This window comes from Mycobacterium ahvazicum, assembly GCF_900176255.2.
GTDB classification, from domain to species: domain Bacteria; phylum Actinomycetota; class Actinomycetes; order Mycobacteriales; family Mycobacteriaceae; genus Mycobacterium; species Mycobacterium ahvazicum.
The window spans coordinates 1,187,642-1,243,441 of the sequence record NZ_FXEG02000005.1 but is presented as its reverse complement, the minus strand read 5'-3'; the positions used below and the strand labels follow the sequence as shown (position 1 = coordinate 1,243,441).

Annotated in this window: 55 protein-coding genes (2 of these 55 only partly in view); 19 read left to right on the top strand and 36 right to left on the bottom strand. The window is 66.6% G+C overall.

The genetic code is table 11. From position 1 onward, the window contains the following. From eccCb to espM, 9 genes are all read right to left on the bottom strand, one after another. A protein-coding gene (gene eccCb / locus MAAFP003_RS27060; RefSeq protein ID WP_096290657.1) for a type VII secretion protein EccCb crosses the window boundary here: on the bottom strand, positions 1-1,210 show its 5' portion. 545 nt of this gene lie to the left of the window's left edge; only the first 1,210 of its 1,755 coding nucleotides appear in the window; the start codon lies at positions 1,208-1,210; its stop codon lies off the left edge, out of view. Next, on the bottom strand, positions 1,207-3,492 hold the full coding sequence (eccCa, locus tag MAAFP003_RS27055) for a type VII secretion protein EccCa (protein WP_096290656.1): 2,286 nt from the start codon (positions 3,490-3,492) through the stop codon (positions 1,207-1,209). Before eccCa ends, eccCb begins: the two co-directional genes overlap by 4 nt. Then, positions 3,492-4,934, bottom strand: a complete 1,443-nt coding sequence (gene eccB, locus MAAFP003_RS27050) for a type VII secretion protein EccB (RefSeq protein ID WP_096290655.1) — start codon at positions 4,932-4,934, stop codon at positions 3,492-3,494. The genes eccCa and eccB overlap by 1 nt, the downstream gene beginning before the upstream one ends. Before the next feature lie 3 nt (positions 4,935-4,937). Beyond that, positions 4,938-6,659 carry a type VII secretion AAA-ATPase EccA gene (gene eccA / locus MAAFP003_RS27045; RefSeq protein ID WP_096290654.1) on the bottom strand — a complete coding sequence of 574 codons (1,722 nt, stop codon included), beginning with the start codon at positions 6,657-6,659 and terminating at the stop codon, positions 4,938-4,940. Then, a complete protein-coding gene (locus MAAFP003_RS27040; RefSeq protein ID WP_096291453.1) occupies positions 6,656-7,264 on the bottom strand; it encodes a DUF2694 domain-containing protein in 609 nt (202 codons plus the stop codon). The genes eccA and MAAFP003_RS27040 overlap by 4 nt, the downstream gene beginning before the upstream one ends. Positions 7,265-7,295: 31 nt before the next feature. After that, on the bottom strand, positions 7,296-8,174 hold the full coding sequence (locus tag MAAFP003_RS27035; protein ID WP_096290653.1) for an ESX secretion-associated protein EspG: 879 nt from the start codon (positions 8,172-8,174) through the stop codon (positions 7,296-7,298). Continuing rightward, a complete protein-coding gene (locus MAAFP003_RS27030; RefSeq protein WP_096290652.1) occupies positions 8,174-8,488 on the bottom strand; it encodes an ESX-1 secretion-associated protein in 315 nt (104 codons plus the stop codon). Before MAAFP003_RS27030 ends, MAAFP003_RS27035 begins: the two co-directional genes overlap by 1 nt. Before the next feature lie 72 nt (positions 8,489-8,560). Then, entirely contained in the window at positions 8,561-9,793 is a 1,233-nt protein-coding gene (locus MAAFP003_RS29320; protein ID WP_165796500.1) for an EspA/EspE family type VII secretion system effector, read from the bottom strand. A 340-nt stretch (positions 9,794-10,133) separates the two neighbouring features. Next, on the bottom strand, positions 10,134-11,255 hold the full coding sequence (gene espM, locus MAAFP003_RS27020) for an ESX-1 type VII secretion system transcriptional regulator EspM (RefSeq protein ID WP_096290651.1): 1,122 nt from the start codon (positions 11,253-11,255) through the stop codon (positions 10,134-10,136). A 443-nt stretch (positions 11,256-11,698) separates the two neighbouring features. On the opposite strand from espM, the gene MAAFP003_RS27015 reads away from it, so the two are divergent. Beyond that, complete coding sequence (locus MAAFP003_RS27015) at positions 11,699-11,980, top strand: WhiB family transcriptional regulator (RefSeq protein WP_096290650.1); 282 nt, start codon at positions 11,699-11,701, stop codon at positions 11,978-11,980. Between the two features lie 163 nt (positions 11,981-12,143). Here MAAFP003_RS27015 and MAAFP003_RS27010 read toward each other — a convergent pair whose 3' ends face one another. Beyond that, positions 12,144-12,593 (bottom strand): nitroreductase family deazaflavin-dependent oxidoreductase, encoded by a 450-nt coding sequence (locus MAAFP003_RS27010; protein ID WP_096290649.1) that lies wholly within the window; start codon positions 12,591-12,593, stop codon positions 12,144-12,146. A 23-nt stretch (positions 12,594-12,616) separates the two neighbouring features. Continuing rightward, positions 12,617-13,453 carry an NAD(P)H-binding protein gene (locus MAAFP003_RS27005; protein ID WP_096290648.1) on the bottom strand — a complete coding sequence of 279 codons (837 nt, stop codon included), beginning with the start codon at positions 13,451-13,453 and terminating at the stop codon, positions 12,617-12,619. A 106-nt stretch (positions 13,454-13,559) separates the two neighbouring features. Here MAAFP003_RS27005 and sigI point away from each other — a divergent pair, with 106 nt between their 5' ends. Then, positions 13,560-14,444: an RNA polymerase sigma factor SigI gene (gene sigI / locus MAAFP003_RS27000; RefSeq protein ID WP_096290647.1), complete on the top strand. Its 885-nt coding sequence runs from the start codon at positions 13,560-13,562 to the stop codon at positions 14,442-14,444. 28 nt (positions 14,445-14,472) lie between these two features. Here the strand turns inward: sigI and MAAFP003_RS26995 are convergent, their stop codons facing one another. Next, entirely contained in the window at positions 14,473-15,519 is a 1,047-nt protein-coding gene (locus MAAFP003_RS26995; RefSeq protein WP_096290646.1) for a MinD/ParA family ATP-binding protein, read from the bottom strand. A gap of 660 nt (positions 15,520-16,179) precedes the next feature. Here MAAFP003_RS26995 and gltB point away from each other — a divergent pair. Further along, a complete protein-coding gene (gene gltB, locus MAAFP003_RS26990) occupies positions 16,180-20,763 on the top strand; it encodes a glutamate synthase large subunit (RefSeq protein WP_096291452.1) in 4,584 nt (1,527 codons plus the stop codon). Further along, positions 20,756-22,222, top strand: a complete 1,467-nt coding sequence (locus MAAFP003_RS26985; RefSeq protein ID WP_096290645.1) for a glutamate synthase subunit beta — start codon at positions 20,756-20,758, stop codon at positions 22,220-22,222. The genes gltB and MAAFP003_RS26985 overlap by 8 nt, the downstream gene beginning before the upstream one ends. Positions 22,223-22,572: 350 nt before the next feature. Here MAAFP003_RS26985 and MAAFP003_RS26980 read toward each other — a convergent pair whose 3' ends face one another. After that, positions 22,573-23,148 (bottom strand): TetR/AcrR family transcriptional regulator, encoded by a 576-nt coding sequence (locus tag MAAFP003_RS26980; protein WP_096290644.1) that lies wholly within the window; start codon positions 23,146-23,148, stop codon positions 22,573-22,575. Between the two features lie 85 nt (positions 23,149-23,233). Here MAAFP003_RS26980 and MAAFP003_RS26975 point away from each other — a divergent pair, with 85 nt between their 5' ends. Together MAAFP003_RS26975 and MAAFP003_RS26970 are read left to right on the top strand one after the other, a co-directional pair. Beyond that, a complete protein-coding gene (locus tag MAAFP003_RS26975; protein ID WP_096290643.1) occupies positions 23,234-24,112 on the top strand; it encodes an alpha/beta fold hydrolase in 879 nt (292 codons plus the stop codon). Further along, positions 24,109-24,906 (top strand): maleylpyruvate isomerase N-terminal domain-containing protein, encoded by a 798-nt coding sequence (locus MAAFP003_RS26970; protein WP_096290642.1) that lies wholly within the window; start codon positions 24,109-24,111, stop codon positions 24,904-24,906. The genes MAAFP003_RS26975 and MAAFP003_RS26970 overlap by 4 nt, the downstream gene beginning before the upstream one ends. A gap of 212 nt (positions 24,907-25,118) precedes the next feature. On the opposite strand, the gene MAAFP003_RS26965 is transcribed toward MAAFP003_RS26970, so the two are convergent. Then, positions 25,119-25,970, bottom strand: a complete 852-nt coding sequence (locus MAAFP003_RS26965) for an LLM class F420-dependent oxidoreductase (RefSeq protein ID WP_096290641.1) — start codon at positions 25,968-25,970, stop codon at positions 25,119-25,121. Between the two features lie 51 nt (positions 25,971-26,021). Between MAAFP003_RS26965 and MAAFP003_RS26960 the strand changes: the two genes are divergently transcribed. Together MAAFP003_RS26960 and MAAFP003_RS26955 are read left to right on the top strand one after the other, a co-directional pair. Further along, positions 26,022-26,453, top strand: coding sequence for a hypothetical protein (locus tag MAAFP003_RS26960; protein WP_096291450.1), 432 nt, complete (start codon positions 26,022-26,024; stop codon positions 26,451-26,453). A gap of 10 nt (positions 26,454-26,463) precedes the next feature. Continuing rightward, positions 26,464-27,471: a PHP domain-containing protein gene (locus MAAFP003_RS26955; RefSeq protein ID WP_096290640.1), complete on the top strand. Its 1,008-nt coding sequence runs from the start codon at positions 26,464-26,466 to the stop codon at positions 27,469-27,471. Between the two features lie 4 nt (positions 27,472-27,475). On the opposite strand, the gene MAAFP003_RS26950 is transcribed toward MAAFP003_RS26955, so the two are convergent. From MAAFP003_RS26950 to MAAFP003_RS26940, 3 genes are all read right to left on the bottom strand, one after another. Continuing rightward, positions 27,476-28,231, bottom strand: a complete 756-nt coding sequence (locus MAAFP003_RS26950; RefSeq protein WP_096290639.1) for a YoaK family protein — start codon at positions 28,229-28,231, stop codon at positions 27,476-27,478. Between the two features lie 151 nt (positions 28,232-28,382). After that, a complete protein-coding gene (gene dinB, locus MAAFP003_RS26945; protein ID WP_096290638.1) occupies positions 28,383-29,582 on the bottom strand; it encodes a DNA polymerase IV in 1,200 nt (399 codons plus the stop codon). Positions 29,583-29,605: 23 nt separating this feature from the next. Further along, positions 29,606-30,247, bottom strand: a complete 642-nt coding sequence (locus MAAFP003_RS26940; RefSeq protein WP_096290637.1) for a TetR/AcrR family transcriptional regulator — start codon at positions 30,245-30,247, stop codon at positions 29,606-29,608. Positions 30,248-30,324: 77 nt separating this feature from the next. On the opposite strand from MAAFP003_RS26940, the gene MAAFP003_RS26935 reads away from it, so the two are divergent. Further along, a complete protein-coding gene (locus MAAFP003_RS26935; protein WP_096290636.1) occupies positions 30,325-31,794 on the top strand; it encodes a flavin-containing monooxygenase in 1,470 nt (489 codons plus the stop codon). On the opposite strand, the gene rraA is transcribed toward MAAFP003_RS26935, so the two are convergent. The 9 genes from rraA to MAAFP003_RS26890 all read right to left on the bottom strand — a co-directional run bounded on the left by rraA (position 31,791) and on the right by MAAFP003_RS26890 (position 37,539). Continuing rightward, positions 31,791-32,270 (bottom strand): ribonuclease E activity regulator RraA, encoded by a 480-nt coding sequence (gene rraA, locus MAAFP003_RS26930; RefSeq protein ID WP_096290635.1) that lies wholly within the window; start codon positions 32,268-32,270, stop codon positions 31,791-31,793. The genes MAAFP003_RS26935 and rraA overlap by 4 nt on opposite strands. After that, positions 32,270-32,707: an Rv3852 family protein gene (locus MAAFP003_RS29985; RefSeq protein ID WP_096290634.1), complete on the bottom strand. Its 438-nt coding sequence runs from the start codon at positions 32,705-32,707 to the stop codon at positions 32,270-32,272. Before MAAFP003_RS29985 ends, rraA begins: the two co-directional genes overlap by 1 nt. Before the next feature lie 105 nt (positions 32,708-32,812). Next, positions 32,813-33,334 (bottom strand): copper resistance CopC family protein, encoded by a 522-nt coding sequence (locus MAAFP003_RS26920; RefSeq protein WP_096290633.1) that lies wholly within the window; start codon positions 33,332-33,334, stop codon positions 32,813-32,815. After that, positions 33,331-33,996: a YcnI family protein gene (locus tag MAAFP003_RS26915; protein ID WP_096290632.1), complete on the bottom strand. Its 666-nt coding sequence runs from the start codon at positions 33,994-33,996 to the stop codon at positions 33,331-33,333. The genes MAAFP003_RS26920 and MAAFP003_RS26915 overlap by 4 nt, the downstream gene beginning before the upstream one ends. 15 nt (positions 33,997-34,011) lie before the next feature. Then, positions 34,012-34,668, bottom strand: a complete 657-nt coding sequence (locus MAAFP003_RS26910; RefSeq protein ID WP_096290631.1) for a DUF6474 family protein — start codon at positions 34,666-34,668, stop codon at positions 34,012-34,014. Between the two features lie 117 nt (positions 34,669-34,785). Beyond that, positions 34,786-35,184 carry a hypothetical protein gene (locus MAAFP003_RS26905; protein ID WP_036471913.1) on the bottom strand — a complete coding sequence of 133 codons (399 nt, stop codon included), beginning with the start codon at positions 35,182-35,184 and terminating at the stop codon, positions 34,786-34,788. Positions 35,185-35,639: 455 nt separating this feature from the next. Further along, positions 35,640-35,831, bottom strand: coding sequence for a hypothetical protein (locus MAAFP003_RS30175; protein WP_096290630.1), 192 nt, complete (start codon positions 35,829-35,831; stop codon positions 35,640-35,642). Positions 35,832-36,184: 353 nt separating this feature from the next. After that, complete coding sequence (locus tag MAAFP003_RS26895) at positions 36,185-36,718, bottom strand: peptidase (protein ID WP_090597853.1); 534 nt, start codon at positions 36,716-36,718, stop codon at positions 36,185-36,187. A gap of 197 nt (positions 36,719-36,915) precedes the next feature. Then, positions 36,916-37,539, bottom strand: coding sequence for a superoxide dismutase (locus MAAFP003_RS26890; RefSeq protein WP_090608247.1), 624 nt, complete (start codon positions 37,537-37,539; stop codon positions 36,916-36,918). A gap of 896 nt (positions 37,540-38,435) precedes the next feature. Between MAAFP003_RS26890 and MAAFP003_RS26880 the strand changes: the two genes are divergently transcribed. Further along, entirely contained in the window at positions 38,436-39,482 is a 1,047-nt protein-coding gene (locus tag MAAFP003_RS26880; protein ID WP_096290628.1) for a DUF4328 domain-containing protein, read from the top strand. Between the two features lie 4 nt (positions 39,483-39,486). Further along, the gene (locus MAAFP003_RS26875; protein ID WP_096290627.1) at positions 39,487-40,311 is read left to right on the top strand and encodes a glycerophosphodiester phosphodiesterase; all 825 of its coding nucleotides are present in this window, start codon (positions 39,487-39,489) and stop codon (positions 40,309-40,311) included. On the opposite strand, the gene MAAFP003_RS26870 is transcribed toward MAAFP003_RS26875, so the two are convergent. The 3 genes from MAAFP003_RS26870 to MAAFP003_RS26860 all read right to left on the bottom strand — a co-directional run bounded on the left by MAAFP003_RS26870 (position 40,308) and on the right by MAAFP003_RS26860 (position 43,114). Next, entirely contained in the window at positions 40,308-40,865 is a 558-nt protein-coding gene (locus MAAFP003_RS26870; protein ID WP_096290626.1) for a ferritin, read from the bottom strand. The genes MAAFP003_RS26875 and MAAFP003_RS26870 overlap by 4 nt on opposite strands. Before the next feature lie 162 nt (positions 40,866-41,027). After that, entirely contained in the window at positions 41,028-42,272 is a 1,245-nt protein-coding gene (locus MAAFP003_RS26865) for an LCP family protein (protein WP_243394212.1), read from the bottom strand. 53 nt (positions 42,273-42,325) lie between these two features. Next, positions 42,326-43,114 (bottom strand): DUF2470 domain-containing protein, encoded by a 789-nt coding sequence (locus MAAFP003_RS26860; protein WP_096290624.1) that lies wholly within the window; start codon positions 43,112-43,114, stop codon positions 42,326-42,328. A 92-nt stretch (positions 43,115-43,206) separates the two neighbouring features. Here MAAFP003_RS26860 and pheA point away from each other — a divergent pair, with 92 nt between their 5' ends. Together pheA and MAAFP003_RS26850 are read left to right on the top strand one after the other, a co-directional pair. Then, positions 43,207-44,160: a prephenate dehydratase gene (gene pheA / locus MAAFP003_RS26855; RefSeq protein WP_096290623.1), complete on the top strand. Its 954-nt coding sequence runs from the start codon at positions 43,207-43,209 to the stop codon at positions 44,158-44,160. Positions 44,161-44,163: 3 nt separating this feature from the next. Beyond that, positions 44,164-44,850 (top strand): histidine phosphatase family protein, encoded by a 687-nt coding sequence (locus MAAFP003_RS26850; protein ID WP_096290622.1) that lies wholly within the window; start codon positions 44,164-44,166, stop codon positions 44,848-44,850. Here the strand turns inward: MAAFP003_RS26850 and MAAFP003_RS26845 are convergent, their stop codons facing one another. From MAAFP003_RS26845 to MAAFP003_RS26835, 3 genes are all read right to left on the bottom strand, one after another. Next, positions 44,851-45,042 carry a hypothetical protein gene (locus MAAFP003_RS26845; RefSeq protein ID WP_096290621.1) on the bottom strand — a complete coding sequence of 64 codons (192 nt, stop codon included), beginning with the start codon at positions 45,040-45,042 and terminating at the stop codon, positions 44,851-44,853. 62 nt (positions 45,043-45,104) lie between these two features. Next, positions 45,105-45,455: a metallopeptidase family protein gene (locus tag MAAFP003_RS26840; RefSeq protein WP_096290620.1), complete on the bottom strand. Its 351-nt coding sequence runs from the start codon at positions 45,453-45,455 to the stop codon at positions 45,105-45,107. A 4-nt stretch (positions 45,456-45,459) separates the two neighbouring features. Beyond that, positions 45,460-46,836: a septum formation family protein gene (locus MAAFP003_RS26835; RefSeq protein WP_096290619.1), complete on the bottom strand. Its 1,377-nt coding sequence runs from the start codon at positions 46,834-46,836 to the stop codon at positions 45,460-45,462. A gap of 122 nt (positions 46,837-46,958) precedes the next feature. Here MAAFP003_RS26835 and serS point away from each other — a divergent pair, with 122 nt between their 5' ends. Continuing rightward, positions 46,959-48,212, top strand: a complete 1,254-nt coding sequence (gene serS, locus MAAFP003_RS26830; protein WP_096290618.1) for a serine--tRNA ligase — start codon at positions 46,959-46,961, stop codon at positions 48,210-48,212. Here the strand turns inward: serS and MAAFP003_RS26825 are convergent. After that, positions 48,209-48,694, bottom strand: a complete 486-nt coding sequence (locus MAAFP003_RS26825; protein ID WP_096290617.1) for a DUF2834 domain-containing protein — start codon at positions 48,692-48,694, stop codon at positions 48,209-48,211. The genes serS and MAAFP003_RS26825 overlap by 4 nt on opposite strands. Before the next feature lie 88 nt (positions 48,695-48,782). Between MAAFP003_RS26825 and MAAFP003_RS26820 the strand changes: the two genes are divergently transcribed. After that, on the top strand, positions 48,783-49,430 hold the full coding sequence (locus MAAFP003_RS26820) for a TetR/AcrR family transcriptional regulator (RefSeq protein ID WP_096290616.1): 648 nt from the start codon (positions 48,783-48,785) through the stop codon (positions 49,428-49,430). A gap of 49 nt (positions 49,431-49,479) precedes the next feature. Next, a complete protein-coding gene (locus MAAFP003_RS26815; protein WP_096290615.1) occupies positions 49,480-51,036 on the top strand; it encodes a phytoene desaturase family protein in 1,557 nt (518 codons plus the stop codon). Here the strand turns inward: MAAFP003_RS26815 and MAAFP003_RS26810 are convergent. The 3 genes from MAAFP003_RS26810 to MAAFP003_RS26800 form a co-directional block, all read right to left on the bottom strand. Then, complete coding sequence (locus MAAFP003_RS26810; RefSeq protein ID WP_096290614.1) at positions 51,033-51,362, bottom strand: hypothetical protein; 330 nt, start codon at positions 51,360-51,362, stop codon at positions 51,033-51,035. The genes MAAFP003_RS26815 and MAAFP003_RS26810 overlap by 4 nt on opposite strands. Beyond that, complete coding sequence (locus tag MAAFP003_RS26805; RefSeq protein ID WP_096290613.1) at positions 51,359-52,909, bottom strand: MBL fold metallo-hydrolase; 1,551 nt, start codon at positions 52,907-52,909, stop codon at positions 51,359-51,361. Before MAAFP003_RS26805 ends, MAAFP003_RS26810 begins: the two co-directional genes overlap by 4 nt. Before the next feature lie 67 nt (positions 52,910-52,976). Continuing rightward, positions 52,977-53,702 (bottom strand): phosphotransferase, encoded by a 726-nt coding sequence (locus MAAFP003_RS26800; protein WP_096290612.1) that lies wholly within the window; start codon positions 53,700-53,702, stop codon positions 52,977-52,979. A gap of 60 nt (positions 53,703-53,762) precedes the next feature. Between MAAFP003_RS26800 and MAAFP003_RS26795 the strand changes: the two genes are divergently transcribed. The 3 genes in view from MAAFP003_RS26795 to MAAFP003_RS26785 are tightly spaced (at most 21 nt apart) and all read left to right on the top strand, a layout consistent with a single transcriptional unit that may run on beyond the window. Then, positions 53,763-54,530 carry a lysophospholipid acyltransferase family protein gene (locus MAAFP003_RS26795; protein ID WP_096290611.1) on the top strand — a complete coding sequence of 256 codons (768 nt, stop codon included), beginning with the start codon at positions 53,763-53,765 and terminating at the stop codon, positions 54,528-54,530. 6 nt (positions 54,531-54,536) lie between these two features. Then, complete coding sequence (locus MAAFP003_RS26790; protein ID WP_096290610.1) at positions 54,537-55,286, top strand: lysophospholipid acyltransferase family protein; 750 nt, start codon at positions 54,537-54,539, stop codon at positions 55,284-55,286. A gap of 21 nt (positions 55,287-55,307) precedes the next feature. Further along, positions 55,308-55,800, top strand: the 5' portion of a protein-coding gene (locus MAAFP003_RS26785) for a lysophospholipid acyltransferase family protein (protein ID WP_096290609.1). Its footprint extends 293 nt past the window's final position; only the first 493 of its 786 coding nucleotides appear in the window; its start codon is at positions 55,308-55,310; the stop codon falls past the right edge of the window.

Sequence of the window (55,800 nt, the reverse complement as noted above, 5' to 3'; positions counted from 1 at the left end):
AGCGCACTTGGTCTGGACTGTTGCGGGCACAGATGGCGCGGGCAATGGCATGAGCAATGGTTGTCTTGCCCGACTTGGCCGCACCGAAGATCAGGATGTGGTTCGCCGCGTACAGGTGGGCGTACGCCGGCGTCAGGTCCGTCTCGCGGACGCCGACCGGGATCGTCCAGCGAGTGCGGTAGTCGGATTCCGGCCCGGGTGGTTCCGGATCCAGTTCGTACAGATGGATGCGTTCGGGCAGCACCCTGACCCGGGGTGCTTCCTCGGTGGTGTGGGACGCGATGTGGTTCACCGCGACCGTGAGTGCCTCGACCAGGCCGTCGGTGCTGTTGACGCCGTCGAGTCGGGGCGCACCCATCATCAGGTGGTGTTTCTCGATCGACATGCCCCGGCCAGGGCGGTTCGCCGGAATATCCCGGGTGGCGCGGTCCAGCTGGGTGTCGTTGACATCACCGAGCCGGAACTCGATCTTGGTGCCGAGGTAGTCGCGTACCCGTGACTTCAATTCCGTCCACCGCGGCGTGGTGATGATGGTGTGGATGCCGAACGACAGGCCCTGCGCGGCCAGGGTCTGGACGTTCGCCTCCAGGTCGGGGAATTCGGCGACGAACGCCGGCCATCCGTCGATGACCAGGAACACATCGCCGAACGGATCGGCGGCCACGGGTTGGCTGGGATCCGCGCGCAATTCGCGGTAGCTCGCGATCGAGCCGACCCGGTGCTCCTTGAAGGTGGCTTCTCGCTGCCGCAGAACGGCTTGCACCTCGGCGATCACGCGCATCACGCGATCGGGTTCCGACCGGGTGGCCACCCCACCGACGTGCGGCAGATTGTCCAGATACATCAACCCGCCACCGCCGAGGTCGATGCAGTAAAACTGGACCTGTCGCGGGGTATGGGTGACGGCGGCCGACAGAATCAGGGTCAGCAACAGCGTGGACTTCCCGGTCTGCGGTGCACCGCCGATGCCGATGTTGCCGCCACCGCCGGAAACGTCTACGCCCCAAGGTTCTTGGAGATGCCGGCGCGGCTCGTCCATGATTCCGAGCGGGAAGTACAACGGTCGTAGCTCGGCGCGCTTGACCAGTTCGTCTACGGCGGTGGGATGAGTCAACGGCGGCAACCACATCTTGTATGCCCGCGACTCGACGGTGCTGAGTTGGTCCAGGATCACCTCGCTCAGCGGTTTCCCCTTCGCCTCGGTGCTCATGCCGGCACCCCGCCGTGCGCGGCCGGTGCTTGCGCATCGTCGAGGTCTTCAAGAATCGGAGCCGCGGTGAATTGCCGAATTTGCATACCCCGCGCGCCGGGCCGGGCGCCGTCGACTTTTTCGGCCTCGCCGTTGGTCTCGGTGTGCACCGGCGGAACGTAGGTGGCACCGGTGTACAGCGTGCTGAACTTGACCGGGTCTTCCATGCCGACCCGCAAGAACCCGACGCCGCTTTCCTTGTTGGTGATGTACTGCGCCTCGGGCGTGCCGATCACCGACTTGGATTCATGAGAGCTGGTGGTGCGCAGCGCGATCCGGTAGGTGAGGTTGGGCTCCAATTTGTCGATGCGCGCCCCACCGGTCTGTAGCGACTGGGTGGCCAGCAACAGATGCACCCGCAGTGAACGGCCCACGCGGCAGATCCGGTCGAACAGCCCGACGAAGTCCGGGTGACTTTGCAGCAACTCGGCGAACTCGTCGACGACGACGAAAAGCGTTGGCAGTGGCTTCAGGTCGGCGCCACGCTCCCGGTACTTCTCGTATTCGGCCACACCGGACAGCGCCCCGGTCGCACCGACCTGGATCCCGGCCTGGCGCAGCAAGTTCTGCCGCCGGTCCAGCTCGCCGGTCAACACCTCACCCATCCGGCCGACGAGCTCGGCTTCCTCGGCCATGTTGGTGATGACCGCCGCGGTATGCGGAAGGTTTTCCATGCCCAGGAATGTCGAGCCACCCTTGAAGTCGGTGAGCAACAGGTTCACCTGGTCGGGGTGAGTGATCGATACCAGCGACAGGATGAGGGTGCGCAGGAACTCGGACTTTCCCGACCCGGTGGTTCCGATCAGCATGCCGTGCGGCCCACCGCCGAATTCGGCACCCTCCTTGATGTCCAGCGTCATGATTTCGCCGGTCTTGAGCTGGTGACCGAATGGGATCTTGAGGCGGTCAAGATCCTTGTCGGCGAACATCTTCCAGCGTGCCGGCGTGATGTCCTCGACGCTTTTCGCGCCCACCAGCTGGTAGAACTCGGTCGCCACCTTCTTCTTGGCGGCCCCGGTGCTGGCCTTCTTGTCGATGATGGTGCCGGTGATCGACCACCCGGCCAGCTTCCTGGCGATGCGTGCCGCCTGCGGCGCCGACATGTGGTCGGTGCTGGCCGTCACCTGGCGGAACTGCTGGCCGGGCAGGCGGTCGTCGGCAGTCCCGTCCGCGGCCACCCTGATCCGATAATTCGAGCCGCGATGGTTGCCCAGCGTGAACACCGTGACGCCGGCCCTGCCGTCCGGCGGGACCCCCGCCTTGCCGCCGGTCAGATCCACGACGACGACGTAGGGTCCGCCCGGCGTCGAATCCGGTGAGTGTGGGCCGCGGGCCGCGAGATCGGAGAGGCTTTCCGGGTGGGCGGAGATCATCCGGACCGGTCCGGCCGCGTCGGTGTCGGTCGGATGCTGCACGTGCGGAAGCCATTTCAGCCAGGACCACTCCGGATCATCCGGCGTCTCGGTGAGCACCCGGATGGCCAGCAGGTCCGGCGGATGGAACACCGCCAGGTGACAGATCATGGCCGTGAGCAATCCGGCCGCCCCGGCCGGGTCGCCACCGATGGCGATGGTCGGAAATGTCCTGAGCTGCAGCAGTTTTGGGCAATCATGGATCAGGCCGTGGGTGCGCAAGAATTTGACCGCCCACATGTTGGCGACCGGCTCCAAATACGGCTGAGGTGCTGCGGTCGGGCCCGCCAGCTCGCCGCCGACCGACGGCTTCATCAGCCGGTCGACCGCCGGCTGGTCACCGATTCCGATGCGGGTGGCCGCGTAGAAATCGGCGCTGGCTGGGCGCGACCACTGCCGGGGTGTGCCGATGATCGACAGCAGATCGTCGGGGTGGGGTGCGTGATAGCTGAAGAAGGCGACCTGCGCGGTGGCAGACGACGTCACCCGGGGGCGAAGTCCCGCCAGATACCGCAGGTACTCCTTGCGGTCGGCGTTGATCTCGGGCACCTTCTTGCCACCGCCGCCCCCGCCGGCGCCCACCATGCTCAACGACATCATGATCATCATCAGCGGCGTCATCATCATGTACGGAGACAGCGCCTTGGTGCCGGTGAACACCATGATGCCGATCATGCCGAGCATGCACACACCCATCACATAGGGCATGACCCGCTGGACAAAGCTGGGCGGGACATCGACACCGAGGTCCTCGGGCGGTACGACGGCGATCTCGCCCGGCGTCAAGCGGGGACCGCGGGTTACCGATGGGGTGAACTTGCGTGTCGTCATCAACCAGCTCCGGGCGCTGCGGGTAACTTTCGCGGGCTCGGGTCGGCGGGCAGCGTGTCGTGCTCCAGCAGGGCGGCTTCTTTGGACAGCACCGGACCGTCGACCAGTAGTCGAATGATCTCCCATGGCGCGGGCTTTGGCGACTGCAGACCCAGCGAGGCGGCCGCCTTCGGGTCGGATATCCCGTACCGCACGCCCTGCGGGTCGACGTAATACAACGATTCGCCGTACCGGGGATCCGGGGACTGCAGCTGCAAGTACTTGCCGCCGTCGATGTAAACCGTTGCCGGACCCTGGATCTGCTTGATGCCCTGGCCCATCACCGACGTCGGCACCGGCAGATGCCGACCGGTCACCACCGCCGTCCGGGGATTCTGCTCACCGGGCTTGCGTTCCCACGTCCAGCACAGCACCGGTTCGTTCGGCCGGTTGACGATCTTGATCGACTGGTCGGGCAGCGGTGAGTTGTACACGCGTTCGGGGATCCTGACCACCAGACTCGAAACCACCGACGGCGGCTCGACCAGTCCGTGCGACTGGGCGGCGCGCAGCGCCACCGCGGTGTTGGCGTTGATGGGCGCGACGCCGTCGGGCAACACCACGAAATATTGCGGCCCCGACTGGGCATGGATCTGGAACACCGACCCGATCACCAGAAAGTCAGGCAGCCCAAGGGTATTGGGCGCACCGTCGTCCGGGATCGGGGTCAGCTGCCAGGATCCACCGTCGGGCAGCGCATTGAACACGGCGGTGGACAGTGGGCTCGGTTTGGCGTTCACGGGTATGCCCACCGCCGAGGTGAGAGTGCGGTCGGCCAGGTCGGTGGCGTGCCGGCCGGTCGAGGTGATGATCCAGTCTTTGCCCTGGTAGTAGGCCAGCAGCGCCTCGTTGGGCTGCAGGGCATCCACGGAGGAGTCCAGCGACAGCGGCATCGCGATCACCGACGTCTGGACGGTCGGATTGATGGTCTCGGCCTTGGTGACGGTGTCGCACAGTGCCCACACCGACGCCGAGTCCGACGACACCGGCGTGGCATAAGGAGCGCCGGGAATGCCGACCGTCTGGCCCCTGGGGAACTTGCCCAGCTCAGTGGCTTTCACGACGGTGGGCTCGGCGGGATTGCCCAGTACCAGGCGTGCCGATGTCAGGTTGTAGACGGGATGCAACTGCCCGGACACCATCAGGTACAGCTGGTTGGTGGAACGGTCGACGAACAAGTTGCCGCCGCCGAGCTTGCCCTGCGGCTTGAAATACGCCATCGCCAGGGCGCCCACCAGGAACAGCACCGAGATGACGATGCCCAGCGCCGCCGCCCGCCCGTAGAAGGACAGCGGGTCGTCGAACATCCGGGTGTCCCGGCGAACAATGGCATGCTCCAACCGCCGCAGCAGGAAGCGCCAGCCACTGACCTGGACCTTGGTGGTGAGCCGAAACCCCGCCATGCGCTACTCGGTGACGGCCAGCCGGGCGTGCACTGATGCCACCGCCTCGGCCATGTCTTCGCCGTTGATCTCACGCAGGAAGTCCGCGTCGAGTTCCTCGAAGTCGACCGCTTGAGTCAAGCGCATGTCACGGTATTGCTCTGCGGCCTCCACCATTTGTCGCGCATAGCGTCCGTTGCCGGCGATGTCCAACGCGGCTTTGCCGCGTACCGTCCGCTGGCTCAGCAGCTTCGCCGCCTCCAGCAGGTTCTCGGCCGCCTCCACGCTGAGCTCCGAGTCGTTGTTCTTCGCAATGACTTTCGCGATTTCGAGAATCTCCTCGGGGGAGTAGGAGTCGAATTCGATACGGGTGGCGAACCGTGACCGCAGTCCTTCGTTGGTCTCCAGAAGTCTATCGATGTCGTTGCTGTAACCGGCGATAATCACCACAAGACGGTCTCGGTCGTTTTCCATCCGGGCCAGCAGCGTGTCCAGCGCCTCTTGACCGAACGGGTCCGACCGGCCCTCGCGTTCCTGAACGAGGGTGTAGGCCTCGTCGATGAACAGCACACCGCCCAGGGCGCGGTCGATCGTCTTCGCCGACTTGACCGCGGACTGTCCTTCGTATTCGGCGACGAAATCCTTACGTGCCGTCTCGATGAGTTTCGGTTCCTGGATGACGCCCAGACCCGCCAGGATGTTGGCCACCACGCGGGCTATGGTCGTCTTGCCGGTCCCGGGCGGCCCGGTGAAGATCATGTGCTTGCTCGCCTGTGCGACCTTCATGCCGCGCGCGGCACGAACTTTGGCCATCTGGGTCGCGGCGCGGTAGCGCTCCACCTGATCCTTGACGCGAGTCAGCCCGATCTGCCGGCGTAGCTCCGTCTCCGCCTCGGCGAGCAGCTTTTCCCGCCCCGAGGTGTCGGCCACGACACTTGCCGCATCCCAGGGATCTGTTCGGGCGGCGATCTGCTCGGCGCTGGTGGTCGCCAGGCGGTAAGACGGATCCTTCAGTGCCGCAGTAACTTTGGGGCTCGGATGGGTCGTCTGCAACCATTCCAGCAGGGCCACCGCGGCTTCTTCGTTGCCCTGGCCGCGGCGAGTCATCGCCAGGTACCAGGCAATGGCCTGCGCGCACGCCTCGCCCGCGGGCGACGAGTTCGCCTCGGTCAGGCGGCGCTCGGCTTCGGTGAACAAGCCGAGATTGGCGGCCGCGACTCCATGTGCGACGCCGGCGGCAGCAGCCAGAAACGCGTCGGGCCACTTGCCGGCGGCTCGGACTTCGTCGATGACCTCGGTCCAGCGCTGCCCTTCCCCGTAGACCACCGCCTTGGTCCACGACAACAGGTGCTCGGCACCGGAGGTCGGGCTGGCTTCGACGGCTTCCAGGGCATCCGCGTAGTTACCCGCCGACGCTTCGTTCACCGCGAAACCGATCGTGATCGCCAGCGGTGAATTGACCGGATACGTGATGTCGCCGTAGAGGCCGCCGATCGGAACCCGGGCACCCAGGGCGCTCATCGAGACCTGGGCAGAGCCCGACAGCTGCCCGAAGTACTTGCGCGAGTACCAGGCCCGGAACAATGTCACCCGGTCGTTGTCGCCGCACCGGATCCGGCCGACCCATGCGTCGCATGCGGTCTCGTCGTAGTTCGTGATCTCGGTGAACAGGTCAAGCGCCCGCGACTCCGAGACCGGCAGCATGCCGACCGCGCTTTCGAACAGGCCGGCCAGATGCTCGCTCATTTATCGGCGGCGTAGCGCACGGCGAAGACTTCGGCCTGTGCCGTCTCAGCCTGTTCCTCCGTCGGTAACCGCATGCCGGTATCCACGAAGTCACGCAGCAGCTGGGTGCTGTCCAAGCCCATGTCGGTGAGTTGTTGCAGCCCCGCGTTGTCGGCGGCACTGTCCATGACGTAGGTGCGCTGCCCGGCCAGCCCTTTTTGCCGCGCCAACTCGGCCAGCACCACGATCTCGTCGGCCAGCTCGTCCTCGGTCAGGTTCGTCGCCTTCGGCGACAGCTTGACCCGCTGAGTGCGGCCGTCGATGAGTGCGGACACCGACACCGTCTCGGGCGGGTTGGTCACGGTGAACTGCTGGACGCCTTCCTCTTCGTCCTCGTCGTCGTCGGAAGGCTCGGTTGTCGCGGCGATGGCCTCCAGCTCGTCGTCGGCCTCTTCGGGCTCGGTCGGCGCGTACGCGTCCAGGGCGTCGGCCTCCGACTCCTCGCTGCTGTCGTGGGCGGCGGAGAAGTCCAGGGCATCCCCGTCATCGTGGCCGTCGTCGGATCCGGACTGGTAGGAGGAGAAGTCCAACGCGGAGAGATCGTCGTGCTCATCATGCTGGGACATGGGATCCATCTTTCATTGGTAGCGGCAGAGATCAGCCTCGGTACGAGGCGTGAGTGTGATCGGTGTGCGCGGACTCGTCATCTGAAGTGTGATCGAGCCAGGTGCGCGCGGGGAGGAATTCCAGCAGTCCGTCTAGTGTCCGTTGCAGATTTTCTTGGGAACCAGGCAGAAAACTTCCATACAGCTCGCCGTGCACGCGGCGGGGCAGCGACACCAGTCGGCCCAGCGGTGAGTCGAGGATGCCGGCAGCGACGTCGGTGTGGGTGCAGGTGCCGCCGGAGTGACGCTCGCTGGCGATGATCTCCACCCAGCTATCCGGGTTGCCGACGATCTCGGCGTAGATGCGGGCGGTGGCCGGCGCGATACCGAGGTTCGCCAGGTGTGCCGCCGTAGTGCATTCGGCCAGTTCGCTCGCCACACCGGTCAGCGGTTCGACGTTGGCCGGCGTCGCCGGGCCCAGCACGGCGGTCACCATGCCTGCCAGACCCACCTGCGCCGCCACCAGTTGGAGCGCGATCAGCTCGCCGTGCCGAGCGGCGATGACATGACGATCGCCCTTGCGGCACACCGCAAAACGCACCATCACGCCGTCGCCCATATCGCGGCGCCACCACCGGCCTTCCAGGGTCCGGTCGGGCCTGCTGAGCGTGTCGATGATGGCCGTCACGGTCGGGTGGGGCTGGCCCAGTTCGTTCAGCACCCCTTGCTGGGTCAGGTCCTTCTCCACCTGGTCCCAGACAAGTTTGCGTAGATCGTCTTGCGGGATGTTCTGCCGGATCCCCAGGGCCGCTGGGAATTCGATCAGGTGCAACCGGTCGGCGATCACCAGCATGCCGTCGATAGTCACCTCGACGCCGACTACGTCGTCAACAAGACCGGCGCGGCCGGCGGCGAGGGGACCGGTTGTCATTATTTGTCGAGCAGTTGCTTGTTGAGGTTGCCGGCCAACTCGCTGTCGACACCCTCATACGCCGACTTGGCGGTGCGCAGCTTTGCGGCCATCAGCAGGCTGGCGTCTCCCAGGGCTTTGCCCGCGGTCTTGCGGATGCCCTCGATGGTGTCGAAGGCACCATTGGAGCACCCGCTGATGACGCCGTGCGTAAGCCAGCAGTTGCTTCCGGTGCCATTCAGGGCGTCGGCCCCCGCCTGGGCATCCTTCTGTGCGGCTTCCTGTTTGGTCGCCAGCGTCTCGAGGATCGCTGGTGAGACGAGTAGATTTGCCATTGGTTGGTCTCCTTAACGTTCGAATTTCGCGCTATGGCGTTGGCCCGCCATGTTTTTGACGCGCGAGTGCTATCAAAGGACGCGTTCGCGGCCGGCTGCTGCCGGTGCGGCGGCCGGTGCCGCAGCAGGTGCGGTGGCATCGACGGGTGCACGCTCGCTGCCTCCGTCTTTACCGGCTGCGGCACCTGTTTCAGCGTCCCGCTTGGCGTCGTCTTCCTTCTTCTTGTCCTCGTCGTCCTTGACGTCGCTGACGTCGCTAGCCGCGGCCGGGGCGGCGGCAGCCGCGGGAGCGGCGCCCTTGGCGGACTGGGCCAGCGACTGAATTTGTTGCATGCCCTGGCCGAGCGTCTGGCCGACCGTGCTGAGCCCCTGCGACGCCTGCCCGATCTGGGCCAGGCTGGGCGGCGTGAACGCCGCCGGTGCCGGAGTCGTCTTGTCGCCCTTGGCCGGAGTGTCCGTCTTGGTGTCCGAGGTCTTCGCGGCGGCGGCTTTGTCGCTGGAGGACTGCAGCAGCGCCTTCTGCTCCGGCGCAACCTTGTCGCCCGCTTCGGCGGCCAGCTTGTTGACCGACTTCCCGGTGGACACGAAGGTGTAGTCCGTCAGGCCGTCGGAGACGGCGCGGAAGCCGGACAACTGCGACGAGGTGTCCGCCGCAACCTTGCCGTCGATCTTGTCGAAGGTGCCCGCCAGCTGCGTGCCCACATCTTTACCCAACTGGACGTATTGCTGACCCAGGGTCGCGCACTGGTTGGAGATGCTCATCGAACTGGACAGGGTCAGCATCTCGACGACGAAGACGGCGGCACAGCACGCGAAGGCGGCGATGATCTGCCACGCCTGCGATATACCCGGACCCGCGATCGGGATCAGGTAGAGGGCCAGGGCGATACCCGCGGCGGCGGTCAGCACGGCCACGTTGACCGTGCAGCACAGGTGTGCCTGCTTGACCTCGCTCGCCTGCTTGCTCAGGTAACCCTTCAGGGTCTGGTCGTACGTCTTGAACGTGTCGACGAAACCCTTGAGCGTGTTCACCTGGTTGATGTAGGCCGTCGCCGCGGCGCCGCTCCAGTCCCGCGGATCCGGAATGGCGCCGGGGTCCAAGTCCTTGAGGAACAGGTTGAGTTTGTCCGCAGCGGTGGATACGGCGGACCCGGAGTTGGGGGATCCAAATCCGTTGAGCAAGTCCACGATTGTGACGGCCAGCGCCGCGGCATCGACAATGGCCGTCGGCGTCGGCAGTACTTTTGTTCCGCTTTCTTTCAACGCCTTTGCCAGAACCGCGTTCTGCTTGCCGGCGTAGATCATCCCTTTACCGAGGATCGTGGCGGCGCTCGCACCAAGGTTGGCCCAGTCCCCAGCCGAGGCAGCAGTAACGCCAGATCCAAAACTCTTCACACACGTCGCTAAATCTGTTGCACCGTTAAGCCAAGCCACGTCGGTGTTTCCCTTCAAGCTCGCAGATCCTGTGCACCGATCCTGTGCACGGTAGAACGAGCCTAACAGCGCTCAGAGCGGGTCCAGTGCACGAATTTTTCGGCTAGGCAACAGCTTCCACCACCCGGCGTTCGGCCGCCACGGTAAACATTGCGGCAAGGTTGCCGAAAAGCGAACAATGAGAATTGGTGCTGCCGGCGACCCACGAAAATCAGTTGATATGGCCTATCAAAGTTTCGATCGCGGCCGTTACGTGCGCGGGCAAAGGCTCCTCGTCCTCGGCGCGCACAATCATTTCTTCGTCGACGCCGGCGGCTTGCGCAATTTCCAGCGTCGAGAGGTTAGCCCGGCGCCGGGCCGCATACAAGCGTTGCGCCAGCGGGGCATCCGGAGCGTTCGCCCCGAGCGTCATCAATTCGTCGCGGTGCCGGCGAACCGCACTCAGCGCCTTTATCAATTCCGGGGTAATTTGGCTGATCCTGGTGGCCCGCACGGCGATCGCCTCGAGCTGCCGCAGATCGGCGAGGATAGGGGCCGAGCGCTCGGTGAACTCGGGGTCCTCGGCCGGTGGTAACGCCGAGATGGCCAGACTGCACCCGTCCACGGCGGCGACGACCGCCTGGGCGATCAGCGACGCTGCGCCGTGAGCCTCGGGGCTGTCGACCGTCGCCGGACCGTCGGCCGGTGCGGCTTGCGGGGCGGTGTCGTCCGCCGCGACCGGCTCCCCATGGCGGATCCGATCGATGGTTCCGGCAGGCCACTGCAGGACTTCCTCGAGCTTCGCGCGGGTCCGTTCGCGCGGCCAACTGCGGCCCTTCTCGAAAGCAATCAGCGCGCCCGCGTTGATGATCCCATCCGACGCGAGGCTGCGCTGGCTGATGTCGAGTTCGCGACGGCGAGCGGCAGCGGCGGCTCCGGCGCGAACCACGCCCGGATCCAGATCGATTGGCGCGATGTTGTCCCCCTGCTCATCGGAATCGTTAACCCCTTGCTGGTCAACGGATTTCGGCGGCCTGACGACTTCAAACGTCAGGACTTTCCCCGCGGTGGGGTCCCCGAACCGGACGATCGTCTTGTCGGTGATCGTCACGGAGGTCTGTCGTAGTCCGTCGACGAACATGCCGCTCGGGCTGCTGTCGACGATGCGCCACTCCCCATTGGCGGCTTCGGCTCGCAAGTGCTCCTGCGAGATCTGTGGATCATCGATCTGTACGCCGGCCTGAGGTTCGCGGCCGATGGTCACCACGCCCCGGTCGGGCTCGATCGCGTGTGATGTGTCGCCGCTGTGCACCACCAGCAGAGCTGGTCGGGCGGTTGAGGCGGCGCTGGACATCGTCGGTGATTCCTCGCTCACTATTTGCCTGGCGGCGGGTGCCCGCCATCAGGAGTCTAACTGCTGCACCCGTCAAATTCTATCGCGCCGCTACAGTTCAGCGCCAAATTGTTACGGAACAAGCCTGCACACAGCGCCGCGGGGTAACCGTGGTGTAAACGCATCACCGCTACAGTTTGTTGTCCGGCGCGCCCGACGCCGTTCGTGGCGGCGGCGCTTTTTGGCGTATGACCTGCTCGGCTCCACCATTGGGGCACCGTTTCGCCGCAGTTTCCCACCAGTTCAGCGAGGTGAAGCCTGCGGCGCGTGAGATATGGCCGTAGCGCCTGCATACCGGCTCGAACTGAAAACACAGCACCAAACTGTTGCATCGCGACGGTTAGTGCTATACCCTTTCTAGTCATAGGACGCAGAACTGCAACGCTTTCTGGAGGAACGTAGCGATGACCGCAACAACTCTGTACAACATCCCGTTGGGCGCGTGCACCCAGGACCCGGACCGCTGGACGACCGCCCCCGATGCCGAGGCCAAGGCCCTGTGCCGGGCTTGCCCGCGCCGGTGGCTGTGTGCCCGCGATGCTGTCGAGTCAGCGGGTGCCGAGGGCCTGTGGGCCGGTGTCGTGATTCCCGAGTCGGGCCGCCCGCGCGCGTTTGCCCTGAACCAATTGCGGTCGCTGGCCGAGCGCAATGGATACCCGGTACGCGAGACGGCCAAATCGGCCTGACTCCGGCTTCCTGAGACGCGTCCGCAGTTGAACAACGTTCGGACCGAAGTGGAAACACTTGAGCGGCTCCATCTTTGGAGCGCCCCACTCGGATAGCCCGGACCAGCGAACAGACAGCGCGAGAACCAGCCACGGTTCTCGCGCTGTCTTGCGTTTCAGGACGCTACGTTGAAACGGCCGGGTCGAAGCGAAAGACGCTGAGCCGGCCCGCTAACGCCTCGAATTCGTCGGACGTCCCGTCGCGCACCATTCCCGAACGTTTGGCGAACGACACCCCGACCGGCACCCTCTTCGGAAACTCCCGCAGCACCGGACGCGCCTGTTCGGCCGTCAGCTCGACGATCCGGACCTCCCGGGTTCGTCGGCCTCGGCTCAGGGTGCCGGTACCGGCGGCGCGGGCGTTCGCCGCCCAGTCCGCGCCCGGGTAGCCCGCGACGACGTAGAGGCCGCCCTGGAATTCAAACGGTGTCATCGGGGTGCTGCGCGGTTGGCCGGACTTGCGGCCCGGCACGGTGAGCACCATGGCCGGGCCGGTCGGTATCCCCAGTTTCTGCACCGCCATCATCACCTTGTTCATCGGCTTGAGGTAGCGCGGCGGCTGTGGTTCGGACATGTCGGAATCTCCTTATCTGGGACCTAGCTCGTGTACAGGTCTTGGTGCTCGGACACCCACTGCGCGAAGGACTGTGGCGCCCGGCCGAGGATTTTCTCGGCGTCGTGCGTGACGAGCGCCGGATGGTCCAGCGTTTCGGCGAGCATGGCCGTATACGCGTCGCCGAACTCGGCACCAAAACCCAACTCGATGAAGCGCTGCCGCACCGCCTGCACCGGAATTTCGCGGTACTGCAGCCGGCGCCCCAGCACCGTGCCGATAATCGCCACCAGTTCTGCGTTCGTCAGCGCGTGGGGACCGGTTAAGGGAACCCGTTGACCGACCAATTCCTCGCCGAGCAGTGCGCGCGCCGCGACGGCCGCGATGTCGCTCTCGACGATCGGAGCGGTCGACGCCGCGGCATACGGACCGGCCACCACATCGCCGGCGCGAATCTGTGCGGCCCACATCCCGGCGAAGTTCGTCGCGAAGACGGCGGGCCGCAGGCTTACCCATGCCAGGCCCGAGTCGACGGCCAGCCGCTCGACCTCGCGGTTGCGGTCGCCGCGACAGCGCGATGGCTGCCGTGAGAAGTCGTCATCGGCGTTGATCGCCGACAGCGCAACCAGTTTGGCGACTCCTGCGCTTCGGCATTCGGCCACGACGTCGGCGAGACTTTCACCGAGGGCACGCGAGTTCAAGAACACCGCCGATGCTCCCGGCAGCGCGTCGCGCACCGAGTCGAGCACCTCGACGGGGGAGGGAAACGCGGCGCGATTCGGGGTGCGGGTGATGGCGCGCACCCGTGCGCCCGCGGCGACGAGCTCGGCAACGAGGGGGCGTCCGACGTTGCCGGTCGCTCCGGTTACGACGATGGTCATGGTGTTCCTCCTGAAAGTCGACGATCTTCATCAACGACGGACGCGGAGGCGGGAAAGTTACAGTCGGTACACGTAACTTTTTCCGGGACCAGATCGTCGATGTTTCATGAATCAGTCGCAACCGCCAACGGAGCAGCTTGCCGATGCTTGGCGTCGTCACCGCCCCTACCTGGTCAATCTGGGCTATCAAATCCTCGGTGACGTCGGAGACGCCGAAGATGTTGCGCAAGAGGCCTTTCTGCGGTTGGCGCGGACCGGGCCCGAGGAAGTCGAGGACATCCGGGGCTGGCTCACCGTCGTCACGAGCCGGCTCTGCCTCGACCAGGTCCGCTCGGCGCGAACCCGCTACGAGCGGTTGAGCGATCCCGGCCATGGCGACTCCGGCGCCGAAGTCGCCGAGTCGCGGAGCCTGAATCCGGCGGACCGGGTCACCCTCGACGACGAGGTCCGCGCCGCGTTGATGGAGGTCTTGCGACGGCTCAGCCCGGGTGAACGGGTCGCGTTCGTGCTGCACGACGTGTTCGGTGTCCCGTTCGAGACGATCGCTGAAACGGTGGGCCGCCCGGTCGGCACCTGTCGTCAACTGGCGCGGCGTGCACGCTCGAAATTCACTGCGGCACAACCCAAGACGAGTGAAGTAGCACCCGCCGAGCACCAGTTGGTGACGGACAAATTCATCACCGCCTGCGCCAACGGCGACATCGCCGCGCTGACCGCTGTGCTGGACCCGACCGTCTGGGGTGTGGGCACCGTCCTTGCCGACCCGGCGCCGTCGCCGCAGATCAACCACGGCCCGCATGCGGTGGCCACCAACCTGATGCGCTATCTGGGGCCGGGCGTCACCCTGGTCAGTGGTCCCGCCGGGCAACCGGTCGTGCTCGCGTTCGCCGAGCGCCGGCTTTTCGCCGCCATCGTGCTGACCCTGCGCGGCCCGCTCGTCAGCAAGATCGAGGCGGTTGCCGATCCGTCGGCGCGCATCGCGGCCAGCTGAGCGGACGGGTCAGCCCGCACGGTCGGGGCTAGCTAGCCCCGAAGAACCCGGCGATCAGCGCGGTGGCCTCCAGCAACTTGCGCCGGGTGGGGCGGCCCATCTCGTGCATCACGTCGATGACGCCGCCGGGTCGCAGGTGAGGGTCGTAGGGGACCTCGACCACCGGCTGTCCATGGTCGACGAACTCGCGGGCCAGCAGCGCCCGGGTGCGTTTGTCGGCGTGCCCGTCGGAGTCGTTGAGCACCACGACCGTGCTGTGCAGCAACTCCGTCATGCCCTGATCCGACAGCCATTCCATGGTCCGGGCGGCCGCGGATGCCCCGTCGGCCCACGGCGAGGACACCACGATGAGCGCGTCCAGGTCGCGCAGCACTTCCTGGGTGACGGGTGAATCCATCGTCGAGCCGCAGTCGATGACCGAGATCGTGAAGTGGCGATCCAGCCGCGACGCGGCCTCCCGGTAGATCGCGGGATCGAGCACCCGGCGGGGACCGGACGCCGGTTCGCCGGCGAGCACATGCAGGCCCACCGCGTTGCGGCCCACCCGCCCGGCGACATCGGCAAAGGTCTCGAGGTTCTTGTCGGCGGTCAACTCCCAGAACGAACTCGTCGACTGCGGATCGATCCGGCTGCTCAACCGGCCGAAAGCGGTATCGGCGTCGATCGCCACCACGTGGTCTTGCCCGCGACGCAGCTCGGCGAACAGCGACCCGACACTGGCGGCGACGGAGGTCTTTCCGACGCCGCCCTTACCCACGACGCCGACCTTGTGCTTGCCGCGAAAGCCGGTGCGGATGGTGGCTTCGAATCGGGCTTCTTCGCGTTGTGCGGGCGACGGGCCCAGCTTGACGAGGCCAAAGGTGAGCAGCCGCAGGATGCGTCGCCACCCGGTGTCGGGCAGTTCGGGTCCGCCGGTGGGCACCAGCGCGGCGTCGGGCGCCGGGATGACGGGCGCGGGAGGGGGAACCGGCCGCGCGGGTGGCCCAGCAGGTCGCGCCTGGGGAGGGGAAGCGGCGGGCGTGCTGGGCCGAGCGGGCTGCAGACGGTCCCGCAGGAATTCGTCGCGCTCGTTCATGGGCTCCTCGGTGCCGGGCGATCGATCATGGCGCGCTGGCCGGCCGGCAAGGGCGACCCGGCCCGTTCGGCCCAGTATCTCCCCGCGCGCTCCCATTTGTATCGCGCAAACTCGCACAGGCCCTAATACGGTGCCGGTGTGACGGCTGGGGTGCCCGCGGCCATCCCGGCGCGCGTCATGGGGGGCATGGCTGCCACGTCTTATCGGTATCGGTCGCGCGGATGCGCGGGCCCACTGTGATCACCGCCATCCCGATGCCGTCCGCAGGCCGGCGTCACAGCAAACCCGACGAGGCGATCGGTCCGGCCGCCGCCCGTTTCGGGTCTGCGCTGTCGCGCGTGGATTGTCGGCGGTCGAAGCGTATTTCCCCGGGTCATCGATCGCCGCCCGCAGCGAATTTACGTTGCCGCTACCTGCCGGGTAGACTCGGCCAAGTTGGCATGTCAGGCGGTTTTTGTCATATCGTTTTACGACTTGTCGAGACCGGGTACACGCCACCGTTCAGCGCCGCACGGACGATTCCCCCATCGGATCATTTTCCGCCTGGGAGACAGCCTATCGACAAGACCGAAGGGGTCGGCTCGCAACCTCCGGGTGCAGCCCCCGTCGGAGCCACTGAAAACGGTCGCGCAGCAGGTTCTGGTGAAGAGGCAGGTGCATATGACGCCCACGCGCGTTGGGTTGTATAACCCCGCGTTCGAGCACGATTCGTGCGGGGTTGCCATGGTCGTCGACATGCACGGCCGACGGAGCCGCGACATCGTCGACAAGGCGATCACCGCACTGGTCAATCTCGAGCATCGTGGCGCCCAGGGCGCCGAGCCGCGCAGCGGTGACGGCGCGGGCATCCTGATTCAGGTCCCCGACGCGTTTCTGCGCGAAGTCGTGGACTTCGAGCTGCCCGCCGCGGGCAGTTATGCCACCGGTATCGCGTTCCTGCCGCAGTCGTCCAAGGATGCCGCGGCCGCATGTGCCGCCGTCGAGAAGATCGCCGAATCCGAGGGCCTGACGGTCCTGGGTTGGCGCAACGTGCCCACCGACGATTCGTCGCTGGGTGCGCTGTCCCGCGATGCCATGCCCACCTTCCGTCAGGTGTTCATGACCGGCGCTTCCGACATGACGCTGGAACGCCGTTGCTACGTCGTGCGCAAGCGTGCCGAGCACGAACTCGGTACCAAGGGCCCGGGCCAAGACGGGCCCGGACGCGAAACCGTATATTTCCCAAGCCTTTCCGGCCAGACAATGGTCTACAAGGGCATGCTGACCACCCCGCAGCTCAAGGCGTTTTACCTTGACCTGCAAGACGATCGGATGACCAGCGCGCTGGGCATCGTGCACTCCCGCTTCTCGACCAACACCTTCCCGTCCTGGCCGCTGGCCCATCCCTTCCGGCGGATCGCCCACAACGGTGAGATCAACACCGTCACCGGCAACGAGAACTGGATGCGCGCCCGTGAGGCGCTGATCAAGACCGACATCTTCGGTTCGGTCGACGACCTGGAGAAGTTGTTCCCGATCTGCACTCCGGGCGCCTCCGACACGGCGCGCTTCGACGAGGCGCTGGAATTGTTGCACCTGGGCGGGCGCAGCCTGCCGCACGCGGTGCTGATGATGATTCCGGAGGCGTGGGAGCGCAACGAGACGATGGACCCGGCGCGCCGCGCCTTCTACGAGTACCACGCATCGCTGATGGAACCGTGGGACGGCCCGGCATCAATGACGTTTACCGACGGCACCATCGTGGGCGCCGTGCTGGACCGCAATGGCCTTCGCCCATCCCGTATTTGGGTCACCGAAGACGGTTTGGTGGTGATGGCCTCCGAGGCGGGTGTCCTGGACCTGGACCCGTCGACGGTGGTGCAGCGGATGCGCCTGCAGCCGGGCCGGATGTTCCTGGTGGACACCACCCAGGGCCGCATCGTCTCCGACGAGGAGATCAAGGCCGAGCTGGCCGCCGAGCATCCGTACCAGGAGTGGCTCGACAAGAACCTGGTACCGCTCGAGTCGTTGCCGCAGGGCAAGTACGTGCGGATGGCACACGATCGACTTGTCATGCGGCAGTTGGCCTTTGGTTACACCTATGAGGAGCTCAACCTGCTGGTGGCGCCGATGGTGCGCACCGGCGCCGAGCCGATCGGGTCGATGGGCACCGACACGCCGGTCGCGGTGCTCTCGCAGCGTCCGCGGATGCTCTACGACTATTTCCACCAACTGTTCGCTCAGGTGACCAACCCGCCGCTGGACGCCATCCGCGAGGAGGTGGTGACCAGTTTGCAGGGCACCACCGGCGGGGAGCGCGACCTGCTCAGCCCGGACGAATACTCGTGTCACCAGATCATGCTGCGACAGCCGATTCTGCGTAACCATGAGCTGGCCAAGCTGATCAACCTGAATCCCGACGACGCCGTCAACGGGCGCCCACATGGCATGTGCTCGAAGGTGATTCGCTGTCTGTACCCGGTCGCCGAAGGTGGCGCCGGGCTGGCAGCCGCGCTCGAAGAGGTGCGTGCACAGGCGTCGGCCGCGATCGCCGACGGCGCCCGGGTGATCATCCTGTCCGACCGCGACTCCAACGAGAAGATGGCACCGATACCGTCGCTGCTCGCCGTCGCCGGAGTTCACCACCACCTGGTGCGCGATCGGACCCGCACCCATGTGGGACTGGTGGTCGAATCCGGTGATGCCCGCGAGGTGCACCACATGGCGATGCTGATCGGTTGCGGCGCGGCCGCGGTCAACCCGTACCTCGCGTTCGAATCGATCGAGGACATGCTCGACCGCGGCGTGATCGACGGGATTGATCGCGACAAGGCGCTGAACAACTACGTGAAGGCCGCCGGCAAGGGCGTGCTGAAAGTTATGTCCAAGATGGGCATTTCGACGCTGGCCTCCTACACCGGCGCCCAGCTGTTCCAGGCTATCGGGATCTCCGAGGACGTGCTCGACGAGTACTTCACCGGGCTGGTCTGCCCGACCGGCGGCATCACGCTGGATGACGTCGCCACCGACGTCGCCGTGCGCCACGATCTGGCCTATCTGGACCGGCCCGACGAGCGCGCGCACCGCGAGCTCGAGGTGGGTGGGGACTACCAGTGGCGCCGCGAGGGCGAGTATCACCTGTTCAACCCGGAGACCGTGTTCAAGCTGCAGCACGCCACCCGCACCGGCCAGTACAAGATCTTCAAGGACTACACCCGCCTGGTCGACGATCAGAGCGAGCGGATGGCGTCGTTGCGCGGCCTGCTGAAGTTCCGCGGCGACGTGCGACCCCCGGTTCCGCTGGACGAGGTCGAGCCCGCCAGCGAGATCGTCAAACGGTTCTCGACCGGAGCGATGAGCTACGGCTCGATCTCCGCCGAGGCGCACGAGACGCTCGCCATCGCGATGAACCGCCTCGGTGGGCGATCCAACAGCGGTGAGGGTGGCGAGGACGTCAAGCGTTTCGATCCCGATTCCAACGGGGACTGGCGCCGCAGCGCGATCAAGCAGGTCGCCTCGGCGCGGTTCGGCGTCACGTCGCACTACCTGACCAACTGCACCGACATCCAGATCAAGATGGCCCAGGGCGCCAAACCCGGTGAGGGCGGCCAACTTCCAGGGCACAAGGTGTACCCGTGGGTGGCAGAGGTCCGGCACTCGACGCCCGGCGTTGGTCTGATCTCACCGCCGCCGCACCACGACATCTACTCGATCGAGGATCTCGCGCAGTTGATCCACGACCTGAAGAACTCCAACCCGGCGGCGCGCGTTCACGTCAAACTGGTCTCCGAGAACGGCGTCGGCACGGTCGCCGCGGGTGTGTCCAAGGCGCACGCCGACGTGGTGCTGATCTCCGGCCACGACGGCGGCACCGGTGCCACGCCGCTCACCTCGCAGAAGCACGCGGGTGCCCCATGGGAGCTGGGGCTGGCCGAGACGCAGCAGACCTTGCTGCTCAACGGGTTACGTGACCGGATCGTCGTCCAGGTGGACGGACAGCTCAAGACCGGCCGCGACGTGATGATCGGCGCACTGTTGGGTGCCGAGGAGTTCGGCTTCGCCACCGCCCCGCTGGTCGTCGCGGGCTGCATCATGATGCGGGTCTGCCACCTCGACACCTGCCCGGTCGGTGTGGCGACCCAGAACCCGGTGCTGCGGGATCGCTTCACCGGCAAGCCGGAGTTCGTCGAGAACTTCTTCATGTTCATCGCCGAGGAAGTCCGGGAGTACATGGCGCAGTTGGGCTTCCGCACCTTCAACGAGGCCGTCGGCCAAGTGGGGTCGCTGGACACCACGCTGGCGCGGGCGCACTGGAAGGCGCACAAGCTGGATCTTGCCCCGGTGCTGCACGAGCCGGAGTCCGCGTTCATGAACCAGGATCTGTACTGCAGCTCGCGTCAGGACCACGGCCTGGACAAGGCGCTGGATCAGCAGTTGATCGTGATGAGCCGCGAGGCGCTGGATTCGGGTAAACCAGTCCGGTTCTCCACCACCATCAGCAACGTCAACCGCACGGTGGGCACGATGCTCGGCCACGAGCTGACGAAAGCCTATGGCGGTCAGGGCTTGCCGGATGGAACGATCGACATCACCTTCGACGGCTCCGCGGGCAACAGCTTCGGTGCCTTTGTGCCCAAGGGCATCACCTTGCGGGTGTACGGCGACGCCAACGACTACGTGGGCAAGGGTCTGTCTGGGGGCCGGATCGTGGTGCGGCCATCGGACAACGCGCCGGTGGACTACGTCGCCGAGGAGAACATCATCGGCGGCAACGTGATCCTGTTCGGCGCCACCAGCGGCGAGGCCTTCCTGCGTGGCGTGGTCGGCGAGCGGTTCGCGGTGCGTAACTCCGGGGCCCACGCCGTGGTCGAAGGCGTAGGCGATCACGGTTGCGAGTACATGACCGGCGGCCGGGTGGTGATTCTCGGCCACACCGGGCGTAACTTCGCGGCCGGTATGTCCGGCGGTGTGGCCTACGTCTACGACCCCGGCGAGCAACTGCCGCAGAACCTGAACACCGAGATGGTGGACCTGGAGAGTGTCGACTCCGATGACGTCGAGTTCCTGCGCGGAATCATCCAGGCACATGTCGATGCGACGGATTCCGCGGTCGGCCAGCGGGTTCTGGCCGACTGGCATTCCCAGCAACGGCATTTCGCCAAGGTGATGCCCCGGGACTACAAGAAGGTATTGCAGGCGATCGCCCAAGCGGAGCGCGACGGCGTCGATGTCGACAAGGCGATTATGGCGGCGGCGCATGGCTGATCCCACTGGCTTTCTCAAGTACACCCATCGGGAGCTGCCGCAACGCCGGCCGGTCCCGCTGCGGTTGAAGGACTGGAACGAGGTCTACCAGGAATTCAACGACGACACTCTGCGCGAGCAGGCGACCCGTTGCATGGACTGCGGTATTCCCTTCTGCCACAACGGTTGTCCGCTGGGCAACCTGATACCGGAGTGGAATGACCTGGTGCGCAGGGGCCGGTGGCGCGAAGCGATCGAGCGGCTGCACGCGACCAACAACTTCCCCGACTTCACCGGCCGGCTCTGTCCGGCGCCGTGCGAGCCGGCGTGTGTGCTGGGCATCAACCAGGACCCGGTCACGATCAAGCAGATCGAGCTGGAGATCATCGACCACGCCTTCGACCAGGGTCTCGTCGAGCCGAAGCCGCCGACCCAGCTGACCGGAAAGACCGTTGCCGTAATCGGTTCGGGCCCGGCCGGTTTGGCCGCCGCCCAGCAGCTCACCCGCGCGGGACACAGCGTCACCGTCTTCGAGCGGGCCGACCGCATCGGCGGGTTGCTGCGCTACGGCATTCCGGAATTCAAGATGGAGAAGCGCGTCCTCGACCGCCGGCTGGACCAAATGCGCGCCGAGGGAACCGAATTCCGGGCCGGCGTCAATGTCGGAGTCGACACCACCGCGCAGCAGCTGCTCGCCGACTTCGACGCGGTGGTGCTGGCCGGCGGTGCCACCGCCTGGCGTGACCTGCCGATCCCGGGGCGGGAACTAGCCGGCATCCATCAGGCGATGGAATACCTGCCGTGGGGTAACCGCGTGCAGGAGGGCGACGACGTACTGGGTCCCGACGGGCAGCCGCCGATCACCGCCAAAGGCAAGAAGGTGGTCATCATCGGCGGCGGCGACACCGGAGCCGACTGCCTGGGCACCGCGCACCGGCAGGGCGCGGCCAGCGTGCACCAGTTCGAGATCATGCCGCGGCCGCCGGAGGCGCGCGCCGAGTCGACGCCGTGGCCGACCTACCCGCTGATGTACCGGGTCTCATCTGCCCACGAAGAGGGCGGCGAGCGGGTGTTCTCGGTCAACACCGAGGAGTTCGTCGGCAAGGACGGGCACGTGAGCGCGCTCAAGGTCCACGAGGTGCAGATGCAGGACGGCAAGTTCGTCAAGGTCGAGGGCTCGGATTTCGAGCTCGAAGCGGACGTGGTGTTCCTGGCGATGGGCTTCGTCGGCCCGGAGAAGGCGGGTCTGCTCACCGACCTCGACGTGAAGTTCACCGAGCGCGGCAACGTCGCGCGAGGCGCCGATTACGAGACCTCGGTGCCCGGCGTTTACGTTGCCGGAGACATGGGCCGAGGCCAGTCGCTGATCGTCTGGGCGATCGCCGAGGGCAGGGCCGCCGCGGCGGGTGTGGACCGGTATTTGATGGGGTCAACCGCCCTTCCCACGCCGATCAAGCCGACGGCCGCACCGCTTCAGTAGTCACACCAGTCACATCAGAAACACGCGAATGTTTGTTCGGCGAGTCTCCCGCAGTTTGCCAGCGCGTGGGTGTCTAATAACGACTTGTGCGCTTCGTCACAACGGGGCCACGGCTAAACAGATCGATCGCAGGAGTGGTCACTGTGCATGTGAACCCAGTACCTAGTTCGCGGGTGGGGCGAATGGCCTGGTCATGGTTTCGTCACCCGGTGAAAAGTCGCGAGTTTCCCGCTAAGCAAGAGCGCCTGGTAACTGCCCAGGAGTTGTTGCTGTTCGGGGTGTAACCGCACGTTGTTCTTATTGGTCCCGCCCGTGCCGGCGCGCGTCGCGTTTGCTCGTCGGGTGTTCGGTCAGCCAGTGCCGGTAAGAGCCCCGAATGTCGTCTCGAAGAACAGATCGAGCGGCTGCGAGTGGCCGTAGACCCGGCGGCGCACTAGCGCACCCTGAAAGGCGTCGATCAGGGCGGCCGCGACGTCCGCGGGGTGACGGTCGGCGGAGATTTCGCCGCTGGCCCGGGCGCGGCCGAGCGTGGCGGCCAGTGCGTCGATCCATCGATCGAAGCCGGCCCGGACCGCGGCGGCCAGCCTGGGGTATTCGGGAGAGATGCCGGTACTGAACGTGCCGAGTAGACAGCCTGACTGATCCGCCGGGTCGCGGCGGGCGACCAGGCGCTCGAAGTGGCGACGGACGGCCGTCAGCGCCGAGACATCGCTGTCTGCCAGTCCGTCGAGGCCCAGGGTGCCGACGTACCGGTCGACATGCGCTATCGCGAAGTCTTCTTTGCTCGGGAAGTGGTTGTAGAAGGATCCTTTGGGTACATCGGCCGCCGCGACCAGGTCGTTTACGCTCGCGCCCGCAAACCCGCGGGCCAGCCACACGCTAAGCGTCCGCTCCACGAGCTGGTCCTTGAGGCTCGGTCTGCCCACGTCTCACACAATAGGCCGGAGGTGGTCCGCGGCCAAGACGACCGGTCGTGTGGCCAAGCAAGACGACTGGTCATATACTCGCGCCATGGCCTTGCGGACGACAGACCCCGCCGAAACGTATCTGCGCACCTGGACGACGGGACGGGCCCGGTGGTTTACCCGGCCGGACGGGACTCGGTTGCGCTACGTCGCCGTCGGCGAGGGACCTCCGCTGCTGCTGTTGCACACGGTCCGCACTCAGTTGGATTACTTCCAGCGCGTGATCGCGCCACTCGCGGAACGCCATCGCGTCCATGCCCTGGACTTCCCGGGCATGGGTTGGTCGGACATCCGGAAGGGGGCCACCTACGATCACGACGACCTGCAGCGCGCCGTGGTCGAATTCGTCCGCGGGCTGGAGCTGACGGACCTGACCCTGGTGGGAGAGTCGATCGGGGCGGCGATCGCGCTGACCGCATCGGTGGAACTGGGTCAGCGGGTGGTCCGCGTGGTCGCCTCCAACACCTACGACTATCCCCAGGGCGTGCAGCGGGCCAACCTGCTGGCGGGCGTCATCGTGTCCTCGGTACGTGCCCCGCTGGTGGGTCCGGTCTTCGCAGCTTTGGAAAACAGGGCGATCCTCAAGGGCATCATGCGCGGCGGATACGCCGACCCGGCGCAACTGCCGGAGCCGTTCCTCGACGAACTCGTACGGGTGGGGAGCCGGCCAGGGTATGCGGGCGTCGCGCGTGCGATTTACCGCAACCTGCCTACATTGATCGCCGCCCGGGATCGTTATGCGTCCATCACTGCTCCCGTGACGTTGCTCTACAGCGACGGCGACTGGTCGCGCGAAGCAGACCGCGCCAACACCGCCGCGGCCATTCCCTCGGCGTCGGTGCACACCGTCGCGCACGCCGGCCACTTCCTGGCGATGGAGAAGCCGCGGGAGTTCATCGGCGCGGTGCTTAACGAGCGCCCGTGAGCGACGGTGGTATTCGGGGGATGCGCGCGGCGGGCGCCGACCTGTTCGACGTGGCCGAAGCGCTCACCGCGGAGCAGTGGAATCTAGCCAGCGCCGCAGTGGGATGGACGGTCAAGGATGTGTTCATCCACCTCGGTTCGCTGCTGGAGTTCCTGCAGCTCGCCATCGGGGGCGCCGACGTTCCGCCATTGGGCATCGAGCGGCTCAACGATCAGGCCGTTGCGAGCCGACGAGACTGGAGCTCCGAGCACGTCCTGGCGGTCCTGCGGGACCAACTCGACTCCGCCATTGCGACTTTCACGCCGCTGCAACTAGAGCCGGTCGCGTCCACGGCGATACCCCTGCTGGACCTGGGGGTCTACCCCCTGCACGCGGTCACCGACATGTTCACCTTCGACATGACGACGCATCTGCGCTACGACGTCCTCGCCCCGCGCGGGCCGGTCGACGTGGACGCTCCGGCACTGGACGAGACGCGGTTGTCTCCGGCAGTGGCCTGGCTCATCGGAGGGCTCTCGCAGATGCAGCCCGATTTGACGGACCATCTCCTCGCTCCGATCAGCCTGCGCCTCACCGGCCCCGGCGAGCGCCGCATATTGGTCGAACCCGGGGAGGGCGCGCTGCGGGTCAGCGAAACGGACGACGCCGACGCGCGACCCGTCGCTACTGTGACATCGACGGCCGACGACTTCCTTGCGTGGTCCACGCAGCGCTTACCGTGGTCCGAACTGGTCGACATCGACGGCGACCGAGATATCGCCCGGCGATTTCTCGATGCGGTCAACCTCGTTTGATCGGAGCCAAGGACGGCGGTTGTCGATGGTGCGGAAGCCACGCATTTTGCGTCACCGGGGCGGCCGAACACCTCAAAACGCTTACGCGCCTGGTGGCCTCGGGCCGCTACGACCAACTGGACACCGACGATCTCCCGGAGCTACCGGGCAGACCTGCCAAGACGCTGCGGTCGGCACGGGAGGTGTCCTAAGCGGCGGACGTGCCTGGAAAATCATCCGTCCAGCAGGCCGGAACCCCGGATGGCCTCGGCCAACGGCTCCAGGACGGCCGGGTCGTGCGGGGGTGGTAGGTAGACGATTCCCAGGTCGAGTCCCTCGGCCCCCAGCCCGGCGGCGGTCTCGATGACCTGTGCGTAGTTGAGGTCCTCACCGAGGCGAACGTGCGCCGACATGGTGATCTCCTTCGGGTCGCGCCCGATGTCCGCGCAGCGCGCCGCCAGGACGTCGCGCTTGCGGGCGAACTCCTCGGGCGTCCCGCCGGCGAAATTCCAGTGCTGGGCGTAGCGCGCGGTCAGCGGCAGCGTGCGCTTCTCGCCGCTGCCGCCGATGCAGATGGGCGGGTGCGGGCGCTGCGGACCCTTGGGTTCGTTGCGCGCGTCCTTGAGCTGGTAGTACTTGCCGTCGAAGTTGGTGGTCTGCTCGCTGAGCAGACTGATCAGCACCTGACAGGCTTCCTCGAACCGGTCGAACCGTTCCCTGATGCTGCCGAGTTCGATGCCGTAGGCGCCGGACTCCTCCTCGTTCCAGCCGGCGCCGATCCCGAGTTCGAGCCGTCCGTCGGAGATGACGTCGAGGGCGGCGGCCATATTCGCCAGGACCGCGGGGTGGCGGTAGTGGATGCCGGTGACCAGGGTGCCCAGCCGCAGCCGCCGGGTGGCCTGCGCTAGCGCGGTCAGCGTGGTCCAGCCCTCCAGGCACGGGCCGGTGCTGTCGGAAAAGATCGGGTAGAAGTGGTCGAAGGTCCACCCGGACTCGAAGACGTCGATATCGTCGGCGGCCTGCCAGACGGAGAGCATGCCGGCCCAGGTGGTGTTCTGCGGTGAGGTTTTGAACGCGAATCGCATGCCATCGACGCTAGTCGAAATTTATGAAGCGCAACTAAACTCATGCGCGCGATGAGTACTGCCCTCGGGATCGACACCAAGATCACCCTGCTGTTCGCCGGCCTGATCTTTTTGCTCGCACTCGTTCTCGGCGTCTGGAAGTACCGCCAGATCATGACGTCGGAGGACCATCAGGCGCACATCTACGTCGACATCGCTCACCGCGCGGCGTTGCTCTACTCATTCGCGACGCTGCTGCTCGCGGTCTTCGTCGGGCTCAGTGCCTGGGCCTCCTGGGTCAACCTGGTCGCGGCGATGGTGGTGGTGTTCTTCTTCGTCGCGGCGATCGCCGCCTACGTCGTCCATGGTGCGCGGCGAGACACGGTCAACCAATTCGAGAAGCCGGTGCGAGGGACCCGGGTGGCGATGGCCATGCTGATCGTCGGCGAGATCGGCGGCTTCGGCGTGATCCTGGCCGGGTTCGTCTGCGGGCAGCTGCTGTAACACTGGAGTCATGGATCCGGTGACCGCGCTGCGACAGATCGCGTATTACAAGGACCGGAGCCGGCAGGACCCCAAACGCGTGATGGCATATCGCAATGCCGCCGACATCGTCGAGGGTTTGGACGAGGCCGAGCGGGAGCGGCACGGGCAGGCCAACAGCTGGCAGACGCTGCCGGGCATCGGACCCAAGACCGCAAAGGTCATCGCCCAGGCCTGGGCCGGCCGTGAGCCCGACGCGCTTGTCGAATTGCGTTCGGAAGCAACAGATCTTGGTGGAGGCGAGGTGCGCGGCGCGCTGCGCGGGGACTTGCACCTGCACTCGAACTGGTCGGACGGCTCGGCGCCGATCGAGGAGATGATGGCAACCGCGGCGGCGCTGGGGCATGAATACTGCGCGTTGACCGATCACTCGCCGCGGCTGACGATCGCCAACGGCCTGTCGCCGGAGCGGTTGCGCAAACAGCTCGACGTGATCGACGGCCTGCGGGACACGTTCGCGTCGATGCGCATCCTCACCGGTATCGAGGTCGACATCCTCGAGGACGGCAGCCTGGATCAGGAGCCCGAGCTGTTGGAACGCCTCGACGTCGTCGTGGCCAGCGTGCACTCCAAGTTGTCGATGGATTCGGCGGCGATGACGCGCCGGATGGTGCGTGCGGTCTCCGACGGCTACGCCGATGTGCTGGGCCACTGCACGGGCCGGCTGGTTTCCGGCAACCGGGGCATCCGGCCGGAATCGAAGTTCGACGCCGAGCAGGTCTTCACCGCCTGTCGCGACCACGGCACCGCGGTGGAGATCAACTCTCGCCCCGAACGCCGCGACCCGCCGACCCGGCTGCTCAATCTGGCGCTGGAGATCGGCTGCGTGTTCAGCATCGACACCGATGCGCACGCCCCCGGCCAGCTGGACTTCCTGGGGTACGGCGCGCAACGCGCCCTGGACGCCGGCGTTCCGGTCGACCGGATCGTGAACACCTGGCCGGCCGACAAGCTGCTGGCGTGGACAGGCTCCAGCTGAGCGGTTAGGCCCGCACCGCTTCCGCCGCCTCGGTAATGGATTCGCCACTGTTGCCGCGGCTGTGCAGCACGTTGGCGCCAGCCACGATTGCGCACGTGGCGGCAGGTATCAGCAGCGAGTATCCACCGAGGTGAGCACCGAACAGGATCCCCGCGATGCCGCCGCCGAGAAACAGCAGCAGGGTCGTCACCAGGATCGCGGCCTTCCACTTCTTGATCCCGTCTTGCCGGGCGCGCCCGAGCATCAGCCCGAGGTCGGTCACGGTCCCGGTGAAGTGGGTGGTGCGGATCGACATCCCGCGGAAGCTCGAGGTCATGCCGTTCTGCAGGCCGAGCGCCGCGGCGGCGAACATCGCCTGGACGGCGGTCAGCTCGACGCCGAGCGATTCGATCTGCGCCTTGACGAAGGTTTCCTCCACGCCCGCGGCGGCCAGGACGAGCAGCGCCGCCTCGGTGAACAACACCACGGCATGGCGCGGGCCCGCCAGCGCCTGGGTGGGTGCGAGAACCGCGCCGGCCATCGTCGCGCCCGCCAGGAAGCCGAACAGGATCGCGGCAAGCACATGGCCCTCGTAGAGCCATGGATTGGCGGTGTTCATGCCTAGCTGGGTGGTGATCGCGGTGAGGTTGCCGACCGGCAACGCCAATATCAGCAGAGCTACCGCGTTGACGAAGCCCGCCGACAACGCGAGTACCGCGCTGTAGCCGAGCAGGAGACCTTCGCGAGGCAGGCCACTGTCGCGGGTGTTGTCCGGCGGCATGTGTTCAGGCACTCACTTTCCGGGGGTCGGTTTTGGCCAGCTTACAAGCGAGCCGTCGGTGCCCGCCCGGCGCGCGCGTCATCTCAAACAAAGCTCATATCATCGAAACAGCTTGGGCTGTAACCACATTGGTAAAGCAGGGGCAACTCAGTCAGTCCGGTAGTAGCGGCATCTCTATACCCGCATCTCGTCCAATCAACACCCCGCGGGTGAGAGCGGATTTGCCGAAGCGCTCACGGACCTGGTCTACCGCGGCGTCGACCGCGAGCGAGTTTTCATACAACGGCAGCATCAGCTGCTGGGCCCCACTGCGGTCGATGCCCGACACCGCGAAACCGACCAGCGTCAAGCCGCGCTGGGCGATCGCGGGTGCGGCGGAGGCGACCAGACCCCGGGCGACGGCCAGGATCGGCTGCGTCGACGCCGTCGCCCCCGGCATCGTATGGGACCGGGTCGCCCGGGTGAAGTCGTCGAACCGCAGGCGCAGCACCACGGTGCGGCCCGTGCGACCGGCTGCGCGCATCCTGGCGGTGATGCGGTCGATCAGGTTGACCACGACCGCATCGACCTCGTTGGGCGACATTGGATTTCCGGCGCGGCCCAACGCGCGCTGGGCACCGACGGACCGGCGTCGCACCCCGGTGTGGACCCGGCGCCGGTCGATATTGCGCGACAGCGCATACAGCTGGCGGCCCATCCCCGCACCCAGCAGCGAGGCCAGCGTCGACTCGCTGAGCTCGGCGACATCGGCGACCGTCGTGATGCCGTAGCCGTGCAACTTGTCTGCGGTCACCGCGCCCACGCCCCACAATCGGCGCACCGGCAACGGCCGCAGGAACGCCAGCTCACGATCGGGCTGCACCAGCAGCAGCCCATCCGGCTTGGCCTCCTGGCTGGCGACCTTGGCCAAGAATTTGGTGCGGGCGATGCCGACGGTGATCGGCAGGCCGACCCGCTCCCGCACGTCGCACCGCAGCCGTTCGGCGATCTCGACCGGCGTGCCCGAGACCCGGCGCAGGCCGCCCACGTCGAGGAATGCCTCGTCCACCGACAGCGGCTCGACGATGGGTGTGGCATCGCGGAACACCTCGAAGACCGCATCACTGGCCCGTGAATACGCCGACATGCGCGGCGGCACCACGACGGCGTCGGGACATAGGCGCCGGGCCTGCTGGCCGCCCATCGCGGTGCGTACGCCGTAGGCCTTGGCCTCGTAGCTGGCGGCCAGTACGACGCCGCCGCCCACGATCACCGGGCGACCGCGCAGCGTCGGGTCGTCACGCTGTTCCACCGACGCGTAGAACGAGTCCAGGTCGGCGTGCAGGATGGACGCATCACACCGCACGAACATATGTTCGCACGCGGCGGTGACAGCTAGCCGGATTCGCCGTAGATGCTGCTGAGCCAGATGTGGGTGAGGGTGTCGACGACCCGCTCCGCTTGGACGGCCGGTGTCTCGGCGGACAGTGCCGCCATCATGGTGCGTTCGTTCATCTGGTTCAGCGACGTCGCCAAGTCGGCGGCGGGGATGGTGTTCGGCGCGGCACCGCGCTCTCGCTCGGCGGTGATCATGGCGGCGGTCTGATCGATCCATTTCTGCATGAATCCCGACCACAACGCCCGCAGCTCCGCGCTGGTCGCCATTGCCTCCGTGGCGGTCCGCGCGACGGCCCGGTGGGTGGAGAATTCGGTGAAGAACGCCTTGATGCCGTTGCGCCATACCCGGCGCGGATCCTTCGGCAGCCGCATCACGGCGCCGTCGAACTCGGCGTCGGCCCGCGCGATCACCGGCTCGAGCAGCGACAGCAGCACGGCCTCTTTCGACTTGAAATAGAAGTAGAACGTCGGGCGCGAGATGCCGGCACCTTTGGCGAGGTCGTCGACCGAAATGTCGGCGAGTGAACGCTCCTCGAGCAGCCGCTCGGCGGTCGCGAGGATGGCCTGCTCACGGTCGTCACCCGAAGGGCGCATCGAACGGCGGCCGCGCAGGGCGCGCGTCTGGCCGGCTGCTGTCACCCCCGCTACTTTACACACGGTTGATGATTTCGACAGCGTGTTGACTAGCTCGACACCGCGTTGATAGCGTGGCCCTCATGACTGAGCACCTGGACGTCGTAATCGTGGGCGCCGGCATCTCCGGCGTGAGCGCGGCCTGGCACCTGCAGGACCGCTGCCCGACCAAGAGCTACGCGATCCTGGAACGCCGCGACGACCTCGGCGGCACCTGGGACTTGTTCAAGTATCCGGGCATCCGGTCCGACTCCGACATGTTCACGCTCGGGTTCCGGTTCAAGCCGTGGCGTTCGGCGAAGTCGATCGCCGACGGTGCCGACATCAAGGCCTACATCAAGGAAGCCGCGGTCGAGAACGGCATCGAACGACACATCCGCTACCGCCACCGCGTGGTGGCCGCCGATTGGTCCGACGCCGACAACCAATGGACCCTCACCGTCGAGAACGACGGCCAGCGGAGCGACATCACCTGTTCCTTCGTGTTCGCGTGTACCGGCTACTACAACTACGACGAGGGGTATTCGCCGACGTTCCCCGGTGCCGAGGACTTCGGCGGCACCATCATCCACCCCCAGCACTGGCCCGAAGACCTCGACTACGCGGGCAAGAAGATCGTCGTGATCGGCTCGGGTGCTACCGCGATCACGTTGATTCCCGCCCTGGTCAACTCCGGCTCCGGACATGTGACGATGCTGCAGCGCTCACCGACCTACATCGGCTCGCTGCCCGGGACCGACCCGTTCGCGGTGCGGTTCAACCGGTGGCTCCCCGATCGGCTGGCGCACCTCGCAAATCGCTGGAAAGCCATCGCGTTCAGCACTTTCCAGTATCAGCTGGCCCGCAAGCGGCCGGCCTACATGCGCAAGACGCTGATGACGATGGCGCAGCGCCGGCTGCCAAAGGACTACGACGTCGAAAAGCACTTCGGTCCCAGCTACAACGTGTGGGATCAGCGGCTGTGCCTGGCGCCCGACGGCGACTTCTTCCGGGCCATCCGGCACGGCAAGGCCGACGTCGTCACCGACACCATCGACCGGTTCACCAAGACCGGAATCAAGCTCACCTCGGGTGCGGAACTGCAGGCCGACATCATCGTCACCGCAACGGGATTGAACATGCAATTGCTCGGGGGGCTGCAGCCCACCCGCAACGGCGAACCTTTCGATCTGACCTCGCTGATGACCTACAAGGGCTGCATGTTCTCCGGAGTTCCGAACTTCGTCATCACCTTCGGCTACACCAATGCATCCTGGACACTGAAGGCCGATCTGGTGTCGGAGTTCTTCTGCCGCGTGCTGAACTACATGGACGACAACGGCTTTGACAACGTGGAGCCGCAGCATCCCGGCTCGGACGTCGACGAACTGCCGTTCATGGACTTCAGTCCCGGCTACTTCCAGCGGTCCATGCACTTGCTGCCCAAGTCGGGATCGCGGGCACCGTGGCGTCTCAAGCAGAACTACCTGTTCGACATGCGCACGATCCGGCGCGGCAAGGTCGCCGACGAGAGCCTGCGATTCACGAAAAAGCGTGCACGGGTGGCGGTTTAACCGCTAACGACGACGATTCCGTCGTCGTCACTGTAGGCGATCTCACCGGGTACGAACGTCACACCGCCGAGGCTGATCTCGACATCGCGCTCGCCGACACCACTCTTGCTGCTCTTGCGGGGATTGGTGCCCAGCGCCTTGATGCCGATGCCGATGCCGCGCAACGCGGCTGCGTCACGAACCGCGCCGTTGATGATCAGTCCCGCCCAGCCGTTGGAGCGGGCGAGTTCGGCGATCAGATCTCCGACCAGCGCGCTGTGTAGCGAGCCGGCGCCGTCGATCACCAGCACCCCGCCCCCACCCGGTCGGGAAAGTACGGATTTCAGCAGCGCGTTGTCCTCGAAGCAGCGCACGGTGCTGATCGGTCCGGCGAATTCGGTGCGGCCGCCGAACTGGCGGAACTGAAGATCGCAGCTGCGTACGTCGGGCCCGATTCGGTCGACGAGGTCGGCTGTGGCCTCGAATGACACGCTCATCACCGCCGCCGTAGCTGCCGGATCAGCAGGATCGCGAGCAGGCTCAGAGCTACGGCGACCACGAGTGGCAACGTCGACGAGCCGGGTACCGACGGTGCGATGTTGGCGGACACCGGGTTGTTGGCGCCCTCTACCGTGGATTTCGCCTGTGCGGCAGCATCTTTGGCGGCAGCGACAATTTCACCATCTGGCGGGGGTGGATCCTGCTGCGCCGCCGGCGGTTTCGGGGGCGTTGGCACGGGGCTCTGGGCCGGCGCCTTCTTCGGGGGCGCCTTCTTGGCCGGAGCCTTCTTTGCGACGGCCTTCTTCGCGGGCGCCTTCTTGGCCGGCGCTTTCTTCGCGGGTGCCTTTTTAGCGGCCTTGGCGGGAGGCGTCTGCTCCGGCGGCGTCGCTGCGCCGTTGGCCTCGCTGTTGGGTTGATCTTGAGGGTCTGCCATGCGGCCGCTCCTTCGCAGCTTTCTCTCGGCCATTCCTAGCCCCGCCAAAAGTTACTCGGACCCCATCATGCCAGCACGGGCGATCGCGCCCCGCCGACCAGGCGGTCAGGGCTTGCGGCGCAGGGTCAGCAACAAGCCCGCACCGACGATCGCCACGGCCACCGCGACGAACGGCCACACGGGGATGCCATGGCCGGCGTCGCTGCTGGTGGCGGCGGGTCCCGGCGTGCCGGTCCCGGGCACTGTCAGCCGGAACGACCACGACCCCGACACCACATGACCGTCGGCGGACGTCACCCGGTAATTGACCGTGTAGGTGCCTGTGGGTCCCAGTGAGCGCAGCGCGATGCCGACGATTGCGCCCTGCACGGTGGTGTCTCCGGTGGACCAGACATTGCCGTCCGGCCCGACGACGGTCATGGCCGCGAACGTGGTCTGCAATCGCTCGTTGAAGGTGGCACTGACCCGGCTCGGACCGATGGCGAGAACCGCTTCGTCGGCGGGGTCGGTGGACACCCGAGTGGCGTGCGCGGACGCGACCTGTGCGGTCAGCATCGCAGTAGACAGCAAGGCGGCCAGCAGCAGGCCCACCCAGGCCCCAGGACATGAGGCGGCCGGCCGCCTCATGTCCTGGGCCGGCGGACCAGCACCAGGGCGATGCCCACTGCGGCCACGACCAGGGCGGCTCCGCCCAGCACCCGCGCGATGTTGTCCCCCGACGTCGACTCGTCGCCGTGGTCGGCGGGCATGCCCGAATGGTGGTGCTCGTGCGGAGCGCCCGACCCGGCGCCGAGGGTCAGTGTGGGCACCGGGTGCTCGGGCTCACCACCACCGGCCGCCGGCTGCTGATCCCACCTGACGACAGTCCCGTCGGCGTAGGTCTGGGTGGCCGGGAAGTTGACGGTATCGGTGTCGGGCAGTTTCACCGAGATCCGAAACAACGCGAACTGGTCGACTCCGATGCCGCCGCCCGGTGCCGCCGTCCAGGTCACTGAGTGCACGACGCCGGATGCCGTGTCGCGGTCGAGCTTGGCCGTCCACCCGGGCATCGCTTCGGTGCGCGCGGATGCGACGTCGGGAAGCACGACGCTCAGCGCCGTGGTCGCGGCGCCCTTGTCGGATTCGTTGGGTACCTGAAAGGTCACGATCGCCATGGCGCCCCGGACGGCGGTGTCGGCGCTGGCGTGGACGTGCGCCCACGCGGTGGCGCTGCCGGAGCCGACGAAAAGCGCGGCGGCGGCGGAGACGACAACAAAGACGCGCAACATCCATCTGTCGCGGAATGCCATGTCAGAACACTACTTTCAGGTCAGTCCGAGGCGAGCCATCAGATCTGCTTCGATGCCGTCGAGTTGCGAGGAGATCGCCGAGTGCGCCGCGCGCCGTCGCGCGGCCGGCATGTTCTCCGCGGCGGTGACGGCCGCCGACAAATCGGTGAGCCGCTCCGAGATGGCGGCCACGAACTGCTTGGTCTCGGCGTCCTTGGGCTTTTTCTCCTGCACCATTCGCAGCGACTTTTCCGAGCCGGCGATCCGCGCCGACAGCTGGGCGCCGTGCCCGGAGAACTGGCCGATCTGTGCCAGCGGGATCCCGAGTTGGTCCGCGCGACGCTGGTCGATCATCGCCCGGGCGGCCATCGCCGCCCGGTAGATCACCGGCGTCAGGACAGGTGCCAGCAGCCGCGAGACCGTCAGTACCCGGCGGATCCGCGTCGGCGACAACACCTTGCCCTCCCGTGCCGCCTTGAGTTCGGTCTCGGCGACTTTCAACGCCGCGCGGTCACTGTCGCGCTGCGACTTGATCTGCGCGTTGAGCGCCCTCTCGGCCGCCCGTCGATCGGCCTTCAATCGGCGCGCCTGGTTCTTGGCGTCGAGCTTGGCTTCCAGCTTGGCGCGGGCCTTGATCGCACGGGCTTCGGCACGACGCGTGGCGCGAGTCTTTCGCTTGCGAAACAGGCCCATTCCCGGCCGCCTCCCGGTGTCTCGTGGACTATCGCTGTCGTGTGGACGCGATCCGAAAGCAACCCTAATCGGAACAGGTCGACGGCAGCCGTTCAGGTCGGCTGCCCACGCAACCGGTTAGGCGTCGAGGTGTTCGGCGCGGCGCAATTCGTCGACGCGCTCGACGATGTCCTGCTGCGCCTGGGGAGACAACCCGGCGGCGCGCAGCGCGATGCGACGCACACCGTCGTCGCGCATTGTGGACATCCAGACCAGCTCCTTGTCGAGCTTTTCGTAGTACTCGTCGTCGGTGAAGTAGGCCGACTTGATCCGGAAGAAGTTGGCCAGGGCGGCCATCGTCGCCGACGACGGGTTCGTGCGATTGCCGGAGCGTAGCTGCGACAGGTAGGGAGCCGACATCGTGATGCCCTCCGCCTTGAGTGCCGCGATCACCTCCGCTGAGGTGTGCGGTCCGCGCCCGGGTGGATACACCGTGTCGAACAAGCGGTTCAGGCGGGCGGAAAACGTCGTGCTCATCGATATGACCTCCACTGGGCTGTAGAAGTGAAACTGTTACCTAAGTGTATTTGCTGACCATGGTAGCGAGAGTTTGTGTCCGCAACCAGGTGCAAAGGGCACCGGGTTCGCTGGTGGCCGCCCGAGTGTTCGCTGCATCTACACGTGACGAGCGTCCAACTAAATGACGGCAGTGTCCATAAAGCGAACAAAACTCACAGGTTATCCGCAGAAAGCAAGTCTGGTAGCCGGACGCTTCGGCGCACTGCCGAGTGGTAGCGCCGCGGCCGGCCGAATGGTGTCGGACGGATATCTCGCAACGGACTGGTAGTCAGAACCTATCGAAAGCATACTTTGCTGTCCGGTCTGATTTTTGTCGCGTTAAGAGGGGACGGGTGCAGCAAACAGCCCTCAGAGATACCTCGGGGGGCAACTGCCGGGCTCGGCCGGCTTACGCGGGCCAGCGGCGTTGCGCCTTAGCCGGTCCCCGGTGACCTTCCCGCATACGATGCCTCGGTGCGGGGGCGTCGCAGTGTTTGCGCTGTAGCCGACGAAACGGCGGTCATCGCCACCGCCGCGGTCGTCGCGATGGCCTCCGACCGCCAGCCGAGCGCGTCGTCGAACAGTATCCATAAGCCGAACTCGAGGAACATGACGCCGGCCAACATGTGCGCAGCGGCCGGGGCAGGCGGCGTGCAACAGCATCCCGGCGCCAATCGCTTGGTCGTCGGCGCCGCCCGCGCGCCGGGCCCACGCGGCGAAAAGCGGGAACGCGATCGCGGACGCAAAGGCCGCCGGGCGTGCCGGCAGCGTGGCGCTGAGGACGTGCCGGCAGGACGTTTCGACGCTTCGTTGCCGACCGCTGCTGTTCCCCGGCCGGCCGACGCGACGATGCGGGGCTATTGTCCTTCACCAACGTTCACAGGCTAGCGGGCAAACCGTGGGTGCGCCGCGACGGCACCGAAGCTCGGATACCCGTATCCGTTGGATTCGAGCTATGAACTACCGCGGTTGAAATCCCTTATGCCGCAAGCAGCATGGCCAGAATCGCGGTGTCAGGGTGGCTGATGGGGTCGACACCGACACGGCTCACCATCGACGTGATGGTGCCGTCGGCTTCCGCTTCGACCCACGCGGCCCGGTGCTCCAGTCCCAAATAGGGCAACCCCGGCAACAAGACGCATCCCGACGCCGCTCCGGTGCATTCCGGCAACGACGGCGTGGTTTCCGACGGGGGATGCAGCATCAGCAGGGCCGGCGGCTGATGATCCGCGAAATACCCTGGCTGTATTGCTGATTCACCAAATACCGTGCCCTCGGCGAGCACCAGGCCGACAGTGTCGGGCTCGGGCTCGTCGGGCAATTCCTCACGGGCGCCGAATACCGTTGTGGTGGAAAGCAATCCGGGCAACGATGCGACCCGCACCGCAACCATCAGCAGCTGCGCCCACTCCTTGGTCGAGTCGGGCCAACGGCCGGAGATGACAAACCCTTTCAAGGCACCACGAGCATGGAAGGGGGCTACCCCTATCGGCTGGCCTGAACCAGTTTCCATCTCGACCTCCGCACAACGTCGTCGTCCGAAATAACCACGCTGGTAGCTCGAATAGTTAAGAATGCCTGCGGTTTAGGCGCGTTGCAACTCGACACGGCCACGCGCCGTTACCTTTCCTGACGCGAGCCGGCCCGGCCGGGATAAAGCCAAGGGCGCCACGCGATCCGCGTGACGCCCTTGGCTCTACGAGATAAAAATCAGCCGAAAATAAGGCCCTGGGTCTTCGAAGTTGCGGCCGCGTAACGCGACTGCACATCTGCCCAATTGACCACGTTCCAGAACGCCTTGACGTAGTCGGCCTTGACGTTCTTGTACTGCAGGTAGAAGGCGTGCTCCCACATGTCGACCTGTAGCAGCGGGATGATGCCCAGCGGCACGTTGGCCTGCTGGTCATAGAGCTGGAAGGTCAGCAACCGGTCGCCGAGCGTGTCGTAGCCGAGCACCGCCCAGCCCGAACCCTGCAGGCCGTTGGCCGCCGCACTGAACTGGGCGCGGAATTTGTCGAACGATCCGAACTGCTCGTCGATCGCGGCCGCGAGGTCGCCGGTCGGCTTGTCGCCACCGTTCGGAGACAGGTTCTTCCACCAGATCGAGTGATTGACGTGGCCACCCAGGTGGAACGCCAGGTTCTTCTCGTTCAGGAAGATCGCGGCGTGGTCGTCATTGGCGCGTGCCTCTTCGAGTTTGGCGATGGCGTCGTTCAAACCCTTGACGTAGGTCGCATGGTGCTTGCTGTGGTGGATCTCGTTGATCTGACCTGAGATGTGTGGTTCCAGCGCTGCGTAGTCCCAGTCCAAATCGGGCAGGGTGTATTCAGCCACGGTATTCCTTTCCTCGATGATCGTCTTAACGCGCATTCGCACGGAGTCCGCCACGCGACAGGCTCAGCGTAATCAACCCTGCTCCATGACAGCACGCGCCGCAAGGACCGCCCCAGTGGGCCGGTAGGCCGAGTACCCGCTCGGCGTCGTTTCAAGAGGAAGTCATCAAGACAAAACAATGAGCGCGAGAACCGCGAGCAATGCCAGCGCAATCAGGCCGGCACGCAAGGCGGCGACGCTGTAACTGTGGTTCCAGGCAGGCGATCCGGAATACGAGTTCGACGCGGCCGGGCTACCCGAACCCCACGAATGCAGCGCCATCGATTGCCCTTCACCGGTCGGTCACCTCAGGGGAGTGAGGTGAGTCACAACATTTTTCGTGATGGCGATCATAACTCTTTGCGATGGGCTTGAAAAATGTCCCCGACCACGACGCGCTGAGCTGCGGATTCGTGTTGTCCCACGGCGACCGGGCCAGCTCGGGGTTGCAGGTCAGCGCGCATTTCGCGGGGACGGATCCAATGGGCGCGCAATCGGGCGGTGCATTCGCTCGGCTGCTCGTCGGGCCTGTCGATGGCGCACGAAAAGTACCCGGCGTTATCCACAGTTGGGGCCAGGGTTAACCGCTAGTTGCTGATTGATTGCGTCTATACCCCGCACGCCCATGTGGATAAACCTGTGGAAACTGTGGATAGCCACGAAGTAGCTGTGACCGGCGTAACAGGCGTCCGTCGGTGACCCCGGCGGCGAATCGCCGAGCGTCACGGCGCCCTTGGCGAGGTGGACCGCGCTTTCCGCGACCGCAGGGAAGATCGGTGCATTTCAGCGGGCCGCGCCTGGCGGTGGGACGGTCGCGTTGTGGCAGCCCGCGTCGTCGCCAGGGCTACGCTGGTCCGGTGATCCAGGTGTGCTCCCAGTGCAGCACTCGGTGGAACGTGCGTGAACGCCGCCGCGAGTGGTGCCCTCGCTGCCGCGGCGCGCTGCTCGCACCACTGCCGGACACCGCTGCAGCCGACCCTCGCTGGGGTACGCACGCTGGTCCGCCGGCGCCGGCTCGGCCGGTCGCGCCGCAACGCACCCCGCCGCGGTTGCCGCCGGGCTTCCGCTGGATCGCGGTGCGTCCGGGCGCCGCACCGCCGGCGCGGCGGGGACGACGGGTGCTCGGGCCGACGCCCCGCTACGCGGTGATCCCGCGCTGGGGCTTGACCGACCGCGTCGAGCAGGCCGCGGCGGACCCCGAAGGGTCGACGCCGTCCGCGCCGCCGTCCACGGTGGTGCGTCTCGTGCTGTTCATCAGCGTGCTCACGCTCGGCGCTGCCGCCCTGGTGTACGTCGCCCGGTATGTGTTGTTGGTCTACAACCGAAAGACCCTGCTGAACTCGATCGTGGCGACCGCGGCGGACTGGCTGGGGGATCTGGCCAGTGTGGCGGCGCTCATCGCATTGATCACCTCCGGCGTGTTTCTGATCCTGTGGCTGATCGCGCGGCGGGCCGCGGTGTTCGCGCATTACGGGCTGGCCGATCATCGTTCGGTTGCGGCGCTGTGGGCCGGTTGTGCCGTGCCGCTGGTCAACCTGCTGTGGGCGCCGGTCTATGTCATCGAGTTGGCCGCTCTCGAAGATCATCTCGCTCGGGTGCGCCGACCCATCCTGGAGTGGTGGATCGCGTGGGTCTTCAGTTACGCGGTGTCGATCTGGGCCATCGTCACCAGCTTCGCCACCGATCCTCAGGGCATCGCGAACAACACCGTCCTGATGGTGTTCGGGTACCTGTTCGCGGCCGCGACGCTGGCCGCCGCAGCCCGCATTTTCGAGGGATTCGAACGCAAGCCGGTCGCTCGGCCCACGCATCGCTGGGTCGTGGTAACCCCTGATCTCCCGGATCGGCCTGGCGCGTCCGACGCCGCTCCGGTTGAGTTGAAGGGGGAGGAACCGGCAGCATAGGGGTATGACGTGGGCCGACGAGGTGGTCGCCGGGCACCCCTTTGTCGTTGCTCACCGCGGCGCATCGGCGGCTCGCCCCGAACACACGCTGGCCGCGTACGACCTCGCACTCAAAGAGGGCGCCGACGGTGTGGAATGCGACGTGCGGCTGACCCGCGACGGCCACCTGGTCTGCGTGCACGACCGCCGGTTGGACCGGACCTCGACCGGTGCCGGTCTGGTCAGCACCATGACGCTTGCCCAGTTGCGTGAGCTGGAATTCGGTGCCTGGCACGACAGTTGGCGGCCCGATGGCACTCACGGGGATACCAGCCTGCTGACGCTGGATGCCCTGGTATCGCTGGTGCTCGACTGGAACCGGCCGGTGAAGCTTTTCATCGAGACCAAGCACCCGGTTCGGTACGGCTCGCTGGTCGAGAGCAAGCTGCTGGCGCTGCTGCACCGCTACGGCATCGCCTCGCCGGCGTCGGCCGACCGGTCCCGCGCCGTGGTGATGTCCTTCTCGGCCGCGGCCGTGTGGCGAATCCGGCGAGCAGCACCGCTGCTGCCCACGGTGTTGCTCGGCCGCAATGCCCGTTACCTGACCAGCAGCGCGGCCACGGCCGTCGGGGCCACGGCCGTCGGGCCTTCGGTCGTCGCACTGAAGGACTATCCGCAACTGGTGGATCGTGCCGCCGCCCAGGGTCGGGCCGTGTACTGCTGGACCGTCGACGGGTACGACGACATCGACTTCTGCCGGGACGTCGGAGTGGCCTGGATCGCTACCAACCACCCCGGCCGCACGAAAACCTGGCTGGAACAGGCGCGGACCCTCGACGGCAGGGGTTAGACCGGCGAGACCAGGTGGCCGCCCGCGGCCGGCGGGGCGCTCGCGCTGATGCCCTGTGTCGCCACCTCGCGGGCGACGAAGTTCTCCAGGTCGAACAGGTTGGCTCCGGCGCGCTCGGACACCGTCACCAGCGTTTTCATCACCGCGACCTCTTCGACCTGCTCTTGCAGGAACCACTGCATGAACTGCTCGCCGAGGTAATCACCCTCGTCGCGCGCCACTCGGGCCAGCTGGGTGATCTGTTCGGTGACGATCTTTTCCTGCTCGAGAGCCAGGACCAGCGCGTCGCGCGGCTGGTCGAATTGATTGCGCACCGCGTCGACTCCCGCGATCTCGACCTGGACGTCCCGGTCGAGCAGATGCTGCACCAACATCATCGCGTGATTGCGTTCTTCAAGCGCACGGCCGTAAAAATGCTTCGCCAATTGCGGCAGTTCGCCGGCGCTGAAATAAACGGCAATCGCAACGTATTGTTGAGAGCTTGTGAATTCGTGGGAAATCTGTTCCTGAAGTAATGAGTGGAACTTGGACTTGGGGGCGTCGGCTTCGGTCATGTCAGCAGCTTATCGCAGGTAGAAGGGTGCTGCAACGAGTGCGGCACCGACTCGGACAAGTTCTCAGAACGAAATAAGTGCATTTGTCTAGGACGCATCTACTAACCATAGGAAATTCATATTAGGCATTCAATAATTGCGCCGCGCACTGACGTCACTAAATTACCGTGACTGCCCTTCCAGCGCGGCATCGGGCACCGCGGAGTCGGCGGCCAGCGCTCCGAACAGCTTGCTCGCGACCTCGTGATTCCATACCACCACCGAGCCGGCGCTGTTACTGGTGAACTCCCCGATCGGAACGGTCAGCGTGGTGGTAGATCCGTGTAGCGCCCAGCCCAGCCGGGCCAGGTCCCAGACGTGATCGCCGTCGTCGACCGTGAGCGCGTCGGCCGCGGCGTGCGGCACCGCGTACCAGCGCCACGGGTTGAGCCACACCGACGGGCCGGCCGCGCGGTGCAGCAGCGCCGAGACGAACTGCCGCTGGTTGACCATCCGGTCAAGATCCGCCCGGGGGGTGTCGCGGGTGCGAACGTAGCCGAGCGCGCTGCGGCCGTCCAGCTTCTGGCAGCCGGCGGGCAGGTCGATACCGGCCAGCGGGTCGTTGATCGGCGCGGTCGGGCAGACGGTGACGCCGCCGAGGGCGTCCACCACGGTCGCGAACCCGCTGAACCCGATCTCGGCGTAGTGGTCTAGACGCAGTCCGGTGGCCTGCTCGACCGTCTGGGCCAGGAGCGGGGCCCCGCCGATCGCGAAGGCGGAGTTGATCTTGTCCTTCTCATGTCCGGGAATCGGCACGAACGAGTCGCGCGGCAGCGACACCATCGTCGTCGGATTGCTCGACCCCAGCGCGGGGATGTGGATCAACAGGATCGTGTCGGTGCGACCGCTACCGACATCGCCTCCGGTGGCCAGCTTCTCCTGCTGTTCAGCCGAGAGGCCTTGGCGACTGTCCGACCCGACGAGTAGCCAGTTGGTGCCGCGGCTGGATGCCGGCCGATCGGAGTAATTGGTCAGCACGGCCTTGCGATGCAGGCTGGTGTCCAACCACAAGCCGCCGCCCAGGACAATGGCGGCGGTCAGCAGCAACCCGATCAGCAGCGTCGAGGCGATCATCCGGCCCCAGCGGCGCTTTCTGGGCTTGCGGTGCACGCCCGGCAGGTCCGACGGCGGCGCGGACCGGTCGCGTGGCCGCGCGCGCGATCGCGGCTTGTACCGTGGCGCCCCCGGGCCGGGGGCAGCCGTGCCGGTGGAGACCGGCGGCGAGATACGGGGGAGCGGCACGGTTTGGTCGGAGGCAGACGGCGGCGGGTTGGCGCGGCGACGCAGCATCGGCGGCGGCTCGGGACGCGACTGCGGCGGGATCGGTCGCCCACGGCCTGCGTACTGTGCTGATCGATCGCCGTTCACCCGGCTAACTTACGTGCCCCGCTCGGTCTGCCCGGCGTGTGGCGCGCGCCCGGCTAGCGGCGGGCGCGCAAGCCGTTGATGAACGGACAACCCATCAGCACGCGAATGGCTTGGCTCAGTCCGGTCATGTCATCCACCGGCTTGTGAAACGGCAGCCGGATGTCGTGGTCGTCGCCGTCGCCGCCTTCGACGCGGAACCGCACTCCGTAGCGGTCCAGCCCCAGCGGGCGGACGTGTCCGCGCCGCAACTGCGCCGGCAGCCGGGACACCAGGCGGGCGACGACGTCGCTGTGGGCCTTGTCCAGGTGCCACAGCAGGCTCGACTCGATCTCGCAGAACGGGTCGGGCCTCGCCGCGAGCAGATCCCGGATGTCGACGGGCTCGGCGCCGGTAGCGTCGGTAACCACGACGGACGCAACCTCGAGCCGCAGCAAGGTGTAGCGATCTTCGCCCGGGCAGGCCGGTAAGCACTTCGGCGTATCGACCTGCAGCAGCGCGGGATGCGGGCACTCGCTGGCGATCAGATCGAGGGTGGGGTTGATCTCGCCGGGCGGGACCTGGTGCAGGTGGCCCCGAACCCACACCAGCGAACGCACCGGCTCCCGCAGCGGAAGCGGTGCGTAGTCGGTCAGCTCGAGCACCGCTTGGGAGCCGCCGATCCGGCCATCGGCCGTGCTGTCGCTGGGAAGTGCGACCGCGAACGATCCGTCGTGCAGGAGGTGGTGCACCGGCGTGGGCACCGGGTCCTCACGGTCGACCGCAAGCAGGGCACCACCGGCCCGGGCACAGGCGCTGCGGATGCGTTCGGCAGTCGTCGGCGCGGCGCTGGTCGGCGGCAACATCGTTCTCCTCGCTCATTAGGTAAGCCTAAGTTAACTTAGATCCCAGACCGAAGCAAGGCCGCTTTTTGATTGAGGCCACTAGGGTTGTCACCGTGGTCGGCATCACTTACCTCGGTCCCGAAGGGACCTTCACCGAGGCGGCGCTTTTGCAGATGATGTCGGCCGGCCTGATCCCCGACCAACAGCTGGGCCCGGTGCGGCGGACACCGATCGAAAGCACGCCCGCGGCGCTGGAGGCAGTCCGTAACGGGGAGACCGATTATGCGTGTGTGCCGATCGAGAACTCGATCGACGGCACGGTGGTGCCGACATTGGACAGCCTCGCGAACGGCTCCCCGATGCAGATCTTCGCCGAGACGACGCTGGACGTGGCGTTCAGCATCGTCATCCAACCGGGTCGCAACGCCGGCGACGTCAGGACGTTGGCGGCCTTTCCAGTGGCTGCCGCCCAGGTGCGCCGCTGGCTCGCCGCCAACCTGCCCACCGTCGAACTGCGCCCCGCGTACTCGAACGCCGACGCCGCGCGGCAGGTGGCCAAGGGCGAGGCCGACGCCGCGGTGACCTCGCCGCTGGCCGCTACGCACTGGAAGCTCGAGTCGCTGGCCGAAGGCGTGGTCGACGAACCCAACGCCCGGACTCGCTTCGTGTTGGTGGGCCGGCCCGGGCCGCCGCCGGTGCGCACCGGCGCCGATCGCACTTCGGTGGTGTTACGGATCGAGAATGCGCCGGGCGCGCTGCTCGCCGCGCTGGGTGAATTCGGCATCCGCGATATCGACCTGACCCGCATCGAATCCCGGCCGACCCGCACCGAACTCGGTACCTATCAGTTCTTCGCCGACTGCGCGGGCCACATCGATGACGACGCCGTCGCCGAGGCACTCAAGGCGCTGCACCGTCGTTGTGTGGATGTGCGGTATTTGGGCTCCTGGCCGACGGGCTCGGCGACGGGCATCGGGCCACCACCACCGGACGAGGCGTCGCGCTGGCTGGCGCGGCTGCGGGAGGGCAAACCTGAGCAGGCCGATGCTTCCGGCGGGGGGATTTAAACGATGAGTGGTCGGTTGGTGCTGCTTCGGCACGGCCAATCTTTCGGCAATGTCGAGCGGCGGCTGGACACCCGGCCGCCCGGGACGGATCTGACCCCTACCGGGCGCGACCAGGCCCGGGCGTTCGCGCTCGAGGCCGGGCGGCCGGCGCTGCTCGCGCACTCGGTGGCCAACCGGGCGTCGCAGACCGCGGCGGTGATCGGAAGCCAGGTCGACGTCGCTCCGCGCGAATTCGCCGGGATCCACGAGGTACAGGTCGGCGAACTGGAGAACCGCAACGACGACGAGGCGGTCGCGGAGTTCAACGCCATCTACGAGCGCTGGCAGCACGGGGAACTCGACGTGCCGCTACCCGGCGGCGAAACCGCCAACGAGGTGCTGGACCGCTACGTCCCGGTGCTGACCGAATTGCGGATGCGCTACCTCGACGACCACGCGTGGACCGGCGACATCGTCGTCGTCAGCCACGGCGCGGCGATCCGGCTGGTATCGGCGGTGCTCGCCGGAGTGGACGCCGGCTTCGCGCTGGACAACCATCTGGGCAATGCCGAGTCGGTGGTGCTGGCCCCGATCACCGATGGGCGGTGGAGCTGTGTGCGGTGGGGAACCCTGACGCCGCCGTTCTATCCCGAACCCGAGCCGACGCCCGTCGCCGACGCGGTGCACTCGGGCACCGATCCCATGGGCTGATCAGACCGCCAGCGCCACCAGTTCCGTGCAGCTGCAGCCGACGGCGTCGCAGTCGATGACGAACGTGTGCGCCAGCAGCTCGGGGCTGACGCAGTCCGGCTCGGTGCACTCCGAACGGCGCAGCGAGTGGCGAATGATGGTGCCGTGGCAGTGCTCCAGGCCTGCCCGGCAGTCGCGGCATTCTGCGCTCATACGCCGTTCCTAGCACCAGGGGACGACAAATCCGCGCTGCCGCGCGGAGAAGATCGGCGTTTTCAGCCCCAGCCCAGTTCTTCGAGCCGGTCGTCGTCGATACCGAAATGGTGGGCGATTTCGTGGATCACGGTGACTGCCACCTCCTCGACGACATCCTCGTCGGAGTCGCAGATTTCCAGGAGTGCCTCGCGGTAGATCGTGATGGCGTCCGGTAGCGATCCGCCGTAGTCGGAGTCGCGCTCCGTCAACGCCACCCCTTCGTAGAGCCCCAGCAGTTCGGGCTCGTCGGGGTGACGATCCTCGACCAGGATCACGACGTTGTCCATCGCGGCGGCCAGCTGGGCGGGAATCAGATCGAGCGCGTCGGAGACCAGTTCGTCGAACCGCTGCGGATCCATCCGCACGGCCACCCGGCTAACCCGCCGGCGCCGGCTCGGCTGGTGCGGGCGGTGCGCCCGGTGGGGGTGCGTCCGGCATGGGCGGTGGCGCCTGGTTACCCGCCGGCGGTGCACCGTTGTCGGCCGGAGGCGCCGGAACACCTTGCGGCGCTTGGCTCGCCGGGGCCTGGGTGGTCGCCCGGGGCGGCGTCACGACCGGCTGCTGCTGCGGCAGGTGCTGATTGCCCGGCGGCATCTCCGGTGCAGAGCTGGACTGCTGCGGGGGGCTCGCCGGGCTGGCCGGCGTCTGGACCGGAATCTGCGGCATCTGCGGAATCGTGAGCCGCTCTTCGGGAATGTCGGGCGGCGGCACCGGGGCCACACCGTTGATCAGCAGTTGACCCTTGGCGCTGTTGACCAGGGTGGCCCAGCCCCCGTTGCCCAGGGTGGCGCCGATGCTGCAGGCGACCTCGCGGCTACCCGCCGACCAGCTCGGCAGCGCCACGGTCGGGTAGATCAGCGTCAGCGTGGTGGTGCGCAATTTGATCGGCGCGAGGTAGGCGTCGGTCATCTTGGTGCAGGCGTCCTTGATGTAGCCGTCCTGCTCGGGCTCAGCCGGCAGCGGCCCCGTGAACCTCTCGGCCAGGTTCACCGTGCCGGTGACCTCCATCGCGTGCGGCGCCTTGCAGTCGACCGGGACATCGATGGGCTGGTTGGCGGTCGAGTCGATGCCCAGGCAGGTGCCGGCGGGCCACACCTTGGACTGGTCGACGTCGGCGACCTTGCCCTTGAAGGAGGCCTGTTCATTATTCGCGCCGGGCATCTGCAGGCCGCACAGCATGCGGCGCTCGCCGGACTGACGCCACGCCCGGTCACCGGCCCACAACAGGCTGACGCTGAATTTGCTGTTGGGGTCGTACTTGGGCCCGAGGTAGCGGCGCACCGCGGCCTCGCACTGCTCCTGGCTGATCTGCTGGATGCGAGCCGGGGACGGCGGGGCGGCGTTGGGGCCGTATTCCGAGCCGGGGAAGGTGCGCATGTCGATGGATTCGGCGACCTCGAACTTGTGGTCGTCGGTGCACTTGACGATGCTCGCGGACTCCGGCGTGACGTCCGGCCACATCAGGCAATCGCCGGTTTTGGCGCGGTTGAAGGCGGCGTCGGTCTTAGCTCCGGTGCTGGGTACCGGGTTGCTGTCGAGGTAGCCGGCAAGCCGGCCCTGCCCGGCGCCGCCGACCGGCAGCGCGGTTACCAGGCCGGCGATCAACAGCCCGCCGAGCGCGAACAGGAGCAGCGCCCGTCGGGTCGCGGTCGCCTGCAGAGTCCGCGGCAACTGGAAGCCGGCCGGCGGCTGCTCCGCCTCAGCGGTGGGCGGGCCGGGTGCGGCGACTTCGGTCTCGAGCGTGTCCGACATCGCCTCCCATTCTGACAGGACGCTCGGGCGAACGTGACAAACGTTACAGATGTGAGTCCTGGGGTTAGCTCTGTCGGGTGCTCCCGCGCGGTGGGTGCCGAGCCGAAAGTAATCTTGCGGCCGTGATCGACCTCAAGCTGCTCCGGGAAGACCCCGACGCCGTGCGCCGCTCCCAACTCAGCCGCGGCGAGGACCCGGCGCTGGTCGATGCGCTGCTGACGGCCGACGCCGCCCGCCGGGCCGCGATCTCGACGGCCGACACGCTGCGCGCCGATCAGAAGGCTGCCAGCAAGAGCGTGGGCAAGGCGTCGCCCGACGAGCGCCCGGCGCTGTTGGCGCGCGCCAAGGAGCTCGCCGACGAGGTGAAGGCCGCCGAGGCCGCCCAAGCCGACGCGGAGACGGCGTTCACCGCCGCGCACATGGCGATCTCGAACGTCGTCGTCGACGGGGTGCCCGCGGGCGGGGAGTCCGATTTCGCGGTCCTCGACGTCGTCGGTGAGCCGCCGGCGATCGAGAACCCGAAGGATCACCTGGAGCTGGGTGAGTCGTTGGGCCTGATCGACATGCAGCGCGGCGCCAAGGTGTCCGGCTCGCGGTTCTACTTCCTGACCGGCAAGGGGGCACTGCTGCAGCTCGGCCTGCTGCAGCTGGCGCTGCGGCTGGCCGTGGAGAACGGATTCGTCCCGATGATCCCGCCGGTGCTGGTCCGTCCGGAGGTGATGGCGGGCACCGGATTCCTGGGCGCCCACGCCGACGAGATCTACCGGGTCGAGGCCGACGACCTCTACCTGGTCGGCACCTCGGAGGTGCCGTTGGCGGGCTATCACTGGAACGAGATCCTGGACCTGTCCGGCGGCCCGCTGCGGTACGCGGGCTGGTCGTCGTGTTTCCGCCGCGAGGCGGGCAGCTACGGCAAGGACACCCGCGGCATCATCCGGGTGCATCAGTTCGACAAGGTCGAAGGTTTCGTCTACTGCACGCCCGGCGAGGCGGAAGCCGAACACCAGCGGCTGCTGGGCTGGCAGCGTGAAATGCTGGCGCGCATCGAGGTGCCGTATCGGGTAATCGACGTGGCCGCGGGCGATCTCGGCTCGTCGGCGGCTCGCAAGTTCGACTGCGAAGCCTGGGTTCCCACCCAGCAGACCTACCGCGAGCTGACGTCGACGTCGAACTGCACCACGTTCCAGGCGCGCCGGCTTGCCACCCGCTACCGCGACGCGGGAGGCAAGCCGCAGATCGCGGCCACGCTCAACGGCACCCTGGGCACCACCCGCTGGCTGGTGTCCATCCTGGAGAACCACCAGCGGCCCGACGGCACCGTGCGGGTGCCCGCGGCGCTGGTGCCATTCGTCGGGACCGAGGTGCTGGAGCCTTAGGCGTTGACGGTCGCGCGCTCTTGTTCGTGGCGGCGCTGCCGTTCCATCGTCGCGAAGTAGAACGCGAACGCGAACGCGAAGCTGGTGAACAGGCTGGACACGAAGTACAGCCAGGGACGCTTGTACCCGCGCCGATAGCCGTCCACGATCGTAAAGATCGGCAGCAGAACGACATTGGCGATCGTGTAGTCCTGGCTGGCTGAGCTGGCCGCGGGGTTGGTGAACATCAGCTTGATGTATTCGGCCCAGCTCCCGTGTTCGCCCCACAGCGGGTTGGTGGATCCGTGCGAGTACTCCGCCACGTAGGTGATGTTGAAGTACCAGCCGAGCGCGACCGACGCGATCCCGACGACGTAGTAGACGATTTCCATCGGAGAGAAGAATCCGCCGGTGGCGGGCCGGGCGAAGACCGTCGAGTTCGACCGGACGATCCAGATGATGACCGCGAGTCCGAGTACCGCGTGGGTGATGAGGGAGACCATGGGCGCAGTCTCGCCCCCGCCGCGAAGTTTTGTCAAGATTGACACAACTAGCGGAATAGCACTTCCAAAGTCTTGGTACCTTACTGAAATGGTTCGGCCCGCCCAGACGGCACGCAGCGAGCGCACCCGCGATGCGTTGCGGCAGGCCGCGGTGGTGCGATTCCTGGCCCAGGGCGTGGAAGACACGTCGGCCGAACAGATTGCCGCCGACGCCGGGGTATCGCTGCGCACGTTCTATCGGCACTTCACGTCCAAGCACGATTTGCTCTTCGCGGACTACACCGGGCTGCACTGGTTTCGCGCGGCCCTGGACGCCCGGCCGGCCGGCGAGGCGATCATCGATTCGGTGCAGTCGGCCGTTTTCGCGTTCCCCTATGACGTCGACGCGGTGGCCAAAATCGCCGCCCTGCGCCACGACGAACTCGACCCCGGCCGCATCGTCCGCCACATCCGCGAGGTCCAGGCCGACTTCGCCGATGCCATTGGGGCACAACTGCAACGGCGCAGCGGCGCGACCAACGGCACCCCGCATCCGACGGTGGACGAACAGGTACGCACCGCGGTGACCGCACGGTGCATCGCGGCCGCGGTGTTCGGCGCGATGGAGGTCTGGATGGAGAACGACGACCGGTCGCTGGGCGAACTCGCGCGGCTGTGTCATGGGGCGCTGGAGTCGCTGCGCGCGGGAATCACCGACTCGTGGAGCTCGGCCACCGCCCGGCGAGTTTCGTCATAATTGACAAAACTTTGCGGCCGTGCGAGCCTCCTTTCCGGAAGGCAGGCATATGACTGACTATGACGCGATCGTTATCGGTGCAGGGCACAACGGGCTCACCGCGGCCGTGCTGCTGCAAAAGGCGGGACTGCGCACGCTGTGCCTGGACCCCAAGCTCTACGCGGGCGGGATGGCGTCCACCGTCGAGCTGTTCGACGGGTACCAGTTCGAGATCGCCGGCTCGGTGCTGTTCCCGACGTCGTCCGAGGTGGTCCGCGAGCTGGGCCTGGACGCGATGCCGACGATCGACCTGGACGTCATGTCGGTGGCCGTGCGTGGTGTCGGCGACGATCCGCTGATCCAGTACAGCGATCCGATCAAGCTGTTCACCCACCTCAACGAGGTGCACGGGGCGGAGGCTGTCAACGGGATGGCGGGGCTGATGGGGTGGGCTCAAGCGCCGTGCCGCGCGTTGGGCCGATTCGAAGCCGGGACGCCGCCCAAGAGTATCGACGAGATGTATGCCTGTGCCACAAATGAATTCGAACGCTCGGCGATCGACGACATGCTGTTCGGATCGGTCACCGACGTGTTGGACCGCTACCTGCCCGACCGCGAGAAGTTCGGCGCGATCCGCGGCTCGATGACCGTGCTGGCCGTCAACACCCTCTACCGCGGACCGTCCACGCCGGGAAGCGCTGCCGCGCTTGCCTTCGGACTCGGCGTTCCCGAAGGCGACACCATGCAGATGAAGAAGCTGCGCGGGGGCATCGGCGCACTGACCGCTCATCTGCGCGAGGTGTTCGAGAGCCACGGCGGCGAAGTGCGGTTGCGTACCAAGGTGACCGACATTCTCGTCGCCGACGGACAAGTAACCGGCGTCCGCACCGAGGCGGGGGAGACGTTCAACGCCCCGATCGTCGTGTCGGGCGTCGCGCCGGACGTCATCCTCAACGAAATGGTCGATCCCGCCGCGCTGCCCGCCGATATCCGGGAACGCTATGCGCGCATCGATCACCGCGGCAGCTACTTGCAGATGCACTTCGCGCTGGCCGAGGCCCCCGAATTCGCGGCGCCCTACGAGATGCTCAACGACCGCGCCATGCAGGCCTCCATCGGGCTGTTCTGCACGCCGGAAGAAGTCCAGCAGCAGTGGGAGGATGCCCGGCGCGGCATCGTCCCGGCCGACCCGACGGTCGTGTTGCAGATCCCGTCGCAAAACGACCCGGACCTGGCGCCGGACGGCAAGCACGCCGCTTCGGCATTCGCGCTGTTCTTCCCGATCGAGGGCGACGTCGATTACGGGCAGGCGAAGGTCGAGATGGGTCAGCGGGTGATCGACAAGATCACCAGGCTCGCACCGAATTTCGAACGCAGCATCATCCGGCACACCACCTTCACACCCAAGCACATGGGGGTGATGTTCGGTGCCCCCGGCGGCGACTACTGCCACGGTCTGTTGAACGCGAACCAGATCGGTCCCAACCGGCCGGGCCCGAGAGGCTTTCTCGGCCAACCGATCCCGATCAAGGGACTGTACCTGGGCAGTGCGGGCTGTCACGGCGGACCCGGGATCACCTTCACCCCCGGCTACAACGCCGCGCATGCGGCGCTCGAAGACCGCTAGCCGAGCCGGGCCAGCAACTCGTCGAGCAGGGCGACGAATTCGTCCGGGCGCGCCGGGGTGAACGCCGGGTTCGGCCGGGCGCGGATGTCCAGGGTGATCAGCGTCGACCGCAGTGGTCGTTGCACGTCCAGCGGCAGCCAATAGCGCGGGTCGGTACCACCCCACAGGGTGAACCGCGCCGTGAACCAGCCCAGCGGCTGGGATTTGTAGGCGCGGATCGAGCCCAGTGCGATGATCTTCGACGTGCCGTCAGGAAAGTGGTAGCGCCGCAACGTGATCGCAGCCCGGTCCAGCTGCACCAGGCCGTCGTCGTAGGTATCGGTCATACCCGGCGGCTCCGCAGCGCGTGACCGCGGGTGGTCAGGCAGCGGCCGTTGTCGAGCCGCCACTGCCAGCCATGCAGATTACAGGTGAGGGTGTCGCCCTCGATCACGCCGAATTTCGACAGGTCGGCCTTGAGGTGGGGGCAGCGGCGCGCAATCTCCCAGCCGTCCATGGTGATCGACGCGGAGTCGTCATGCGTTTCGGCGAACCAGCCGTCGGCGTAGGCAATGCGTTCGTCGGTCAGACACTTGAAAAAGGTGTACAGGTATTCGTTGTAGCCGCCGACCCGCCATGCCCGGAAACGCGTGGACAAGAAGATGGTGTTGACCCAGTCCGGTTCCCGATCGCGCAGCACGGTGCGCACCAACTCGGGGGCGATCGCAAAGCCGTAGCGGAACTTCTCATGCGCAATGCGTTCGCGGACAATCCGTTTCGGGAAGTCGAGGACCACCGTCTCGGAGCCGATCACCAGCTCGACCGGGTAGCCGATGCCGTCACATATCTCGTCGCTCTGCAGCATGATCGGCTCGAACAGGGCGCGCAGCGGTTCCAGCAGCGGCTCGCCGGCCGCGGGTGCCCAGCCGGCCCGCTCGGCGGCCAACACCGGGGCCATCCGTTCGGCGTAGTCGGCGATGTAGGCCGCCTTGCCCGTGGTGAAGATGGCCTCCACGTCGTCGTCGGGCAGCGGATGCTGTAGCGAATTCAGCGACGTGCCGGTGAAATCCGCGACGGACCCGGGAATCATCAGCAGGCCGCGATCGTGCCCGTGGCGGCGCATCTGGTCCAAGAACACCAGTTGGTCCGGGAAGATGTTGGCCGGGTCGCCGTGGTCGTCGTTGAGGTGTCGCAGCTCGGGGTCCAAAAAGCACGGCGGTCCCGCGGACGGCACCACCCAGGTCGCACCCACCTGCGCGATGTACTGGCGAGCGCGATCCATTTGGCGCTGCCGCTTCTGGGTACCGAACGATGCCTTGGCCCGGGCCGGCATGTCGTAGACCATCGGATACCAGATCGCCCCGGAATACTGCAGCAGGTGGACGTCGATATGCCCGAACTCGGTCGCCAGCATGTCCAGATCGACCGGGCGGGCGTCGTTCATGTTGAAAAGCGTTGTCTCGCCGTCGGACACGACGAGGGCCGAGTCGCCGATCGGGCCGTCGGCGGGTGCCCGCAGCGCGACGACCATGACGTCCAAGTCGCCCTTGGGTCCGCCGACGTGGTGCTTGACCGAGTCGCTGGTCTCGAAGAACCGGTGAAAACCTATTTCCTGCAGTTCATTTCGAAGATCCGGCACGGGGAAGTCGGGCAGTAGCACCACCGCGCCCTTGTTGACGTGATCGCGCAGCAGGTTCGCGTCGAAGTGGTCCTTGTGCAGGTGTGAGACATACAGGTAGTCGCAGTCGCCGAGCCCTTCCCAGTCCAGCGCGGTGTTGTCCGGGAACGGGAACCACGACGCGAAGTAGGCCGGATTGACCCAGGGATCGCACAAAATGCTGCCCGCCCGGGTTTGGATCAGAAATCCGGCGTGGCCGACGCTCGTGACCTGCACAAATGCCTTTCGAATGGTTCTGTTGAATCGCTTCGAGCTTAGCGTGAGGTGATATCTCAGGTTGGTTCTAGGCCTGCCACAGCCGACGGTAATAGTCGATGCGCACGGGGTCTGGCTCGACGCCATAGGCGGTGAAGAACTCGGACTCCCAATTCTGGCCGGGATAGTTCCAGCCCAGCGAGAGCGTCGCGACCGCCAGATCGGCCCATCGATCCGCCACCCCGAGGTCGCCGACGTCGACGTGACCGCAACAACGGCCGCCGTCGTCGATCAGGGTGTTGGGTGCACACGCGTCACCGTGGCAGACGACCAGCCGATCGACCGGCGGGGGTGCGCCGACGCGGCTGCGGGCAGCCGGGGGCAGGGCGGCCAGCCGGCCGGCCGGCGACCATTCGAAAGGGCATGTGGCCGTCGGCAATCCGTCGTGCAGTTCGCGCAGCCCGGCACCGATCGCACGCACCGCCACCGTCGGGGCCGCCAGCCACCGTGGGTGCACCGCGGAAAGTCCCGACAGTCCGCGGGTGTGCAGCCAGGCGCGGTCGTCGTCGACCCCGAATCCGAGCACCTGCGGCACCGCCGCATACCGCGCCGCCCAGCGCAGCCGTCGCGCTTCGGCGGCGAAGTCGGTGCCGCGTGCGTTAGCTGTCTTGACGAATTCCGGGCCGGAACCGCCCTGGCCGAGCCGGAAGGTCACTCCGTTTTCCTCGTTGACCCAGACCGCGCGTACGGGCCGGCCCGCGGCGAGGTGGTCGACGATCGCGGGGACCGGCGGCGGCGGCGACGGGAAGCTCACGGGTCACCTCTTTTCACCACTTCAGGCGGCTCACAGTCGGGCGCACTAGGCTGACAACCTGTGGAACCGGTATACGGGACTGTCATCGCGCTTGCTCGCCTGGTCTGGCGTCTCCAGGGCCTGAAGATCACGGTCTCCGGCGTCGAGAACCTACCGACCAGTGGCGGCGCGGTGATCGCGATCAACCACACCGGCTACCTCGACTTCACGTTCGCTGGGCTGCCGGCGTATGAGCAGGGATTGGGCCGCAAAGTGCGGTTCATGGCCAAGCAAGAGGTGTTCGACGACAAGATCACCGGTCCCATCATGCGCAGCCTGCGCCACATCCCGGTGGATCGGCAGGACGGGGCCGCGTCCTACGAGGCGGCCGTGCGCAACCTCAAGGACGGCGAGCTGGTCGGCGTCTACCCGGAAGCGACGATCAGCCGCAGCTTCGAGATCAAGGAATGCAAGAGCGGTGCCGCCCGGATGGCCGTCGAGGCCGGGGTGCCGATCGTTCCGCACATCGTCTGGGGTGCGCAGCGCATCTGGACCAAGGGCCACCCGAAGAAGCTCCTTCGCCCGAAGGTGCCGATCACGGTGCTGGTCGGCGAACCGATCGAACCGACCCTGGGCGTGCCGGAACTGCGGGGGCTGCTGCACTCGCGGATGCAGCATTTGCTGGAACGGGCGCAGGAACAGTACGGGCCGCACCCGGCCGGCGAGTACTGGGTGCCGCGCCGGTTGGGCGGCGGCGCGCCATCCCTGGCCGAAGCCGCTCGGATGGACGCCGAGGAGGCGGCCGCGCGGGCAGCACGGCGGGCCCAGGCAGCGGGGGCGCCGGAGTAGCCGCCGATGGTGGAGCCGACCTATCGCACGTTGGAGATCCTGTCCCAGCTGGGAGTCTTCGCCTCGGGCGCCAGGATCAGCTACGGCGGGGTCGAGAACATCCCCGATCGCGGGGGTGCGGTGGTCGCGATCAACCACACCAGCTACGTCGACTGGCTCCCGGCCGGGCTGGCGATGCGCCGGCGCCGGCGTCGGCTGCGGTTCATGATCAAGGCCGAGATGCAGCAGGTGAAGGTGGTCAACTTTCTGATCAAGCGCACCCACACCATTCCGGTGGACCGCAACGCCGGTTCGGGCGCCTACGCGGTGGCCGTGCAGCGGCTTCGCGAGGGGGAGCTGGTCGGGGTATATCCCGAGGCCACCATCAGCCGCAGTTTCGAACTCAAGGAGTTCAAGACGGGTGCGGCCCGGATGGCGCGGGAAGCCGACGTCCCGATCGTCCCCGTCATCGTCTGGGGTGCGCACCGGATCTGGACGAAGGACCATCCCCGCAGCATCGGCCGCCACAAGGTGCCGATCACCGTGCGGGTCGGACCGCCGCTGCACGCCGACGACGACATCGCCCAGACCGACGACGCGCTGCGCGAGGCGATGACCAAGCTGCTCTACGAGGCGCAGCAGCAGTATCCGCACCCGGTCGGGGAATTCTGGGTCCCGCACCGGCTGGGCGGCGGGGCGCCGACGATGGCCGAGGCGGCGCAGATCGAGGCTGACGAGGCCGCGGCGCGTGCGGCGAACCGCACCCCGCGCCAGTAGCCTTACTGCGGAGGAGAAGACATGGCAGAGGGGTTTTACCGGTTCGGCGAATTGATCGTTCCCCCGCTCGTCGCGATGAACGGGACCAAGTTCACGTTCCACGGACTGGAGAACATTCCGCAGCGCGGCCCGGCGCTGATCGCGCAGAACCACACCAGCTACCTGGACTGGCTACCGTCGCTGTTCGCCGCGCGGGAACGGGGCCGGCGGATGTATTTCATGATCAAGGCCGAGATGGCCGACGTGAAGGCCGTCGACTACGTGATCAAGCACGCCAGGCTCATTCCGGTGGACCGACGAAACGGGCATGACGCCTTCGCGACGGCGGTGCAGCGACTGCGGGCGGGCGAACTGATCGGAATGCACCCCGAGGCCACCATCAGCCGCAGTTTCGAACTCCGGGAATTCAAGTCCGGTGCCGCGCGCATGGCGTTGGACGCACAGGTGCCGATCGTCCCGCTGATTGTCTGGGGCGCACACCGGATTTGGCCGAAGGATCATCCAAAGAAGGTGT

What these genes read in the sequence shown, in the direction of transcription:
- eccCa (WP_096290656.1), bottom strand. Translation starts at nt 3,492, where the DNA reads ATGACGACACGCAAGTTCACCCCATCGGTAACCCGCGGTCCCCGCTTG.
- eccB (WP_096290655.1), bottom strand. Translation starts at nt 4,934, where the DNA reads ATGGCGGGGTTTCGGCTCACCACCAAGGTCCAGGTCAGTGGCTGGCGC.
- eccA (WP_096290654.1), bottom strand. Translation starts at nt 6,659, where the DNA reads ATGAGCGAGCATCTGGCCGGCCTGTTCGAAAGCGCGGTCGGCATGCTG.
- MAAFP003_RS27040 (WP_096291453.1), bottom strand. Translation starts at nt 7,264, where the DNA reads ATGTCCCAGCATGATGAGCACGACGATCTCTCCGCGTTGGACTTCTCC.
- MAAFP003_RS27035 (WP_096290653.1), bottom strand. Translation starts at nt 8,174, where the DNA reads ATGACAACCGGTCCCCTCGCCGCCGGCCGCGCCGGTCTTGTTGACGAC.
- MAAFP003_RS27030 (WP_096290652.1), bottom strand. Translation starts at nt 8,488, where the DNA reads ATGGCAAATCTACTCGTCTCACCAGCGATCCTCGAGACGCTGGCGACC.
- MAAFP003_RS29320 (WP_165796500.1), bottom strand. Translation starts at nt 9,793, where the DNA reads ATGATCTACGCCGGCAAGCAGAACGCGGTTCTGGCAAAGGCGTTGAAA.
- espM (WP_096290651.1), bottom strand. Translation starts at nt 11,255, where the DNA reads ATGTCCAGCGCCGCCTCAACCGCCCGACCAGCTCTGCTGGTGGTGCAC.
- MAAFP003_RS27015 (WP_096290650.1), top strand. Translation starts at nt 11,699, where the DNA reads ATGACCGCAACAACTCTGTACAACATCCCGTTGGGCGCGTGCACCCAG.
- MAAFP003_RS27010 (WP_096290649.1), bottom strand. Translation starts at nt 12,593, where the DNA reads ATGTCCGAACCACAGCCGCCGCGCTACCTCAAGCCGATGAACAAGGTG.
- MAAFP003_RS27005 (WP_096290648.1), bottom strand. Translation starts at nt 13,453, where the DNA reads ATGACCATCGTCGTAACCGGAGCGACCGGCAACGTCGGACGCCCCCTC.
- sigI (WP_096290647.1), top strand. Translation starts at nt 13,560, where the DNA reads ATGAATCAGTCGCAACCGCCAACGGAGCAGCTTGCCGATGCTTGGCGT.
- MAAFP003_RS26995 (WP_096290646.1), bottom strand. Translation starts at nt 15,519, where the DNA reads ATGAACGAGCGCGACGAATTCCTGCGGGACCGTCTGCAGCCCGCTCGG.
- gltB (WP_096291452.1), top strand. Translation starts at nt 16,180, where the DNA reads ATGACGCCCACGCGCGTTGGGTTGTATAACCCCGCGTTCGAGCACGAT.
- MAAFP003_RS26985 (WP_096290645.1), top strand. Translation starts at nt 20,756, where the DNA reads ATGGCTGATCCCACTGGCTTTCTCAAGTACACCCATCGGGAGCTGCCG.
- MAAFP003_RS26975 (WP_096290643.1), top strand. Translation starts at nt 23,234, where the DNA reads ATGGCCTTGCGGACGACAGACCCCGCCGAAACGTATCTGCGCACCTGG.
- MAAFP003_RS26965 (WP_096290641.1), bottom strand. Translation starts at nt 25,970, where the DNA reads ATGCGATTCGCGTTCAAAACCTCACCGCAGAACACCACCTGGGCCGGC.
- MAAFP003_RS26960 (WP_096291450.1), top strand. Translation starts at nt 26,022, where the DNA reads ATGAGTACTGCCCTCGGGATCGACACCAAGATCACCCTGCTGTTCGCC.
- MAAFP003_RS26955 (WP_096290640.1), top strand. Translation starts at nt 26,464, where the DNA reads ATGGATCCGGTGACCGCGCTGCGACAGATCGCGTATTACAAGGACCGG.
- MAAFP003_RS26950 (WP_096290639.1), bottom strand. Translation starts at nt 28,231, where the DNA reads ATGCCGCCGGACAACACCCGCGACAGTGGCCTGCCTCGCGAAGGTCTC.
- dinB (WP_096290638.1), bottom strand. Translation starts at nt 29,582, where the DNA reads ATGTTCGTGCGGTGTGATGCGTCCATCCTGCACGCCGACCTGGACTCG.
- MAAFP003_RS26935 (WP_096290636.1), top strand. Translation starts at nt 30,325, where the DNA reads ATGACTGAGCACCTGGACGTCGTAATCGTGGGCGCCGGCATCTCCGGC.
- rraA (WP_096290635.1), bottom strand. Translation starts at nt 32,270, where the DNA reads ATGAGCGTGTCATTCGAGGCCACAGCCGACCTCGTCGACCGAATCGGG.
- MAAFP003_RS29985 (WP_096290634.1), bottom strand. Translation starts at nt 32,707, where the DNA reads ATGGCAGACCCTCAAGATCAACCCAACAGCGAGGCCAACGGCGCAGCG.
- MAAFP003_RS26920 (WP_096290633.1), bottom strand. Translation starts at nt 33,334, where the DNA reads ATGAGGCGGCCGGCCGCCTCATGTCCTGGGGCCTGGGTGGGCCTGCTG.
- MAAFP003_RS26915 (WP_096290632.1), bottom strand. Translation starts at nt 33,996, where the DNA reads ATGGCATTCCGCGACAGATGGATGTTGCGCGTCTTTGTTGTCGTCTCC.
- MAAFP003_RS26910 (WP_096290631.1), bottom strand. Translation starts at nt 34,668, where the DNA reads ATGGGCCTGTTTCGCAAGCGAAAGACTCGCGCCACGCGTCGTGCCGAA.
- MAAFP003_RS26905 (WP_036471913.1), bottom strand. Translation starts at nt 35,184, where the DNA reads ATGAGCACGACGTTTTCCGCCCGCCTGAACCGCTTGTTCGACACGGTG.
- MAAFP003_RS30175 (WP_096290630.1), bottom strand. Translation starts at nt 35,831, where the DNA reads ATGTTGGCCGGCGTCATGTTCCTCGAGTTCGGCTTATGGATACTGTTC.
- MAAFP003_RS26895 (WP_090597853.1), bottom strand. Translation starts at nt 36,718, where the DNA reads ATGGAAACTGGTTCAGGCCAGCCGATAGGGGTAGCCCCCTTCCATGCT.
- MAAFP003_RS26875 (WP_096290627.1), top strand. Translation starts at nt 39,487, where the DNA reads ATGACGTGGGCCGACGAGGTGGTCGCCGGGCACCCCTTTGTCGTTGCT.
- MAAFP003_RS26870 (WP_096290626.1), bottom strand. Translation starts at nt 40,865, where the DNA reads ATGACCGAAGCCGACGCCCCCAAGTCCAAGTTCCACTCATTACTTCAG.
- MAAFP003_RS26860 (WP_096290624.1), bottom strand. Translation starts at nt 43,114, where the DNA reads ATGTTGCCGCCGACCAGCGCCGCGCCGACGACTGCCGAACGCATCCGC.
- MAAFP003_RS26850 (WP_096290622.1), top strand. Translation starts at nt 44,164, where the DNA reads ATGAGTGGTCGGTTGGTGCTGCTTCGGCACGGCCAATCTTTCGGCAAT.
- MAAFP003_RS26845 (WP_096290621.1), bottom strand. Translation starts at nt 45,042, where the DNA reads ATGAGCGCAGAATGCCGCGACTGCCGGGCAGGCCTGGAGCACTGCCAC.
- MAAFP003_RS26835 (WP_096290619.1), bottom strand. Translation starts at nt 46,836, where the DNA reads ATGTCGGACACGCTCGAGACCGAAGTCGCCGCACCCGGCCCGCCCACC.
- MAAFP003_RS26825 (WP_096290617.1), bottom strand. Translation starts at nt 48,694, where the DNA reads ATGGTCTCCCTCATCACCCACGCGGTACTCGGACTCGCGGTCATCATC.
- MAAFP003_RS26820 (WP_096290616.1), top strand. Translation starts at nt 48,783, where the DNA reads ATGGTTCGGCCCGCCCAGACGGCACGCAGCGAGCGCACCCGCGATGCG.
- MAAFP003_RS26815 (WP_096290615.1), top strand. Translation starts at nt 49,480, where the DNA reads ATGACTGACTATGACGCGATCGTTATCGGTGCAGGGCACAACGGGCTC.
- MAAFP003_RS26810 (WP_096290614.1), bottom strand. Translation starts at nt 51,362, where the DNA reads ATGACCGATACCTACGACGACGGCCTGGTGCAGCTGGACCGGGCTGCG.
- MAAFP003_RS26790 (WP_096290610.1), top strand. Translation starts at nt 54,537, where the DNA reads ATGGTGGAGCCGACCTATCGCACGTTGGAGATCCTGTCCCAGCTGGGA.